Source organism: Nocardia violaceofusca NBRC 14427 (assembly GCF_963869435.1).
In the GTDB taxonomy this organism is placed as follows: Bacteria; Actinomycetota; Actinomycetes; order Mycobacteriales; family Mycobacteriaceae; genus Nocardia; species Nocardia aobensis.
This window is the reverse complement of record NZ_CAWMPM010000029.1, coordinates 1-57,527: the sequence shown is the minus strand read 5'-3', so window position 1 is coordinate 57,527 and position 57,527 is coordinate 1. Positions and strand designations below refer to the sequence as shown.

General features: G+C 67.4%; 55 protein-coding genes, 4 tRNA genes and 1 pseudogene. 22 read left to right on the top strand and 38 right to left on the bottom strand.

The window, feature by feature from the left end:
- The 24 genes from rpoB to AC5592_RS23585 form a co-directional block, all read right to left on the bottom strand.
- A partial coding sequence (gene rpoB / locus AC5592_RS23700) for a DNA-directed RNA polymerase subunit beta (RefSeq protein WP_084507056.1) occupies positions 1-2,110 on the bottom strand: 2,110 nt, incomplete at its 3' end.
- A gap of 508 nt (positions 2,111-2,618) precedes the next feature.
- Complete coding sequence (locus AC5592_RS23695; RefSeq protein ID WP_063065455.1) at positions 2,619-3,398, bottom strand: hypothetical protein; 780 nt, start codon at positions 3,396-3,398, stop codon at positions 2,619-2,621.
- Positions 3,399-3,411: 13 nt separating this feature from the next.
- The gene (locus AC5592_RS23690; RefSeq protein ID WP_146161307.1) at positions 3,412-4,179 is read right to left on the bottom strand and encodes a hypothetical protein; all 768 of its coding nucleotides are present in this window, start codon (positions 4,177-4,179) and stop codon (positions 3,412-3,414) included.
- Between the two features lie 50 nt (positions 4,180-4,229).
- Entirely contained in the window at positions 4,230-5,471 is a 1,242-nt protein-coding gene (locus AC5592_RS23685) for an MCE family protein (protein ID WP_063065453.1), read from the bottom strand.
- Positions 5,468-6,706, bottom strand: coding sequence for an MCE family protein (locus tag AC5592_RS23680; RefSeq protein ID WP_084507054.1), 1,239 nt, complete (start codon positions 6,704-6,706; stop codon positions 5,468-5,470). The genes AC5592_RS23685 and AC5592_RS23680 overlap by 4 nt, the downstream gene beginning before the upstream one ends.
- Positions 6,703-7,989, bottom strand: coding sequence for an MCE family protein (locus tag AC5592_RS23675; protein ID WP_084507053.1), 1,287 nt, complete (start codon positions 7,987-7,989; stop codon positions 6,703-6,705). The genes AC5592_RS23680 and AC5592_RS23675 overlap by 4 nt, the downstream gene beginning before the upstream one ends.
- Positions 7,989-8,999, bottom strand: a complete 1,011-nt coding sequence (locus AC5592_RS23670; RefSeq protein ID WP_036505878.1) for an MCE family protein — start codon at positions 8,997-8,999, stop codon at positions 7,989-7,991. Before AC5592_RS23670 ends, AC5592_RS23675 begins: the two co-directional genes overlap by 1 nt.
- On the bottom strand, positions 8,999-10,078 hold the full coding sequence (locus tag AC5592_RS23665; protein WP_198163922.1) for an MCE family protein: 1,080 nt from the start codon (positions 10,076-10,078) through the stop codon (positions 8,999-9,001). Before AC5592_RS23665 ends, AC5592_RS23670 begins: the two co-directional genes overlap by 1 nt.
- On the bottom strand, positions 10,075-11,430 hold the full coding sequence (locus tag AC5592_RS23660) for an MCE family protein (protein WP_051025191.1): 1,356 nt from the start codon (positions 11,428-11,430) through the stop codon (positions 10,075-10,077). Before AC5592_RS23660 ends, AC5592_RS23665 begins: the two co-directional genes overlap by 4 nt.
- 37 nt (positions 11,431-11,467) lie before the next feature.
- The gene (locus tag AC5592_RS23655; protein WP_086006975.1) at positions 11,468-12,295 is read right to left on the bottom strand and encodes an MlaE family ABC transporter permease; all 828 of its coding nucleotides are present in this window, start codon (positions 12,293-12,295) and stop codon (positions 11,468-11,470) included.
- 41 nt (positions 12,296-12,336) lie between these two features.
- Complete coding sequence (locus AC5592_RS23650; protein WP_051025193.1) at positions 12,337-13,131, bottom strand: MlaE family ABC transporter permease; 795 nt, start codon at positions 13,129-13,131, stop codon at positions 12,337-12,339.
- 11 nt (positions 13,132-13,142) lie between these two features.
- A complete protein-coding gene (locus tag AC5592_RS23645) occupies positions 13,143-14,231 on the bottom strand; it encodes an ABC transporter ATP-binding protein (protein ID WP_051043278.1) in 1,089 nt (362 codons plus the stop codon).
- 235 nt (positions 14,232-14,466) lie between these two features.
- On the bottom strand, positions 14,467-14,847 hold the full coding sequence (rplL, locus tag AC5592_RS23640; RefSeq protein ID WP_036505922.1) for a 50S ribosomal protein L7/L12: 381 nt from the start codon (positions 14,845-14,847) through the stop codon (positions 14,467-14,469).
- Positions 14,848-14,919: 72 nt separating this feature from the next.
- Entirely contained in the window at positions 14,920-15,474 is a 555-nt protein-coding gene (gene rplJ / locus AC5592_RS23635; protein ID WP_036505879.1) for a 50S ribosomal protein L10, read from the bottom strand.
- 430 nt (positions 15,475-15,904) lie between these two features.
- On the bottom strand, positions 15,905-16,618 hold the full coding sequence (rplA, locus tag AC5592_RS23630) for a 50S ribosomal protein L1 (RefSeq protein WP_036505880.1): 714 nt from the start codon (positions 16,616-16,618) through the stop codon (positions 15,905-15,907).
- Between the two features lie 93 nt (positions 16,619-16,711).
- The gene (gene rplK / locus AC5592_RS23625; protein ID WP_030516276.1) at positions 16,712-17,146 is read right to left on the bottom strand and encodes a 50S ribosomal protein L11; all 435 of its coding nucleotides are present in this window, start codon (positions 17,144-17,146) and stop codon (positions 16,712-16,714) included.
- A gap of 70 nt (positions 17,147-17,216) precedes the next feature.
- On the bottom strand, positions 17,217-18,041 hold the full coding sequence (gene nusG, locus AC5592_RS23620) for a transcription termination/antitermination protein NusG (protein WP_036505882.1): 825 nt from the start codon (positions 18,039-18,041) through the stop codon (positions 17,217-17,219).
- Between the two features lie 140 nt (positions 18,042-18,181).
- Positions 18,182-18,595, bottom strand: a complete 414-nt coding sequence (gene secE, locus AC5592_RS23615) for a preprotein translocase subunit SecE (protein WP_036505884.1) — start codon at positions 18,593-18,595, stop codon at positions 18,182-18,184.
- 31 nt (positions 18,596-18,626) lie between these two features.
- Positions 18,627-18,699 (bottom strand) — tRNA-Trp (locus tag AC5592_RS23610).
- A gap of 240 nt (positions 18,700-18,939) precedes the next feature.
- Positions 18,940-20,010 carry a fused (3R)-hydroxyacyl-ACP dehydratase subunits HadA/HadB gene (locus AC5592_RS23605; RefSeq protein ID WP_063065458.1) on the bottom strand — a complete coding sequence of 357 codons (1,071 nt, stop codon included), beginning with the start codon at positions 20,008-20,010 and terminating at the stop codon, positions 18,940-18,942.
- A 220-nt stretch (positions 20,011-20,230) separates the two neighbouring features.
- On the bottom strand, positions 20,231-20,401 hold the full coding sequence (rpmG, locus tag AC5592_RS23600; RefSeq protein WP_011211653.1) for a 50S ribosomal protein L33: 171 nt from the start codon (positions 20,399-20,401) through the stop codon (positions 20,231-20,233).
- 43 nt (positions 20,402-20,444) lie between these two features.
- Positions 20,445-20,517: transfer RNA gene (locus tag AC5592_RS23595), tRNA-Met, on the bottom strand.
- A gap of 65 nt (positions 20,518-20,582) precedes the next feature.
- Positions 20,583-20,655 (bottom strand) — tRNA-Thr (locus AC5592_RS23590).
- 340 nt (positions 20,656-20,995) lie between these two features.
- A tRNA-Tyr gene (locus AC5592_RS23585) sits at positions 20,996-21,076 on the bottom strand.
- 163 nt (positions 21,077-21,239) lie between these two features.
- Here AC5592_RS23585 and AC5592_RS23580 point away from each other — a divergent pair.
- Positions 21,240-21,731 carry a YajQ family cyclic di-GMP-binding protein gene (locus tag AC5592_RS23580; RefSeq protein WP_036505887.1) on the top strand — a complete coding sequence of 164 codons (492 nt, stop codon included), beginning with the start codon at positions 21,240-21,242 and terminating at the stop codon, positions 21,729-21,731.
- Here the strand turns inward: AC5592_RS23580 and htpX are convergent.
- Both htpX and AC5592_RS23570 read right to left on the bottom strand, forming a co-directional pair.
- The gene (gene htpX, locus AC5592_RS23575; RefSeq protein ID WP_036505888.1) at positions 21,728-22,606 is read right to left on the bottom strand and encodes a zinc metalloprotease HtpX; all 879 of its coding nucleotides are present in this window, start codon (positions 22,604-22,606) and stop codon (positions 21,728-21,730) included. The genes AC5592_RS23580 and htpX overlap by 4 nt on opposite strands.
- Positions 22,607-22,752: 146 nt before the next feature.
- The gene (locus AC5592_RS23570; protein ID WP_063065452.1) at positions 22,753-23,775 is read right to left on the bottom strand and encodes a polyprenyl synthetase family protein; all 1,023 of its coding nucleotides are present in this window, start codon (positions 23,773-23,775) and stop codon (positions 22,753-22,755) included.
- 415 nt (positions 23,776-24,190) lie between these two features.
- Between AC5592_RS23570 and AC5592_RS23565 the strand changes: the two genes are divergently transcribed.
- The 3 genes from AC5592_RS23565 to AC5592_RS23555 all read left to right on the top strand — a co-directional run bounded on the left by AC5592_RS23565 (position 24,191) and on the right by AC5592_RS23555 (position 26,479).
- Positions 24,191-25,474 carry a geranylgeranyl reductase family protein gene (locus AC5592_RS23565; protein ID WP_063065451.1) on the top strand — a complete coding sequence of 428 codons (1,284 nt, stop codon included), beginning with the start codon at positions 24,191-24,193 and terminating at the stop codon, positions 25,472-25,474.
- An 84-nt stretch (positions 25,475-25,558) separates the two neighbouring features.
- Positions 25,559-26,020: a helix-turn-helix transcriptional regulator gene (locus AC5592_RS23560; protein WP_036505926.1), complete on the top strand. Its 462-nt coding sequence runs from the start codon at positions 25,559-25,561 to the stop codon at positions 26,018-26,020.
- Between the two features lie 9 nt (positions 26,021-26,029).
- On the top strand, positions 26,030-26,479 hold the full coding sequence (locus AC5592_RS23555; RefSeq protein WP_036505891.1) for a VOC family protein: 450 nt from the start codon (positions 26,030-26,032) through the stop codon (positions 26,477-26,479).
- A gap of 51 nt (positions 26,480-26,530) precedes the next feature.
- Here AC5592_RS23555 and AC5592_RS23550 read toward each other — a convergent pair whose 3' ends face one another.
- Entirely contained in the window at positions 26,531-27,037 is a 507-nt protein-coding gene (locus AC5592_RS23550; protein ID WP_036505893.1) for a DUF2505 domain-containing protein, read from the bottom strand.
- A gap of 40 nt (positions 27,038-27,077) precedes the next feature.
- Between AC5592_RS23550 and AC5592_RS23545 the strand changes: the two genes are divergently transcribed.
- Positions 27,078-27,554, top strand: a complete 477-nt coding sequence (locus tag AC5592_RS23545; RefSeq protein ID WP_232329513.1) for a DUF3592 domain-containing protein — start codon at positions 27,078-27,080, stop codon at positions 27,552-27,554.
- Positions 27,555-27,628: 74 nt separating this feature from the next.
- Positions 27,629-28,768 (top strand): glycosyltransferase family 4 protein, encoded by a 1,140-nt coding sequence (locus tag AC5592_RS23540; protein WP_036505895.1) that lies wholly within the window; start codon positions 27,629-27,631, stop codon positions 28,766-28,768.
- 33 nt (positions 28,769-28,801) lie between these two features.
- On the opposite strand, the gene AC5592_RS23535 is transcribed toward AC5592_RS23540, so the two are convergent.
- Entirely contained in the window at positions 28,802-29,431 is a 630-nt protein-coding gene (locus tag AC5592_RS23535; RefSeq protein WP_063065450.1) for a TetR/AcrR family transcriptional regulator, read from the bottom strand.
- Between the two features lie 125 nt (positions 29,432-29,556).
- On the opposite strand from AC5592_RS23535, the gene AC5592_RS23530 reads away from it, so the two are divergent.
- From AC5592_RS23530 to AC5592_RS23515, 4 genes are all read left to right on the top strand, one after another.
- A complete protein-coding gene (locus tag AC5592_RS23530; protein ID WP_084507051.1) occupies positions 29,557-30,990 on the top strand; it encodes an MFS transporter in 1,434 nt (477 codons plus the stop codon).
- 2 nt (positions 30,991-30,992) lie between these two features.
- Positions 30,993-31,679 (top strand): SGNH/GDSL hydrolase family protein, encoded by a 687-nt coding sequence (locus tag AC5592_RS23525; protein ID WP_063065449.1) that lies wholly within the window; start codon positions 30,993-30,995, stop codon positions 31,677-31,679.
- 78 nt (positions 31,680-31,757) lie between these two features.
- On the top strand, positions 31,758-32,462 hold the full coding sequence (locus tag AC5592_RS23520) for a demethylmenaquinone methyltransferase (protein WP_036505900.1): 705 nt from the start codon (positions 31,758-31,760) through the stop codon (positions 32,460-32,462).
- Between the two features lie 161 nt (positions 32,463-32,623).
- Entirely contained in the window at positions 32,624-36,880 is a 4,257-nt protein-coding gene (locus AC5592_RS23515; protein WP_232329512.1) for a bifunctional nitrate reductase/sulfite reductase flavoprotein subunit alpha, read from the top strand.
- Between the two features lie 8 nt (positions 36,881-36,888).
- Here AC5592_RS23515 and AC5592_RS23510 read toward each other — a convergent pair whose 3' ends face one another.
- The gene (locus AC5592_RS23510) at positions 36,889-37,929 is read right to left on the bottom strand and encodes an aldo/keto reductase (protein ID WP_036505903.1); all 1,041 of its coding nucleotides are present in this window, start codon (positions 37,927-37,929) and stop codon (positions 36,889-36,891) included.
- Positions 37,930-38,012: 83 nt separating this feature from the next.
- On the opposite strand from AC5592_RS23510, the gene AC5592_RS23505 reads away from it, so the two are divergent.
- On the top strand, positions 38,013-38,624 hold the full coding sequence (locus AC5592_RS23505; protein ID WP_063065447.1) for a TetR/AcrR family transcriptional regulator: 612 nt from the start codon (positions 38,013-38,015) through the stop codon (positions 38,622-38,624).
- 13 nt (positions 38,625-38,637) lie between these two features.
- Here AC5592_RS23505 and AC5592_RS23500 read toward each other — a convergent pair whose 3' ends face one another.
- Positions 38,638-39,219, bottom strand: coding sequence for a TIGR03086 family metal-binding protein (locus AC5592_RS23500; RefSeq protein ID WP_063065446.1), 582 nt, complete (start codon positions 39,217-39,219; stop codon positions 38,638-38,640).
- A 183-nt stretch (positions 39,220-39,402) separates the two neighbouring features.
- On the opposite strand from AC5592_RS23500, the gene AC5592_RS23495 reads away from it, so the two are divergent.
- The gene (locus tag AC5592_RS23495; protein WP_039781142.1) at positions 39,403-39,606 is read left to right on the top strand and encodes an Rv3202a family protein; all 204 of its coding nucleotides are present in this window, start codon (positions 39,403-39,405) and stop codon (positions 39,604-39,606) included.
- A gap of 48 nt (positions 39,607-39,654) precedes the next feature.
- On the opposite strand, the gene menD is transcribed toward AC5592_RS23495, so the two are convergent.
- On the bottom strand, positions 39,655-41,277 hold the full coding sequence (menD, locus tag AC5592_RS23490) for a 2-succinyl-5-enolpyruvyl-6-hydroxy-3-cyclohexene-1-carboxylic-acid synthase (protein ID WP_063065445.1): 1,623 nt from the start codon (positions 41,275-41,277) through the stop codon (positions 39,655-39,657).
- Positions 41,278-41,366: 89 nt separating this feature from the next.
- Between menD and AC5592_RS23485 the strand changes: the two are divergent.
- A pseudogene (locus tag AC5592_RS23485) lies at positions 41,367-42,192 on the top strand (siderophore-interacting protein).
- A gap of 135 nt (positions 42,193-42,327) precedes the next feature.
- Here AC5592_RS23485 and AC5592_RS23480 read toward each other — a convergent pair.
- Both AC5592_RS23480 and AC5592_RS23475 read right to left on the bottom strand, forming a co-directional pair.
- Complete coding sequence (locus AC5592_RS23480; protein ID WP_036505933.1) at positions 42,328-42,774, bottom strand: DUF6918 family protein; 447 nt, start codon at positions 42,772-42,774, stop codon at positions 42,328-42,330.
- Between the two features lie 87 nt (positions 42,775-42,861).
- A complete protein-coding gene (locus AC5592_RS23475) occupies positions 42,862-43,518 on the bottom strand; it encodes a PaaI family thioesterase (RefSeq protein ID WP_036505936.1) in 657 nt (218 codons plus the stop codon).
- Between the two features lie 141 nt (positions 43,519-43,659).
- Here AC5592_RS23475 and AC5592_RS23470 point away from each other — a divergent pair, with 141 nt between their 5' ends.
- The 8 genes from AC5592_RS23470 to AC5592_RS23435 all read left to right on the top strand — a co-directional run bounded on the left by AC5592_RS23470 (position 43,660) and on the right by AC5592_RS23435 (position 50,368).
- Positions 43,660-44,562 (top strand): 1,4-dihydroxy-2-naphthoyl-CoA synthase, encoded by a 903-nt coding sequence (locus tag AC5592_RS23470; protein WP_063065456.1) that lies wholly within the window; start codon positions 43,660-43,662, stop codon positions 44,560-44,562.
- A gap of 67 nt (positions 44,563-44,629) precedes the next feature.
- The gene (locus tag AC5592_RS23465; protein WP_036505938.1) at positions 44,630-45,025 is read left to right on the top strand and encodes a VOC family protein; all 396 of its coding nucleotides are present in this window, start codon (positions 44,630-44,632) and stop codon (positions 45,023-45,025) included.
- Positions 45,026-45,106: 81 nt separating this feature from the next.
- The gene (locus tag AC5592_RS23460) at positions 45,107-46,390 is read left to right on the top strand and encodes an inorganic phosphate transporter (RefSeq protein WP_084507048.1); all 1,284 of its coding nucleotides are present in this window, start codon (positions 45,107-45,109) and stop codon (positions 46,388-46,390) included.
- Positions 46,390-46,668 (top strand): hypothetical protein, encoded by a 279-nt coding sequence (locus AC5592_RS23455; RefSeq protein WP_036505940.1) that lies wholly within the window; start codon positions 46,390-46,392, stop codon positions 46,666-46,668. Before AC5592_RS23460 ends, AC5592_RS23455 begins: the two co-directional genes overlap by 1 nt.
- Before the next feature lie 40 nt (positions 46,669-46,708).
- A complete protein-coding gene (locus AC5592_RS23450) occupies positions 46,709-47,059 on the top strand; it encodes a DUF3349 domain-containing protein (RefSeq protein WP_083871302.1) in 351 nt (116 codons plus the stop codon).
- Between the two features lie 102 nt (positions 47,060-47,161).
- On the top strand, positions 47,162-48,295 hold the full coding sequence (menE, locus tag AC5592_RS23445) for an o-succinylbenzoate--CoA ligase (protein ID WP_036505951.1): 1,134 nt from the start codon (positions 47,162-47,164) through the stop codon (positions 48,293-48,295).
- 173 nt (positions 48,296-48,468) lie between these two features.
- Entirely contained in the window at positions 48,469-49,485 is a 1,017-nt protein-coding gene (locus AC5592_RS23440; protein ID WP_063065444.1) for an ATP-binding cassette domain-containing protein, read from the top strand.
- Positions 49,486-49,528: 43 nt separating this feature from the next.
- On the top strand, positions 49,529-50,368 hold the full coding sequence (locus tag AC5592_RS23435; protein ID WP_036505943.1) for an ABC transporter permease: 840 nt from the start codon (positions 49,529-49,531) through the stop codon (positions 50,366-50,368).
- A 110-nt stretch (positions 50,369-50,478) separates the two neighbouring features.
- Here AC5592_RS23435 and AC5592_RS23430 read toward each other — a convergent pair whose 3' ends face one another.
- Entirely contained in the window at positions 50,479-53,841 is a 3,363-nt protein-coding gene (locus AC5592_RS23430; protein WP_232329511.1) for an AfsR/SARP family transcriptional regulator, read from the bottom strand.
- A 376-nt stretch (positions 53,842-54,217) separates the two neighbouring features.
- Between AC5592_RS23430 and AC5592_RS23425 the strand changes: the two genes are divergently transcribed.
- On the top strand, positions 54,218-55,087 hold the full coding sequence (locus AC5592_RS23425; protein ID WP_036505946.1) for a 1,4-dihydroxy-2-naphthoate polyprenyltransferase: 870 nt from the start codon (positions 54,218-54,220) through the stop codon (positions 55,085-55,087).
- A 20-nt stretch (positions 55,088-55,107) separates the two neighbouring features.
- Here AC5592_RS23425 and AC5592_RS23420 read toward each other — a convergent pair whose 3' ends face one another.
- The 4 genes from AC5592_RS23420 to cds1 form a co-directional block, all read right to left on the bottom strand.
- Entirely contained in the window at positions 55,108-55,497 is a 390-nt protein-coding gene (locus AC5592_RS23420) for a phage holin family protein (RefSeq protein ID WP_063065442.1), read from the bottom strand.
- Positions 55,498-55,522: 25 nt separating this feature from the next.
- Positions 55,523-56,113, bottom strand: a complete 591-nt coding sequence (locus AC5592_RS23415) for a Clp protease N-terminal domain-containing protein (protein WP_036505953.1) — start codon at positions 56,111-56,113, stop codon at positions 55,523-55,525.
- Positions 56,113-56,334, bottom strand: coding sequence for a helix-turn-helix domain-containing protein (locus tag AC5592_RS23410; RefSeq protein ID WP_036505955.1), 222 nt, complete (start codon positions 56,332-56,334; stop codon positions 56,113-56,115). Before AC5592_RS23410 ends, AC5592_RS23415 begins: the two co-directional genes overlap by 1 nt.
- A gap of 95 nt (positions 56,335-56,429) precedes the next feature.
- On the bottom strand, positions 56,430-57,515 hold the full coding sequence (gene cds1, locus AC5592_RS23405) for an L-cysteine desulfhydrase Cds1 (protein ID WP_063065441.1): 1,086 nt from the start codon (positions 57,513-57,515) through the stop codon (positions 56,430-56,432).
- Positions 57,516-57,527: the final 12 nt, after the last annotated feature.

The following is a 57,527-nucleotide window of genomic DNA, read 5'->3' as shown; positions in this document are numbered from 1 at the left end:
GATTCTTACCCAGCGCCATCTCACCGTTCTCGGTGCACGGGCCGTCGGCCAGAACCTGGCCGTGCTCGACCCGCTGGCCCTCGTCCACGATCGGACGCTGGTTGGCGCAGGTGCCCTGGTTGGAGCGGGCGAACTTCCGCATCCGGTAGCTCTTACGAGTGCCGTCGTCGTGCATGACGGTGATGTAGTCGGCCGAAACCTCCTCCACCACACCCGGCTTCTCGTTGACGACCACATCGCCGGCGTCCACCGCGGCACGCAGCTCCATACCGGTGCCGACCAGCGGCGACTCGGAACGGATCAGCGGCACGGCCTGACGCTGCATGTTCGCACCCATCAGGGCGCGGTTGGCGTCGTCGTGCTCGAGGAACGGAATCATGGCGGTCGCCACCGACACCATCTGGCGCGGCGAGACATCCATATAGTCGACCTCGGCCGGGGAGACGTATTCCATCTCCTCGTTACCGCGGCGGGCGAGCACGCGCTCGTCGAGGAAGTTGCCGTCGGCGTCGACGGGCGAATTCGCCTGGGCCCGGACGTGCCGGTCCTCCTCGTCGGCGGTCAGGTACTTGACCTCGTCGGTGACCCGGCCGTTCTCCACCTTGCGGTAGGGGGTCTCGATGAAACCGAACGGGTTGACCCGCGCGTACACCGACAGCGAACCGATCAGGCCGATGTTCGGGCCTTCCGGGGTCTCGATCGGGCACATGCGGCCGTAGTGCGAGGGGTGCACGTCGCGCACTTCCAGGCCGGCGCGCTCACGGGACAGACCACCCGGGCCCAGCGCCGACAGACGACGCTTGTGGGTCAGACCCGAGAGCGGGTTGTTCTGGTCCATGAACTGCGACAGCTGCGAGGTACCGAAGAACTCCCGGATCGCCGCCGTGATCGGGCGGATGTTGATCAGGGTCTGCGGGGTGATGGCCTCGACGTCCTGGGTGGTCATGCGCTCACGCACGACACGTTCCATCCGCGAGAGGCCGACGCGCAGCTGGTTCTGGATCAGCTCGCCGACGGTGCGCAGGCGACGGTTGCCGAAGTGGTCGATGTCGTCGACCTCGACCGGAACCTCGACGCCGCCGGGGACGGTCATCAGCTTGTCGCCCTGGTGCAGGCGCACCAGGTACTCGATGGTGGCGACGATGTCCTCGCGGTTCAGCGTCGAGCCGACCACCGGCTCACCGGTGTTGACGCCCAGCTTCTTGTTGACCTTGTAGCGGCCGACGCGGGCCAGGTCGTAGCGCTTCTCCTTGAAGAACAGGTTCTCCAGCAGGGTCTGCGCGGATTCCTTGGTCGGCGGCTCGCCCGGACGCAGCTTGCGGTAGATGTCGAGCAGCGCCTCGTCCTGGCCGGCGGTGTTGTCCTTCTCCAGGGTCGACAGCATGATCTCGGAGAAACCGAAACGCTCGGTGATCTCCTCGGTGGTCATGCCCAGCGCCTTGAGCAGCACGGTGACCGGCTGACGACGCTTGCGATCGATACGCACACCGACGGTGTCGCGCTTGTCGACATCGAATTCCAGCCACGCACCACGCGACGGGATGACGCGCACGCTGTGCAGCGTCTTCTCGGTGCCCTTGTCGATGGACTCGTCGAAGTACACACCCGGCGAGCGCACCAGCTGCGAGACGACCACGCGCTCGGTGCCGTTGATGATGAACGTGCCCTTGTCGGTCATCATCGGGAAATCACCCATGAAGACCGTCTGGGACTTGATCTCACCGGTGTTGTTGTTGATGAACTCCGCGGTCACGAACAGCGGTGCCGCGTAGGTCATGTCCTTGTCCTTGCACTCATCGATAGAGGCCTTGACCTCTTCGAAGCGCGGATCGGAGAAGGACAGGGACATCGAACCGGAGAAGTCCTCGATCGGCGAGAGCTCCTCGAGCACCTCCTCCAGCCCACCGACCGGGCTGGCGTCGCCTCGGGCGATGGCCCGCTCACGCCAATCGGGGGCACCGACCAGCCACGCGAACGATTCGGTTTGTAGATCGAGAAGGTCCGGAACCTCCAAGGGCTCACGAATCTTCGCGAAAGACACCCGCTTCGGGGCTCCGGGAATACCGGCCTTGGTCTGGGTGGAGACTGCCAAGATGCGTCCTTCCAGCACCTCACGCGCGTCGCCCGGTGCCTGTACGTACAAGACACCAAACGACCGTCGCTTGTCTGCTACGAGTTCTGCTGGTTACAACCCGGACAAAACCCGAACAGCAAACAACGGAAGTAACACCTCAACGGTGGAACTTTCGTGATGCGATCAAGGAATGGACAGGAGGCAGCCAGCGCAAAGTCCAAACCTACACCCACGAAGAAGGGGTGTCAAAGTACCATCCGAACCGAGTTCCGGATGTTCGGCGCGCCGGACCCGCTTCCGCTGGCTGCGTTCGAGTCTCCGGCGGCGCCTCGACCTGGGTACTCGACCCTGCCACAGCTGCCGCTGTTGTGAATAGCGTGACGGTTCGGACGTAAGTCGTCAAGTGGCGAGACCACCTCGATAACCGCGAGATCCCCTGTGGCGCTGGCGAATCACACCGTCACGCGAGGGAATATCCGCCGCTGAGCTGGGAAGATTCCGCAGGTGACGGGCTCGAACATACTTCCGAACCCGTCTGGACCACTCAACGGTCGGCGATCTCGCTCGCCAGCCAGTGACCGTCCACCTTCTGCATGTGCAACACGATCGGACCCGACGCGCTCTCCTGCGGAGCACCGTTCTTGGTCGCGCTCACGGTCAGATTCACCAGCAGTTCCGCCCGGTCATCAGTGAGCAAAGTCACACCTATGGGGTCGGGAGTGGCCTGCGCGGTCGACTGCGCCTGCTGGATCGCGGACACCGTGGTGTCGGCGAACTTGTCGAAATCGCCGCGCATCTTGCCGGTGACGACCTTGTGCACGGCATCCTTGTAGCCGCCGACGGTCTTCACGTCGTAGGAATAGACCGTCTTGAGCGCGTTGTCGGCCGCCGCGGTCACCTCCTGGGTGGCCTTGGTGTCGACGAAGGCCTTGTTGCCGTTGTCCACCCCGGGCTCGAGCGCAGCTACCACGGCGAACGCGGTCAACAGCACACTCGCCACGATCAGACCGGCGGCCAGACCCCAGGCGGCCGGCGCGGGCCGCGGCAGGCGACCGGGACGCGGCAGGCGACCGGGACGCGGCAGCCTCCGGGACGCACGCGATGCCACGGGCGGCGCCGGACGCGTGCTCGCCGCACCCGCGCGCACGGTCCTGGTGCGGGATTTGGTGTTCGCCGACTTACCGGCGGGCTTGGCGGACTTCGCACCGGACGCGGTGCGATCGGCGCCGCCGCGGCGGCGGATCGTGCGCTCGGCGGATTCGGACGAGCGGTCGCCGGGCTTCAGCCGCGGGGAAACCTTGTTGATCGGCGGGCGGGATGCCATCGGTGTACCTCTCCTACGATCCCGGCTGGGGGGCGGGCGCCTCGGACGGATTCGCGGGCGCGCTCGGCGCGGGCGCGGCGTTTCCGTTCGCGGGCGGTTGGGCCGCCCCGGCGGGACCGGGGGTGTCCAGCGACACCAGCTGGCCGAGCGAATTGGCCTGCTCGGCCTTCCAGGTGTCGCCGTCCTTCTTCATATCCAGCGTCCAGGTGGCCCGGAAGGACTGCACCGGAACGTTGGGCGCGGTCTGCGTGAGTTTCAGCACGACGATCGCCGAGGCCTTGTCGCGCTCACTGTCCAGCGAGCTCAGCGCCGCTCCCAGCACCTTGCTGTCGATCTTGGTCTTCGACTTCTCGGCGGCATCCTTGATGCGGTCGTGGTTCTCGTTGAGCTGGGTCAGCATGTCGCCGGTCATCGAGGACCGCATGGTGGTGATCGACCCCTCGACATCGCCGGGATTCATCGAGGTGAGGTTGATCGCCGCCTGCCGGGCCGCATCCAGCGCGGTATCGCGCGCATCGGCGCGCGGACCGTCGGTGAACCACATCGCGCGGACCCAGCCGGTGCCGAACAACGCCGCCAGGACCAGGGCCGCCACGAGCCACACCGCCGCGACCGAGGTCACGACCGTGCGCAGTGTCGACGAACCCGGCCGGGCGGCCGGCTGCTCACCGGCGGACCGGCGCGCGGTCTCCTCCGGCGATGCCTCAGCTACCGCCTTTTCGGCATCGTCCGGCGGCTCCACCGCAGGTTGCGAGGAGGGGTTGGGCAGATCAGAACTCACAGCGACACCCTAGCGTCGTCGGTTTTCCGGACTTGCCTCCCGTACCCGCCTCACCGCTTCGGGGTCACTCCGATGAGAGTGGCCAACTGGATGGCGACGGGGCTCAGGTTGAGCTTGTCCGGATCGGTCTTGGGCTTGGAATCCCACGGCTGCGGGACATTCGGATCGGCGTACTGCGCACGCGCGCCGCCGCGGACATCGGTCGGGCTTCCGAACGGCACCGTGCATTTCGCATCCGTGTTGAACGGGAAATCGTCGCGGGTGTCGTCGAAATTGGGATTCTGCGCCTTCATCTGGTCGAGAATGCGCTGAGTTCCCTCGTATCCGACGGTACAGGCCGGCGGATTGTTGGTTTCCAGCACCAGGCCGAAGTGGGTCGTGCCGTCGCCGGGCGCGGTCGCCGAACCACCGACCGAGAGCAGCGGCAGCATCTGCAGCAGCGGCTTCAGCGTGTAGGTCTGCGGCGACACCGCCTGCAGCAGCAGCCGCAGATTCGACAGATCCGTGGTCAGCGGCTGCCCGCTCTGATCGAGCAGCTTGCCGATCTGCTCGCCGGCGTCGGCGCCGGTGCCGATCAACCGCCGGATATCGGGATCGTTGGCGCGCAACTGCACGGCGAGCCGATCCAGGCCGTCGCTGAAGGTCCGGATCGCCGGCGACTGGTCGGCCTGGGTGCCGAGCACGGTCTGGGCGTCCCGGATCAGCTGCACGGTCTGGGGCAGCGCCTCGACGCCGGTCTGGGAGAACTTGTTCAGCGAATCGACGAGGATGCGCAGGTTGTCGCCCTGCCCGTCGAAGGCCTTACCGAGTTCGGTGACGGTCGTGCTCAACGCCGCCAGATCCGTCGTACTCGAGAAGTGGTTGACGCTGGCGAGCAGATCCTCGACCGGGATCGGGGTCTCGGCGCCGTCGATGACCGAACCGTCGCGAAGGTAGGGACCCTTCGACGTCTCCGGCACCAGATCCAGGTACTGCTCACCGATCGCCGAACGGTTGGCGATCATGGCCTTGGCACTGGCGGGGACCTTCGGCTTCCCGGAATCCAGTTCCAGATAGATCATCACGCCGTCGGGGGTGATATCGAGGGAGTCCACCCGTCCGACCGGCACACCGCGATAGGTGACCTCGGCGCCCTTGGACAGGTTGGCCGTCGTCTTGGCCTTCACCTTCACCTGATACTGGCCGAAGCCGAGCATGTGGTCGAGGTGAATGTACTTCGCGCCGACGAAGACCACGCCGAGCACGGCGATCACCGCGAAGGCGATCAGCTGGTAGCGCACCAATCTACTCATCGCGGCTGCACTCCCAACTGATCGAGAATCGACCCGATCGGATCACCCGGCTTGGCGGGGGCCGGAGCCACCACGGTGGGCGGCAGCGGTACCAGCGACACCGTCGGCCAGCCCGGTCGCGGGCCGTTGCCGTTGTAATACGGATTGGTCGGATCCACCGGCACCGGCGGCCCGTACTTGGGCGGGATGTACACCGGATCCGGTTTGCCCACACCGAGATTCGACATCAGGACACCGATCTGGGTGTCCACCGACAGCCAGGTGTTCACCGAACCACCGAAGGTCGATTTGATCGCCTCGTCCGGGAACGGATAGGTCAGGACCAGCGGGAACGCGGTCACCAGATCGGGCGCCGAACGGCCCAGTTCCTGCAGCGTCGGCCGCAGTGCCTGCAGATCGCGGATCAGGTTGTCCTTGGACTTGTCCAGCACGTCGACACCGGCCTGGCCGACCCGGTCGAGTTGCTTCAGCAAGCCGATCAGCTGCGGTCGCTGCTCGTCGAGGATCTTGATACCGGCCGGCAGTTCGTCGAGGATCTTGCCGATCTGATCGGACTGCTGACCGACCCGGCTGGACAACGTGCCCAGGCTGTCGAGCGCGTGCTGGATATCGGCGACCTGCTGGTTGAGGCCGTCGATGAGCGTGTCGGCCTGATCCAGCAGCGACCGCACCCGGTTCTCCCGGCCGGCCAGCGCCTTGTTCAGTTCCACCACGATGGGCTGCAACTGCGCCACGCCACCGCCGTTGAGCAGCAGCGACAGCGCGCCGAGGACCTGTTCGATCTCGACCGCGTGTCGGGTCCGGTCGACGGGAATGACCGCGCCGTCCTTCAACCGGTCGGGCGAGGCCTCCTCCTTCGGCGCCGAGAGCTCGACGAATTTCTCACCGAGCAGATTCGACTGCCGCACCTCGGCGTGCGCGTTGGCGGGCAGCTTCACCGAGGAGTTGACCACGGTGTGCACGCTCGCGGTCCAGCCGTCGGGGGCGACGTCGATGGACTCCACCCGGCCGACCGGCACACCCTCGACCTTGACCGCCGACTGCGGCACCAGATCCAGGACGTCGTCGAAACGCACGTCGATACGCATCGGATGGTCACCCACATCGGCGCCGCCGGGCAGCGGCACGCTGTAGATACCGTCCGAGGAACACGAACCCACCAGCATCGCGGTCACGCCGACCACCGCGACGGCACCCAGGCCGCGGGCCGTCCTGCGGAATGCGAAGGGCGTCATCGCTGGCCACCTTCCTGCTGCGACGGCGGCTGCCGGTCCGACGGGGTGCCCGGCACGCTGCCGGGAGCCGGGGTCTTCTGGATGTTGTCGCCGCTGAGGATGCCGAACGGCAGCACCAGCGACGGCGTCTGCACACCGTCCTTGATCTGGTCGGTGATCACCTTGCACTGATCCAGGATCGGGCGCATCTGGCGGCTGATCGCATCGAATTTCGGGTCGCCCGGCCGCAATTGGCCGAGGTCGAGCATCTTGCAGACGGCGCCGAACGGATTCTGCAGATCGGTGAAGTTGGCGCGCATGTCGAGCGTGCCGGATTCACCGTTGTGGATGTTGATCAGGTTGCTCAGCGCCACCGGAAGCACCGGCAGCGCGTTCGCCACATCCTGGCGCTGATCGGCCAGGGTCTGGGTCAGCTTGGTCAGCGCATCGGCGTTCTCGGCGACCAGGTCCCGGTTGTCGTCGATGAACCGGGCGACGTCGCCGAGCGCGATCGACAGCAGATTCAGCGCCTGCCCGAGGTTCTCCCGCTCACCGGAGAGGAATCCGGCCAGATCGGCCAGCTGCGTGTTGAATTCACGCACCTGCTGGTCGTTGACCGCCAGGGTGTGCACGAAGATCTGCAGATTCTTGATCGTGTCGAAGATGTCGCCGCGCGCGTCCGACAGATAGCGGGCCGCGTGCGAGAGCTGAGTCAAGCTGTTGGCCAGCGCGTCCCCGTTCCCGGACAGATTCGCGGCACCGGTGCGGACCAGCTCGTTCACCGCGCCGTCCTTGTTGGCGCCGTTGGGCCCCAGCGCATCCGACAGTTCCTGGATGCTCCTGTACAGCCGGTCGACCTCGACCGGGGTCGCCGTGCGGTCGCGCGGGATGGTGGCGTTGCGCGGCATCTTCGGCCCGCCCTTGTAGACGGGCGTGAGCTGGATGTAGCGGTCCGACACCACCGAGGGCGTGATCTGAGCGGCCTTGGCGTCGGCCGGAATGTCGTACTTCCGGTCGACGTGCATGGTGACCTTCACCTGATCACCCTGCGGCGTGACCGAATCGACCTTGCCCACCGGGACGCCGAGGATGCGCACCTCGGAGCCCTCGTAGATACCGATCGACTTGTCGAAGTAGGCGGTGATCTTGGTGGTGTTGTAGCTGCTGAACAGCCACCACAGCACACCGGCGACGACCACCACGGCAACCGTGCCGAGGGCCAGGGCGATCTTGGTGCCGCGGCCGGATTCGCGGATCACCGTCAGCGGATCCCGGCGCGATCCCTTACCGAGAGCAGCCTGCATCAGTTGCCTCCCAGGGTGCGGATCGGCGGGCGGTTACCCGGAATCTCCGGCAGCGCCGGCGGGATCAGGTTGACGATCACCGCGTCGAACCAGCGCCCGTTGCCCAGCACGTTGGCGTACAGGCCGTAGAACGGCGCCGCCAGCTTCAGCGTCTTGGAGATGTTCTGCTGATTGTCGTTGAGCAGGTCGATGGACTTCTTCAGATTGGTCAGCGCCGGACCGATCTGCTGCTCGTTGTCGTGCACCAGCGCACTCAATTCGGCGGCAACGGTTTTCGCGCCGTTGAGCAGCTGCGAGATGGCCTGCTGGCGGACGTTCAACTCGGCCAGCAACTCACCGCCGTTGGCCAGCAACCGCTCGAACTGCTCGTTGCGGTCGGCGAGCACCTTGGTGGTCTTGTTGGTCGCGTTGAACAGGTGCTTGAGCTCCTCGTCGCGCTTGGCCAGCGTCTCCGACAGCCGGGCGACGCCGTCGATCGAGCCGCGGATCTCCGGCGGGGTGCCGGAGAACGCGTCGGAGAGCACCCGGAAGCTGGTGGCCAGTTGCGCGGTGTCGGTCTTCTCGATATCCGAGGCGGCATCACTGAAGGCCTCGACCACGTCGTACGGAGAAACTGTGCGCGACAACGGAATTCGCTTGTCCGGATCGGCCGGGTGGGAACCCTTGGGATCCAGCGCCAGATACTTCTGCCCGAGCAGGGTCTTGATCTGGATCGACGCGGTGGTGGCATCGCCGATCCACGCGTCCTTGGTCCGGAAGTCGACCAGCACGCGGTCGCCGTCGAGGCGCACATCGGACACATCGCCGACCTTCACGCCCGCGACGCGTACCTCGTTACCCTTCTTCAGGCCCGCGGCCTCGGAGAATTCCGCGGTGTAACTGGTACTCGCGCCGATGATCGGCAGCTTGTCCAAGAAGAACGCCGACAACGCGATCAGCAGCACCATGAACAAGCCGAGCCCGCCCATGAACGCCGGGCTGCGCTTGCCGAGGAGAACCCGGTCTTCCATCAGCGGCCACCCTTCCCGTGACAGCGCGGCGCCGGGTTGGTGTAGACCGGCTGATTCACCGTCGGCATCTGAGCCGGCAGGTTCAATTGCGGCGCGTCCTGCACCCCGGGACCGGCGACGATATCGATACCGCAGAGATAGAACTGGAACCACGAGCCGTAGCTCGCCGCGCGACCCAGCTTCTCCATCTTGATCGGCAGATTCGTCAGGGCCTGATTCACCTCGCCGGAGCGATCGTTCAGGGTGCCGGTCAACTGGTTCAGGCCGGCGATCGACCCCTGCAGGGTCGGCCGGGTGGGAACCAGCAGATCCGCGGTCGCCGAGGCGAGATTGCCCAGCGACTGCACCGCCGAGCCGATCGTGCCGCGTTCGGCGTTGAGCCCACTCACCAGCGCCTCGGTGTTGACGATCAGATCGTTGAGCTGTCCGTCGCGAGAGTTCACCGCGTCCAGCACCTGGTTGAGGTTCTTGACGATCTCGCCGATCACCGCGTCCTTGTCGGCGATCTTGTTCGTCAGGCTCGCGGTGTTGCGCACCAGATCGGTGATCGTGCCCGTTTCACCCTGGAAGACCTGGATGATCTCGTAGGACAGCTTGTTCACGTCCTCGGCCGACAACGTCTGGAACAGCGGCCGGAAACCGTTGAACAGGGTGGTGAGGTTCAGCGCGGGCTTGGTCCGCTCCAGCGGAATCGTGGCGCCCTTCGTGATCTTGCGGCCCTGCTGTCCGGCGCCCTGCTCCAGCGCGATGTAGCGCTGCCCCACCAGGTTGCGGTAGCGGATGGTCGCGGTGGTGGAGGCGGGCAGCCAGTCCCGATCGGTGAGCTGGAAGTGCACCTCGGCCATGTTGCGGTCGACGACCGACACCTTGGTCACCTTGCCGACCCGCACACCGGCGATGCGTACCTCGTCGCCCTTGTTCAGCGATGTCACATCGCTGAACCGCGCCTTGAACTCGGTGCCGCCGCCGGAGTAGTTGGCGATGGTGAGCGCCAGGAACGCGGTCGCGAGCACTGTCACGAGCACGAAGATGCCCAGTTTGGTCAGGGGCCCGCCCAGACCACGCAACGTGGCCTTCATCGCACACTCACCTCACTTCCACGCATCGCGGGGGCGCCGATCCGGCTCACCCAGCTGGGCACCTGATCGGGCGAAACCCCGTTCGCCGCACCGTAGATCGCACCCAGGGTGTGCTGTTCGGCGGGCGAACCCATGGTCGTGGCGCCCGCTGCGCCGTAGACCGAGAACTGCGCCGCCGGCAGTTGACCGATGTTCTGGTCACCCGGATTCCGGGTCGGCGGCTGATAGGAACCGTCGTTGGCCGACCCGGTCGGATACTGACCGGGATCCACCCCGAGCGGATATTCGGGGAAGCACGCCGGCGGCCGGTTCGTATCCAGCCAACGCGGTTCGTCCTGGTTGGGCAGATAGCGGCCGCGCGGATTGGTGATCTCGATCGTCACCCGCGAACCCGGAGTATCGGTGCCCTTGCCGAAGAGGTTGTCGATGCGCGGCTTCAGCTGCGCGAAATTCTTCATCGTGCACGGGAACGAGGGCGAATAGGTCGCCAGCAGTTCCAGCGCCTCACGCGAATCGGCCGCGACATCGATGATGTTGTCGTGGTTGGCCGTCAGGAAATCGGCGGTCTTCGACGACGTCGGGGTCAGGACCGAATACAGCGTGTCCAACTGCGAACGCTTCTGCACGATGGTCGCATTCAGCGTGCGCAGATTGTCGAAGGCGTCGACCAGCTGCGGCAGCGCGTCCGAATAGGTGTCGGCGACCGTCGCGAAGGTGTGGATATCGTCCTGCAACTGCGGCATCACGCCGTTGATATCGCGGAAGATGTCGTCGAGCCGATCGATGGTGTGGCCCAGTTCCTCACCCTGGCCACCCAGCGCCTGCGACAGCGCGCCCAGCGTCGAGGCCAGGTACTGCGGCGGAATCGCCTGCAGCAGCGGCATGATCGAATCCAGTAGCTGGCTCACCTCGACGGCATTGCCGCTGGCGTCCTGATACAGCGTCATGCCCGCCTGCAGATGCTTCGGGCTGGGCTGCTCGGGCCAGACCAGATCGACATAACGCTCGCCGAACAGGGTTTTCGGCAGCAGCCGGGCCGTCACATTGGACGGAATCTTCGAAGCCTTGTCCGGATCGATCGCCAGATGCAGTTTCACCTTGCCGTTGGCGGATTCACTGGAACGCACCTCGCCGACATTGACGCCGCGAACTTTCACATCCGCATTGCGGGTCAACGCGTTTCCGACCGTATCGGTGATCAGATCGACCTTGACCACCTTGACCCACACCTTGTTGTAGGCCGCGATCGTCGTGCCGAGAAACAGCGCCATCACCACGAAGAACACGATGCCCAACGTGCGGATCCGGAGTTTCTCGGTAGAGCGCCAGAATTGCACACTGCGCGCGCTCATGCTCCCACCTTTCGGGCTACCGCCGCGCCTGGTCCGCTCATCCCGCGACTCGCACTGTCGTCGTCGTACCCCAGATCGCCAGGCTGAGGAAGAAGTCGAGGATGTTCACCAGCACGATCGACGCACGCACCGCGCGTCCCACGGCCACACCGACGCCGGCCGGACCGCCGGTGGCGTTGAAGCCGTAATAGCAATGGATCAGGATGATCACGAAGGCGAACACCAGCACCTTCACGAACGAATACAGCACGTCCTCGGGTGGCAGGAACAGACCGAAATAATGGTCGTACGATCCCGTGGATTGCCCGTTGAACCACACGCTGATCTGCCTGGACGCGATGAACGTGCCGAGCAGGCCGACGATGTAGAGCGGAATCACCGCAACGAATCCCGCGATGACGCGCGTGGTCACCAGGAACGGCACGCCGGGTACCGCCATCACCTCGAGCGCGTCGATTTCCTCGGAAATTCGCATCGCACCCAATTGCGCGGTGAAACCACAGCCGACCGTCGCCGACAATGCCAATGCCGCGACCAGCGGCGCCAATTCGCGAGTATTGATGTAGCCGGTCAGAAAGCCGGTGAGCACCGAACTGCCGAGGGCGTCGAGAGCTTTGAAACCCTGCAGGCCGACGACGACACCGACCGAGGCCGACATCATCACCACGACGCCGATGGTGCCGCCGATGACCGCGAGTGCACCCGAACCGAAGGTCACCTCGGCCAGCAGCCGCATGACCTCCTTGCGGTAATGCACGACGGTGCGCGGAATCCAGGCGATCGCCTTGGAATAGAACGACATCTGATCGCCGGCGCGATCGATGACATTCACCGGCGACTTGAGCGCAGCACCTACTCGGCGCATCCGCCTCGAAAAGATCGGAGAACGCTGGGAAACAACCATCGTCACGAACCCTTGGCCGGGACGACCTGCAGGTACACCAACGTCAGAAGCAGATTGACGAAGAAGAGCACCAGGAAGGTGATCACCACGGATTGATTCACCGCGTCACCAACACCTTTCGGTCCCCCCTTGGGATTCAAACCTTTGTATGCGGCGATCACGCCCGCGAGCAATCCGAAGATCAGAGCCTTGAATTCACCGATCCAGAGGTCCGGGAGTTGCGCCAGCGCGGAGAACGACGCCAGGTAGGCGCCGGGAGTTCCGCCCTGCAGCAACACATTGAAGAAATATCCACCGCAGATGCCGACCACCGAAACCAGGCCGTTGAGCAACAGCGCCACCAGCATCATGCCGAGGACGCGCGGCACGACGAGACGCTGCACCGGATCGATGCCGAGCACCTCCATCGCGTCGATCTCTTCGCGGATGGTGCGGGAGCCGAGGTCGGCAGCCACGGCCGAACCCGCGGCACCGGCGATGATCAGCGCGGTGACGACGGGAGCGGCCTGCTGCACAGTTGCCAGCACACTGGTTGCGCCGGTGAACGATTCAGCACCGAGCTGCTTGATAAGTGAACCGGTCTGCAGTGCCACAACGGCGCCGAACGGGATTGCCACCAGTGCGGCGGGCAGGATCGAGACGCTCGCGATGAACCACGACTGCTCGATGAACTCGCGCCATTGGAAAGGCCGGCGCAGGGTGTTGCGTGCCACGGAAATGAGCAGTGCAAATATATTGCCGGCCTGCGCAAATCCCGACTCGACCGGAGTGCGCAGCCGTGCCAGGGGTTGATTCACGGTTGCGTATGTTACCCGTTGGTTGTGTCGTGTCGCACGGTGGTGTCGTACGTGCCGCCCTGATATTGCGGAGCGTTACCCGTATACGCCGGAAGGACTTGTGTATCGCCGTTCTCTTCCATCGACTCGCGGATCGCCACCTGCGCCGAATGCGGAAGGGTGTGCATGATCTCGAGCACGCGGCGGCGGCGACGTTCCACGGCCTGGCGCACGGGCATACCCGGGGTGGCCTTCATCTGCGGGATGATGCCCTCGACGTCCTCGGTGCCGTTGTCGTAGTGACCAGCGTCGGCGAGCGCCTGCTCGCGCGCCATCTGGGCCTCGTCCTTCTCCTCCGACATACCGATCGGGCCGACCATGCGGCCGTTGAGGAACTGCTTGACCACCGGCTCCTCCGAGGTCAGCAGGACCTCGCGCGGGCCGAACATGACCAGCTGGCGGCGGAACAACATGCCGATGTTGTCGGGCACGCTACGAGCCAGGTTGATGTTGTGGGTAACGATCAGGATCGTCGCGTCGATCTGCGCGTTGATGTCGATCAGCAGCTGCGACAGATAGGTCGTACGCACCGGGTCCAGACCGGAGTCGGGCTCGTCGACGAGGATGATCTGCGGGTCCAGCACCAGCGCGCGGGCCAGGCCGGCACGCTTGCGCATACCACCGGAGATCTCGCCGGGCAGTTTGCCTTCGGCGCCGAGCAGACCCGTCAGCTCGAGCTTCTCCATCACGATCTGCTTGATCTCGGATTCGCTCTTCTTGGTGTGCTCGCGCAGCGGGAAGGCCACGTTGTCGAACAGGTTCATCGAGCCGAACAGCGCGCCGTCCTGGAACAGAACGCCGAACAACTTGCGGATCTCGTAGAGCTCCTTGTTGGAGCAGGTGGTGATGTCGGTGCCGTCGATGTAGATCGAGCCGCGCTCGGGGCGCAGCAGACCGATCAACGACTTCAGGAACACCGATTTACCGGTACCGGAGGGGCCGAGCAAGGCGCTGACTTCCCCCGTGGGCAGAGTCAGAGTGACATCCTGCCAAATCCGCTGGGACCCGAAAGATTTCGTAACACCTTCGGTCCTGACCTCGACGCCCACGTCGACCTCCATATTTCTTCTGACGAGCGCCCACGGCCGCGTCACCGTATTTCAGCGCGGTGTGACGCGTCACACTGGGGTGCGGCCACTGTATCGCATGCCGCTGGTGCAGGACACCCTACCTGACTGGTCGGTAGAAATGTCGGCGGTAATGAGCCGGTCGCGACAGTTCACAACATTCACCACGAATATGCGAAAAGGGCGGCCCCGCAACGGGACCGCCCTTTTCCGGACTCGATTACCGCAATTACTTGACGGAAACCTTCGCGCCGGCCTCTTCCAGCTTGGCCTTGGCGGCGTCGGCGGCGTCCTTGGCGACCTTCTCCAGGATCGGCTTCGGGGCACCCTCGACCAGGTCCTTGGCTTCCTTCAGGCCCAGGCCGGAGACGATCTCACGCACGACCTTGATGACCTGGATCTTCTTGTCGCCGGCACCCTCGAGGATGACGTCGAACTCGTCCTGCTCCTCGGCGGCCTCGGCCGGAGCAGCGGCGCCACCGACAGCGGCGACGGCGACCGGAGCGGCGGCGGTGACCTCGAACTTCTCCTCGAACTTCTTGACGAAGTCCGAGAGCTCCAGCAGGGTCATGTTGCCGATGGTCTCGAGCAGCTCGTCCACGTTGGCCATGGTGTTTCCTTTCGGTTCATCCCGCATCGGCGGGAAAAGAGTATGGAGGTTTGTCGACTTGTCCGGGTCGGCTTATTCGGCGTCGGCGGCCGGGGCCGCTTCGGCACCGCCCGCGGCGCGCTGCTTGTCCTCGAGCGCGGCGAACAGGCGAACCACCTGGCCGGCCGGCGCGGCGAACAGGCCGGCCGCCTTGGTCAGGTTGCCCTTCATGGCGCCGGCCAGCTTGGACAGCAGCACCTCGCGCGACTCCAGGTCGGCGATGCGCTCGACCTCGGAGACCGACAGCGCGGCGCCGTCCATGTAGCCGCCCTTGATGACCAGCGCCTTGTTGTCCTTGGCGAAGGTCTTGAGGGCCTTGGCGGCGTCGACCGGCTCACCGGTGATGAAGGTGATCGCGGTCGGACCGACGAACAAGTCATCCAGGCCTTCGACGCCCGCCTCGGCGGCCGCACGCTTGACCAGGGTGTTCTTGGCGACGGAGTAGGTGGCATTGCTGCCCAGCGCACGACGCAGCTGGGTGAGGCTGCCGACCGACAGACCACGGTATTCCGTGATCACAGTGGCCGTAGCGCTCTTGAACTGCTCGGTGATCTCCGCGACCGCGGTGACCTTCTCTGGTTTCGCCATACTTCGCCTCCTCTCTGGATGGTCGGTTCTGCGATGAACTACCGACTCGCGGAGGCTGGACCCGGGGAGGCTACGTCGACCCGGCGACAAAGCAAACGCCCCGGACGCAGAGTGGTCCCGGGGCGCACAAGAAACTCGACATGAGCACTCGGCTCACATGTCGTCCCTCACCTCGGCTCTCCCTGCGTGGGCCGCCGGCAATATCGCCGGACCTTCGACTGCCTGACGGCAGCAACCAACGGTCTTCGGTAGAACGATTGGGGGTGATCACCGAACTGGTCGGCGACCGTAGAACAGAATAGCGGATGAGCAGCTGAAACCCAAAATCGGCCGTCTTTTCCGGCCTCTGCTCCGCCGCGACTCCCGGAATGCCGAAGGGCCGGCGGGGAAACCCCTACCGGCCCTTCGGTATTCGAAAGCTACCTACGCCTTACGCGTCCTCTTCGGTGAGGTTGCGGGTGCGGTTCGGGTCCACCGGGATGCCCGGTCCGGTGTTCGTCGAAATCGTCACCTTCTTGACGTAGCGGCCCTTGGCGGTCGACGGCTTCACACGCAGGATCTCCTCCAGCGCGGCGCCGTAGTTCTCGACCAGCTTCTTCTCGTCGAAGGAGGCCTTGCCGATCACGAAGTGCAGGTTGGCCTGCTTGTCGACGCGGAAGTTGATCTTGCCGCCCTTGATCTCGTTGACGGCCTTGGTCACATCGGTGGTGACCGTGCCCGTCTTCGGGTTCGGCATCAGGCCGCGGGGGCCCAGCACACGCGCGATGCGACCGACCTTGGCCATCTGGTCCGGGGTGGCGATCGCGGCGTCGAAGTCCAGCCAGCCGCCCTGGATGCGCTCGATCAGATCCTCGGCGCCGACAGCGTCCGCACCGGCGGCCTCGGCCTCGGCGGCCTTCTCGCCGGCCGCGAACACGATGACGCGCGCGGTCTTACCGGTGCCGTGCGGCAGGTTGACGGTGCCGCGGACCATCTGGTCGGCCTTGCGCGGGTCGACGCCCAGACGAACGGCGACCTCGACGGTCGCGTCGGTCTTCGTGGTCGAGGTCTCCTTCGCCAGCCGGGTGGCCGACAGCGGAGAGTAGAGCTGGTCGCGGTCGACCTTGGCGGCCGCCTCGAGATAAGCCTTGCTTCGTTTTGCCATGATTCTCTGTCCTGTTCGTAAGTCAGAAGTGGTTGTCGGGACTGGCCGTCCCTCCCACGCACATTCCGCCGGTCACCGGCGGAGACGGGACCGTCAGTCGGCGACGGTGATACCCATCGAGCGAGCGGTACCCGCGATGATCTTGGCCGCCTGATCGATGTCGTTGGCGTTCAGATCTTCCTGCTTGGTCTTGGCGATCTCCCGGACCTGATCCATGGTGACCGTGGCGACCTTGTTGCGGTGCGGCTCGGCGGAGCCCTTCTGCACACCGGCGGCCTTGAGCAGCAGCTTGGCGGCGGGCGGAGTCTTCAGCTTGAAGTCGAACGAGCGGTCTTCGTAGACCGTGATCTCGACCGGGATGACGTTGCCACGCTGCGACTCGGTCGCCGCGTTGTACGCCTTGCAGAACTCCATGATGTTGACGCCGTGCTGACCCAGCGCGGGGCCGACCGGCGGAGCCGGGTTGGCCGCACCAGCCTGGATCTGGAGCTTGATGAGCCCGGCGACCTTCTTCTTCTTGGGGGGCATCTTTCTTTCCTTGGTTTAGGTTCCTTACGGACTTCCGTAAGCCTGTCCCGGGGCGCGAACCCCGGAAATCTCAGATCTTCGCGACCTGCGTGAACGCGAGTTCGACCGGGGTCTCGCGACCGAAGATCGACACCAGCACCTTCAGCTTCTGCTGTTCGGCGTTGACCTCGGAGATGCTGGCCGGCAGCGTCGCGAACGGCCCGTCCATCACGGTGACCGATTCGCCGACCTCGAAGTCGACCTCGATGGCCGGCTTGGCCGCGGCCTCGGTGACGGTCTCCGACGTGGACGCGGCGGCGCCCGCCGCGGCGGCAGCCGGCTTCTTCTGCTGCTGCTCGGCCGGGACCAGGAACTTCACCACGTCGTTGATCGTCAGCGGCGACGGACGGGAGGTGGCGCCGACGAATCCGGTGACGCCGGGGGTGTTGCGGACCGCGCCCCACGACTCGTCGTTGAGATCCATCCGGACCAGGATGTAACCGGGCAGCACCTTGCGCTGCACGTTCTTGCGCTGGCCGTTCTTGATCTCGGTGACCTGCTCCGTCGGCACCTCGACCTGGAAGATGTAGTCCTCGAGGCCCAGGTTCTGCACGCGGGTCTCGAGGTTGGTCTTCACCTTGTTCTCGTAACCGGCGTAGGAGTGGATGACGTACCAGTCACCGGGGGCGCGACGCAGCGCGGCCTTCATCTCGGCGACGGGGTCGGCGGGCTCTTCCGGTGCCGCGGGCTCCGCGGGTGCGTCGGTCTCGGACTCGTCGGTGTCGGTGGTGCCGCCCTCGACTTCGCCGGAGGACGCCTCGGTACCGTCCGAGACGGTCGCCTCGTCGACGGCCGTCTCCGCCGCCTCGTCGTCGACCGGGAACTCGTCGGTTGTGCCGTTCTCCGGGGTGCTCACTGGGCACTCGCTTCCTGTGTCGTCACGTACATCCACTACGCCGGAGGTGAATCCGGCTTATGGTTTCCGTCCTCGCTCGGCGGACGGCCGGCAGCGCCCACGGGTCACTCCGCAGGCTCCGCTCCTGACGCACCGGTCAGCTAGCCGAACAGCCAGTTGACACCCTTGATGAACGCCAGGTCCAACCCGCTGATGAACGCGACCATGAAGATCACGAACACCAGGACAACGCTCGTATAGGTGACCATCTGCTTGCGGTTGGGCCAGATCACCTTGCGCAGTTCCGCGATGACTTCCCGCAGGAACTTCACCAGGCGCTTGAAGGGATTGCCCCGACCGCGTTCGGCGGTCTTCTTACCCGCCGACTTGGACGCCTTGCGCGATGCCGAATCCGAGCTGCCGCCACGGTCGATCGTGGCGACGGAGCCGGTGTCCGAGGAGGATCCGACGCGAGCCCGGCGAGTCGACCGCTTACCACTCGGCCGGCTGACCGCAGCGGTGTCTTCGTCATCGGCGGCATGCGCGCCGTGGCGAATGTCCCGCTCGTCGCTCACGTGAACCCTCTCTCGTCGCTGGCATCCAGTGCAGGGGCGACAGGACTTGAACCTGCAACCTGCGGTTTTGGAGACCGCTGCTCTGCCAATTGAGCTACGCCCCTTCGGCTGGAATCGCAATGTCATCCAGCACGGTGCTTATTCAGTTGTGCCAACCCGGGGCCACACAACACGCGCGCCGCTCCGCCGGTGTGCCGGCCCCGGCGGTCACCCGCCCGGAACCAGCCCCTCAGAGCAGCGCGCAGTGGCTGGCGACCCCAGAAAACCGAGTGTACGTTACCGCCCCGGCGGATAGCCAATCGGGCCGTCGGCCACCGCGAAGCGGCTTGCCGGCCCGCCGACTATCATGCCAGCTGCACCGTCGCGGTCGCACGTCCGAAGATTTTCCGGCCGCCGGATTTGGCGACGATCGCGATCACGGCGGTGCGGTTCTCCGGGTCCACCGACTTCACCTTGCCGGTGTATTCGACCTCGGCCGGGTGGTCGCCGGCCACGTAGACCGGGCTGGTGAAGCGCACGTTGTATTCCTTCACCGCGCCCGGGTCACCGAGCCATGAGGTGACGAATCCGCCGCCCAGGCCCATGGTCAGCATGCCGTGCGCGACGACGTTGTCCAGGCCGGCGAGCGCGACGACCTCGTCGCTCCAGTGGATCGGGTTCGCGTCCCCGGAGACGCCCGCGTAGTTCACCAGATCGCCGCGGGTGAGCCGGACGATGCGGGCCGGCAGTTCGTCGCCGACGGCCACGCTGTCGAACGAGCGCGTGTGGCTGCTGACCGTGACCTCGGGAACGGTGGTCACCGGCACCGGGGGCGCCGTGATGGGCGGCTCGGCGGTCGGGCGGTCGGGCGCCTCCGCCATGCCGTGCATGAGGATGTTGCGGACCGCGTCGGCGATATTGGGATCGACGTCACCGCCGCTGCGGCCGACCAGGGTGGTGTACGTGGTGAGCACCAGTTCGTCGTTCTGCGCCGTGACGATGTTCTTGGTGACGATGATGTCGCCGCCGAAGGCCTGCCGGAACGAGTGCAGGTAGACGTCACAGGTGAGCTGGTCGCCGACCCGGATCGGACGGTGGAATTCCAGGATCTGGTCGGTCTGCATGATCTGGCTCAGGTCGTAACCCGTGACGACCTGTTCGAACAGCTTGCGCTGGGCCAGGATGCCGACCAGGGAGATGAACGTCACCGGTGCGACCAGTCCGTCGTGGCCGTACTCGCGGGCGACGCTCTCGTCCCAGTGCACGGGGTGATAGTCCTGCACCGCGCGTGCGTATTCGCGCACCTTCTCGCGGCCGACCTCGTAGTAGTCGTCGACGCGGTAGTGGTGTCCGACCATGGCGGCGGCGTGGGCCGACGGGTCGAACGGTGCGCTGTCGGCGTTCTGCGCGGCCACGGCATCGGTTCCGGTGTTGATTGTCACGGAGAGTTGAGTCCCTATCTGACTCCGCTACCGGGAGTCTGCGGAGCGTGAAACTACCGCAAGTACAGCAAATGCCGGAGCGGGTCGGGAAACCTGCTCCGGCATGAGGTGCTGCATGGGTCGGCGCGGTCCACGAATATCCGGGAAGGTCATCGACAGACCTCCCTGGATCCGGGCGCCGACTTCGCGCGCGGCAGCGTGCACGCGATGAGATCTAGCGAGATTCGCGGTGCGCCCGGTGGGTGCCGCAGTTCGGGCAGAACTTCTTCAGCTCCAGACGATCCGGGTCGTTGCGCCGGTTCTTCTTGGTGATGTAGTTGCGATGCTTGCACTGCTCGCAGGCCAAGGTGATCTTTGGCCGGACATCGGTGGACTTCGCGGCCACGATATGCCTTCTTTCGGGTCAACCTGACGGGGTATCAGTTTTGTAGCGATGGCCGGACTTGAACCGGCGACACAACGATTATGAGTCGTTTGCTCTACCGACTGAGCTACACCGCCATAAAGTCGGTTTGCCATGGCGCCCGGCCTCGGACATGCCGTCGGTCACCACCGGCAATCCGGCGAGCCCCCTAACGGAATCGAACCGTTGACCTTTTCCTTACCATGGAAACGCTCTGCCGACTGAGCTAAGGGGGCATGGCCCCATTCGCTCCGAACTCGAATCCTCGAACCCGGGGCGCTGAAGCCTTGAACGAGGTTACACACTGCACGGCAAAGTTACCAAACCAGCTGGTCAGAGCGGATTTTCAAACTGCTCCGCCAAGGTCTGCGCTCATCGGGCGAGACAGACACCCGAACCAGCCCACAACCCTGCGCCCGCGGGGCGGAACGCGACCGACACCGGAAACGCCACCGGCTGGAAGGGGGGTCCGGGGGGGCGAAGCCCCTCCGGCGTGGGGGTGTGGGGGCCGGGCCCCCACAAATCACCCTCGAAGAAGAAGAGGGCCCTCCCCGATTAGGGAGGGCCCTGAGAAGGTGGCGGATGAAGGATTCGAACCTCCGAAGCTTGCGCGGCTGATTTACAGTCAGCTCCCTTTGGCCACTCGGGCAATCCGCCTTTCGCACTGTTGCCAGCGCGCAGAGCAGAATACAACGACCAGGGCGCTCGGATGCAAACCGGCTGGCCAGCGGGGGTGCCGTGACCGATGCGGGGCGGCCGGGGTAGAAAGTTCCCTACCGGAGTTCCGGGTGAAATGTGAGCCGTCAGACAGGAGCGCAGCGTGGCCGATTCGTCATTCGATGTCGTCAGCAAGGTCGACCGGCAGGAGGTCGACAACGCCCTCAACCAGGCGGCCAAGGAGCTCAACACCCGCTACGACTTCCGTGGCACGGGTGCGAGCATCGACTGGTCGGGTGAGGAGAAGATCGTGCTGTCGGCCGAATCCGAGGAACGGGTGAAGGCGGCGCTGGAGGTGTTCAAGGAAAAGCTGATTCGCCGCGACATCTCATTGAAGGCCTTCGACGCGGGTGAGCCGGCCGCCTCGGGCAAGACCTACAAGATCACCGGCACCCTGGTGCAGGGCATCTCCCCGGAGAACGCGAAGAAGATCGCCAAAAAGATCCGCGACGAGGGCCCCAAGGGCGTGAAGGCGCAGATCCAGGGCGACGAACTGCGGGTCAGCGGGAAGAAGCGCGACGACCTGCAGGCCGTCATCGCGCTGCTGAAGGGCACGGACCTCGACGTGGCCCTGCAGTTCGTCAACTACCGCTAGTAGCTGCGGGGCCCGCCCGCCATGTGCTCGAGGCGCTGGATGCGCTCGCCCATCGGCGGGTGGGTGGAGAACCAGCGCGCCATCTTGTCGCCGGCCCGGAAGGGGTTGGCGATCATCAGGTGCGACTGCGCGGTCAGCTGCGGCTCGGGCGGCAGCGGCGCGGCCTGGGTGCCGCGTTCGAGTTTGCGCAGCGCCGAGGCCAGGGCCAGCGGGTCGCCGGTGAGTTCGGCGCCGTCCTGATCGGCCTGGTATTCGCGGGAGCGGGAGACGGCGAGTTTGATCAGGGTGGCGGCGATCGGGCCCAGCAGTGAGACCAACAACACGCCGAGGATGTTCGGGCCTTCACCGTCGCGGCTGCCGCCGCCGAACATGCTCGCGAAGAAGGCCAGGTTGGCGAGGCCGGAGATGACCGCGGCGAGGGCGCCGGCCACCGAGGAGATCAGGATGTCGCGGTTGTAGACGTGCGACAGTTCGTGACCGAGCACCGCGCGCAGTTCCCGTTCGTCCAGGATCTGCAGGATGCCGCTGGTACAGCACACCGCCGCATGCCGCGGGTTGCGACCGGTGGCGAACGCGTTGGGCGCGTTCGTCGGGCTGATGTACAGCCGCGGCATGGGCTGGCGCGCGGTGGTGGCCAGCTCGCGCACGATCTTGTACATCACGGGCGCTTCGAGTTCGGATACCGGCTGCGCGTGCATGGCCCGCAGGGCCAGCTTGTCGCTGCTGAAGTAGGCGTAGGCGTTCATGCCCACGGCCAGCAGGATGGCGATGATCAGAATCGTGGGGCTGCGGAACATCGCGCCTGCGAACACGATCAGTGCCGACAGGCCGACCATCAGCCCGAAGGTCTTCAAACCGTTCGCGTAACCATGCATGTCGGATCAACGATCGGCGGGGAACTCGGGTTCCGCTCAGGCACGGGCGGTCAGCGTTTGCGTCATCGATCACAGCGCTGCGATATCGATCACAGCAGCGCGAATACCGGACTCCGAGCCTGTCCGCCGTGCGACGGCGGACAGGCTCAGCCGACTCGCTCGATGGTGTATCGAACCAGGCGCTCCAGCGCGTCGTTGGCCGGGCCCTGCGGCAGGGCGGAGAGTTCGGCGTGCGCGATATCGGCGTAGCCCTGCAACTTCTGCTTGGCCAGCACCATGCCGCGCGAGCGGGACAGCAGCTCCAGCGCCTCGGCGACCTCGTCGTCGGATTCCAGCGGCCGGGCCAGCAGCGTGCGCAGCCGGTCCCCCTCGGCGCCCTCGTCGCGCAGCGCGTACAGCACCGGCAGGGTGTGCACACCCTCGCGCAGGTCGGTGCCGGGCGTCTTACCGGACTGCTCGGACACCGAGGAGATGTCGATGATGTCGTCGGAGATCTGGAAGGCGGTGCCCACCGCGTCGCCCAGGCGAGCCAGCCGTTCCACGTCGTCGAGGCTCGCGCCGGAGAAGGTACCGCCGAAGCGCCCCGATGCGGCGATCAGCGAACCGGTCTTCTCCCACACCACCCGCAGATAGTGTTCGACCGGATCCTGAGATTTCTTGGCGCCCAAGGTTTCCCGCATCTGACCGGTGACCAGTTCGGCGAAGGTCTCGGCGATGACGCGCACCGCGTCCGGGCCCAGGGTGGACACCAGCCGGGAGGCGTGGGCGAACAGATAGTCGCCGGAGAGGATGGCGATGCTGTTGCCCCACCGGGAGTTCACGCTGGGGGCGCCGCGGCGCATCGACGCCTCGTCCATCACGTCGTCGTGGTAGAGCGTGGCCAGGTGCACCAGTTCGACCACGGTGCCGGCGGTGATCAGATCGGGGTCGGTCGGGCGCGGACCGAGCTGACCGGTGAGGATGGTGAACAGCGGCCGGAACCGCTTACCGCCGGCGCGCGCCAGGTGCAGCGCGGCTTCCAGCAGGAAGTCCTCCCCGTCGGAGAGCTCGCTGACCAGCAGCTTCTCCACCTCGTCGAGCCCGTTGCGCACGGTCGCCGCGAGCTCGGGATCGCCGAGATCGACCCCGGCAACCACGGTGCTTTCATCGCTCACAGCCGATGCACTCATGTCTTCTCCCAATGCCGCGTCCGTCCCCACACCGAAGAACCTAGCGTGTTGCCCCTCCAGCGCCCATGAACACCTCTGTGTGATTGGCCTCCGCTGTTATTTGGCCTCCGCTGTTATTTGGCCTCCGCTGTTATTTGGCCTCCGCTTCGCTTCGGCGGGGTTTCGGCCCCCTGGGCCTCGATTTTTCCCTCCTCCGCTTCGCTCCCCCGCTCCGTCAGTCCAAAATCGAGGCGGGCCGAAACCCTGGGCCGAGCACTATCTCGCAAGTGCATACCCAGAAGTGGGCACCGGCTATCTGGTTCGACCGAATCTCTTCAGCGCTCGCCGGGTGATGGGCTCATGGCCCCTGACGATCGGCTCGGCCGAAAAGCCGCCCGAGCGAACCGAGAGCTGCACCTCTGCCACTATTGGGCTTATGGGTTCAGCTCAGAACGGCGGTTCGACGGCACCGGAGCGTGAGGGCGGCACGGTCTTGCCCGAGCACGTCGAGGTGCTGGTGGTGGGCGCGGGACCGGCCGGGTCGGCGGCGGCGGCCTGGGCGGCTCGGGCGGGGCGCGAGGTGTTGCTCACCGATGCCGCGGTGTTTCCCCGGGACAAGACCTGCGGGGACGGATTGACCCCGCGCGCCACCGCGGAGCTGGAGGCGCTCGGGCTCGGGGAATGGCTGCGCGCGCATACCGTGAACCGGGGCCTGCGGATGGCCGGATTCGGCCGGGAGGCGCTGCTGCCCTGGCCGGGCGGGTCCTTCCCCACCTACGGAAGTGCTGTTCCGCGAACCGAACTCGACGACAAGCTACGTGAGACCGCGGTCAAGTGGGGTGCGCGCATGGTCGACGGGGTGCGGGTGGTCGCGGTGGCGCGCGCGGACGATCGGGTCACCGGTGTCACCGTGCAGACCGAAGCGGGCTCGCAGGACATCCGCTGCGACATTCTCATCGTCGCCGACGGGGTACGTTCGCCGGTCGGGAAGTTGCTGGGCCGCGTCTGGCATCGCCGCTTCGCCTACGGCGTGGCCGCCCGCGCCTACATCCGCTCCGCCCGCAGCGACGACGAATGGATCACCTCGCATCTGGAACTGCGCGATGCCGAGGGCGGTCTGGTCCCCGGCTACGGCTGGGTGTTCCCCCTGGGCAACGGCGAGGTCAACATCGGTGTGGGCTCCCTGGCCACCGAACGCCGGCCCTCGCATATCGCATTGAAACCCCTTCTGCAGCATTATGTTTCGCAGCGCCGGCCGGAATGGCAGTTCGAGGGCGAGGCGCGGGCCGTCGCCTCGGCTTTGCTGCCGATGGGCGGGGCGGTGTCGAATATCGCGGGCCGCAACTGGGTGCTGGTGGGTGATGCCGCCGGATGTGTGAATCCGCTCAACGGCGAGGGCATCGACTACGGGCTCGAGGGCGGTCACCTGCTGTCCGGACTGCTGGGCGAACCGGATCTGACCACGGTGTGGCCGGATCTGCTGCGCGCCCGCTACGGACGCACCTTCTCGGTGGCCCGCCGGATCGCGGCGCTGGCCACCCATCCGCGGATGGTCCCGACCGGCGGACCGCCGGTGATGCGTTCGGCGCTGCTGCAGCGCACGGCCGTGCGGGTGATGGGCAATCTCGTCGACGAGGAGGATGCCGACCTCACCGCCCGGGCCTGGCGGGCGGCGGGCCGGGCATCGCTGCGTTTCGACGATCCGGCGCCGTTCAGCTGAGCGATGCGCGGCGCCGAGGGCCGGACAGGAGGCAGCGTGGACAACCGCAGCGGGTCACGTCCGCGCCGCGATCGCACACCCTCGGTGCCGGAGGATCTGCTTCCGCACCTGCGCCGGGCGCGGGATCTGGTCGATCGCGAATACGCCCGTCCGCTCGACGTGGACGAACTGGCCGCGACCGCCGGGGTCTCGAAATATCACTTCCTGCGCTGTTTCGCCGCCACCTACGGCCGCACCCCCGCGCTGTATCTGGCCGAGCGGCGCATCGAACGCGCACAGGACCTGTTGCGCGCCACCAACATCACCGTGACCGAGGCGTGCATGCTGGTCGGGTACACGAGCCTGGGCTCGTTCAGCCGCAAGTTCACCGAACTGGTGGGGATGACGCCGTCGGCCTATCAGGCGAAGTTCGCGGCGGACGGAGTTCCGCGCATTCCAGGGTGTTACGTGTTCATGCACGGCCTCTCCGACCGGAAACCGCCGGAGCCGGCGCCCGGTCCCGGTGGCGCAATTTCGGAGAAGCCGGCGGGCACCGAGAGCTCATAGCCTGAGCTCATGACGACGATCACCAACGTATCGCTGGTCACGGTGTATGTGACCGATCAGTCCGCCGCCAAGCAGTGGTACATCGATAAGCTGGGCTTCGTGGAAACCGCCGATATCTCGATGGGCGACAACGGTTTCCGCTGGGTCACCGTCGCTCAACCGGATCATCCCGAACTCGAGGTGACGCTGATGGTTCCGGGTCCGCCGCTCGACGAGACGATGGCCGAGGCGATCCGCCGCTCCCTCGGCAACGGCACCATGGGCGCGCTGGGATTGCGCACGGAGGACTGCCAGAAGGCCTACGAGGAGCTCACCGCGAAGGGTGTCGAATTCGTGCAGCCGCCCGCGGAACGCCCGTACGGCGTGGAGGCGGTGATGCGCGACAACTCCGGCAATTGGCTCGTCCTGGTCGAACAGCGCGAATTCGACGGTGGCGCGTTCGGTCCGGGGGCGCAGTAGCCGGGCGCGGGACGGGTGCGAGCCCGCGCTGCTCGCACCCAGCACTGTCTGCTATGCCCCGGATTCGGTGGCGAAGTACTTCTCGACGAACTTGCGCTCGCTGTTGACCACCCGGTGCTGCAACTGTTCGGCGAGCGGCTCGATGGCCCCGCCGACCAGCGGGACCTTCACCTTCACACTGCCGCTGACCTCGAGTTCGGAGCCCGTGCCCGCGGCCCGCAGCAGGTACTTGCCGGTCATCTCGGAGGAGATGCCCGACGAGGTCGCGGAGAACGTGCCCGCGGCGGAGTTCCCCTCCAGCGGGCCCCAGTCGTCGGTACGTTCGAGCACGAGTTCGGCCTTGAGCACCTTGCGGACGATGGCCGGGATCTTGTCCTGGCGCGCCGTCTCGGTCATGCGCAGATGGATGGTGCCGGGCCCGTTCGGGTGAGCCAGTTCGATGGTCGCGGTCTCGGCGCCCTCGAAGCGGGCGTGCCAGAATTCGTCGCTCGTGAGCGCCCGGTGCAATTCCTCGACCGGGACGGTGTATGACACGGTGAAGCGGAAGTTTCGGGACATGAGCGCACAGGCTATCGGAACCATGCAATAGCCTGGTGCGGTGTCGGAAACCACCGAGTCTGCTGCGCGCGAGCACCGAGCCGAGGCCGGTTCACCTCGCCTTCGCCGGACCCGGATCACCATCGCGGTGATCGCCGCCGCGGTGAGCGTGCTGGCCGTGCTGCTGGTGCTGGCGGCCTGGCGCGATGATCTGCTGATCAGCTCCGACAAGGGCGTGACCAGCGCGGAGGTGTTGTCGGCGGGCCGGTTGCGGTCCGCGGTCACCTATGTGACGCCGGACGGTGTCACGCACAATCCGAAGGTGGGCGTGCTGTATCCCACCAAACTCACCGCCGGCGAGCGGATCAATGTCGAATACAGCCGCAGCGATCCGGAATTGGTCCGGGTCGCCGGGCGCGACGCCCGGGTCGCGGTCATTCCGGCGCTCTCGGTGATCGTGGTGGTGTGGGTGGTGGCGCTGCCGGTGCTGTGGGTGGTGCGCCGCTTCGAGCGCCGGTCGGTGCGCGCCTCCGGGTAGCTGTTCGCCCGAACTTCGCACATCCGTCACATGGGTGTGGTGTCCTGGCGTGCCGCGCCCCGCACACTGCAGGTGTGCGTGTAGCGATCGTCTCCGAATCGTTTCTGCCGAATATGAACGGTGTCGTGAACTCCGTGCTGCAGGTCCTGGCTCATCTGGACCGCGGCGGACACGACGCGCTCGTCATCGCCCCGGACACTCCTCGCGGCCGGGCCGCGGCGCCGCGCTCCTACGGCCGCTTTCCGGTGATCCGGGTGCCGGCGGTCATGGTGCCGCGGATCAGCTCGCTGCCGGTCGGCCTGCCGCAACCATTGCTGACCTCGGCGATCGAGGATTTCGATGCCGATGTGGTGCATCTGGCCTCGCCCTTCCTGCTCGGCGCCGGCGGGGCGGCGGCGGCATTGCGGCTGGATCTGCCCGCCGTGGCGGTCTATCAGACCGATGTGGCCGGATTCGCGGCCAGTTACGGGCTGGCGGCCGCGCAGCGGGCGGCGTGGGCCTGGACGCGGCGCATCCACAATCGCGCGGCGCGCACCCTGGCACCCTCGTCGGCGGCGATGGCGGATCTCGAGCGCCACGGCATCACCCGGGTGCACCGCTGGGCGCGGGGCGTGGACGCGGTGCGGTTCACGCCCGGTGCGCGCGACGCCGACCTGCACGCGCGGTGGGCGGACGGCGACCGGCTGGTGGTCGGCTTCGTCGGCCGGCTGGCGCCGGAGAAACACGTCGAACGTCTCGCCGCGCTGGCCGACGATCCCGATATCCGGCTGGTCGTGGTCGGCGACGGACCGGAACGGGCGCAGCTGCAGCGCCTGCTGCCGACGGCCGTCTTCACCGGTGAACTCGGCGGCGCCGAGCTGGCGCGGGCCTACGCGAGCCTGGATCTGATGGTCCACCCGGGCGAGCACGAAACCTTCTGCCAGGGCGTGCAGGAGGCGCTGGCCTGCGGTACTCCGGTGATCGGCCCCGATGCCGGCGGCCCGCGCGATCTGATCGCCCACTGCCGCAACGGATATCTGCTGCCCGTCGACCGGTTCGCCGAACTGCTGCCGAGTGCGGTTGCGGCGCTGCGTGATCCGGCTCTTCGAGCTCGATTCGCCGGCGCCGCACGCAAATCGGTGCTGCACCGCACCTGGCCCGCGATCTGCACCGAGCTGATGGGGCACTATCACGAGGTGATCGGCGGCCGGGAAGAACTGCACCGCAGCGCCTGAGAACCGCGCTGTCGCAGGCGATCCGGCCGCGGTTCAGGCAGCCTCACCGAGCAGACGGTCGACGACCTGCCGGGCCATGCCCACGGCGGCGTCGTCACCGAGGCGCAGCGCCACGTTGACGGCGTTCAGCACCGCGGCGACCTCGAAGCCCGCCACCTCGGGATCCAGGTCGGCGATCTCGCCGGCGGCGACCGCTCGCCGGAATTGCGCTGTCAGCAGGGCGACCCAGGCACGCTGTTGCTCTCGTAGCGCATCGCGGACGGGTCCTGGCCGGCTGTCGAAGATCGGCAGATTCGCGCCCAGAAAGCACCCGCCGGGAAACATCGGGCGCTGGACGTAGTCGATCCACTCGTCGACGAGGGCGCGAAGCCGCGCGACCCCCGCCGGGGCGTCCCGGGCCGGTCGGACGACGGTGTCCACGAACAGTTCCCGCGCCGCCTCCACGGTCGCGAGTTGCAGCTTCTCCTTGGTCCGGAACAGGGTCTGAATCCCGGCCTTGCTGACGCCGAGATCATCGGCCAGCCGCCCGAAACTCAACCCGTCGAGTCCGTCCACCGACGCGATCTCGATCGAGCGGCGAGTCACCGCGTGGCGCGAACGCGCGCCGCGACGGAGCCGCTGATCAGCACTTTCCGCTGCCGCTTGCTGCTCGGGTACGACCATACGGTCGATCGTATGTCACTCGTGCACAGGGCATCGACTATTGCGGTAAACATACGGTCGACCGTATTCTTTCGAACACATCGGCGAGCGACGGCACCGCCGGTGGTGACGAGAAGGGATGCCTGATGGATGGCGCAACAGCCGAACAGTCCGTGACCGCGGACGAACCCACGCCGGTGCGGCCGGTCCGCGACCGTTCGACGGCGATCGTATGGATCCTGTGCTCGGCCGCATTCGTGGCGATGCTCGACGTCTTCGTGGTGAACGTGGCCTTCACGAAGATCGGCGAGTCCTACCGGGGATCGTCGCCGGCCGATGTGAGCTGGGTGCTCAACGGCTACGCGATCGTCTACGCGGCCCTGTTGATTCCGGCGGGCCGATTCTCGGATCGCTTCGGCCGCAAGACCGGATTCCTCGCGGGCCTCGCCCTGTTCACGGCGGCGAGCGTGGCCTGTGCCGCGGCTCCGGCGCTGTGGGCGCTGGTGGCGTTCCGGGTCGTGCAAGCGATCGGCGCCGCGGCCCTGACGCCGGCCGGTCTGGGATTGCTGCTCACCGTGCTGCCGGCGGCCCGGGTGCCGGGCGCGGTGAAGATCTGGGCCACGACGAGTTCGTTCGCCGCGGCCTGCGGCCCGGTGGTCGGCGGAGCGCTGGTGGAAATCTCCTGGCGCTGGGTCTTCTTGATCAACCTGCCGGTCGGCGTGGTGACCGGGCTCGCGGCCGCGTGGCTGGTGCCGAATCCGCCGCAGCGAACCGCCGCCCGGATGCCCGACCTACTGGGGGTGACGGTGCTGATCGTGGCGATCGGCGCGCTGTCGCTGGCCCTGGTCGAAAGCGATGCGTGGCCCGGCGGCGCGACCTGGGCGGCCGCGGCCGTGGCGGCGCTCGGCGTCGCCGGATTCGTCGCGCGGATGCGGCGGCATCCGGATCCGGTGGTGCCGCCGGATCTGTTCCGGGTGCCCACGTTCGCCTGGGCCAACGCCACCGTGCTGGCGTTCTGCACGGCCTTCGGGGCCTGGTTCCTGAGCATCACGCTGTGGCTCGAGAACGCGGCCCACTTCAGCACGATCCGAACCGGGCTCGCCATCGTCCCCGGCCCGATCATGGTGCCGATCTTCGCCGCCGTCAGCCAGCGACTGATCCGCCGATATCCGGCGGGTATCGTTGTGGCCCTGGGCAATACGCTGTTCGCGGCCGGTGTCCTGCTCGTGCTGTGCACCGCCGACACACCCGTGCGGTACACCACCGCGGTACTGCCGGGCTGGGTGATCTCCGGTATCGGCATCGGCCTCGCGCTGCCCACGATGATCGCCTCGGCCGCCGTAGATCTGCCGCCGGACCGCTCGGCGACCGGCAGCGCCGTGGTCAACACCGCCCGCCAGCTCGGCTACGTCGTGGGCGTCGCGGTACTGATCGCGCTGCTCGGATCGTTCGGCACCACCGACCGGATGGTGGCCGCTTTCCGGCACGGCTGGTCGTTCATCGCGATCGTGGCCCTCGCAGGCGCGGCGACGGCCTTCGGCATCACACCCCGTACCCGTCGATCGAAGCGAATCGAGTGACCATGTCGACACCCACGACAAAGGCGACGGCCGAGGAGGCCGATCCGCTCTGCCTGTCCGAGACCACCGCGGCCGCATTGCTGTTCGACGCGCCGTGGCGCCGCTTCGGCGTGGCCGGCGACAGCTTGTCGGCCGGAGTCGGCGACCCCACCCCCGGCTACGGGAACGCGGGCTGGTCCGAGCGACTCGTGCGGATACTGCGGCGCGTGCGCCCGGACATGCGATATCTCGCTACCGCGAAGATCGGGGCCACCACGGGGCAGACGTCGGCCCACCAACTCGACCGCATCGCGGCGTTCCGTCCGGACCTGCTGCATCTGCCGTGCGGCCCGAACGACATCACGCGGCGCGATCCCGATTTCGACGAGATCGAAACGGCGATGCGGCGCATGTACGACGTCGCGGCGAGCACGGGCGCCCTGCTGACGACGTTCACCCTCGGGAGCGCCTATGTCGTACCGGCTGTGCCCGACTGGCCCGAGCGAATCCGCAGCATGAACGACATCACGCGCCGAGTCGCCGCCGGCTACGGGGCGGTCGTGGTCGACATGTGGGATCACCCGGTCAACGCTCGCGACAACCTGCTCAGTGCGGATCGCATCCACTTCTCGACCTCCGGCCAGGCGGTGCTCGCGACCGAGATGGTCAAACAGCTGGCCTACGCACTGTCGAGCCGGAGGAGCGAATAGCGCAGGCGCCCAATCCTCCCCGTGATCGCGCACCGGCCCGCGTCCCCGCCCCGGGCGCCGAGCGCTAGGGTCACTCCCGTGGCGAAGACAGAGTCGTTTCGGGCCTCGTTGGACAAGCAACCGCATGAGGTCGCATCCATGTTCGACGGGGTCGCGAAGCGGTACGACCTGACCAACACGGTGCTCACCGGCGGACAGGACCGCTATTGGCGCTGGGCCACCCGCCGCGCGCTGGCCCTGCGGCCCGGGGAGCGGGTGCTGGATCTGGCGGCCGGAACCGGCGTCTCCACCGCGGAATTCGCGAAATCGGGAGCCTGGTGCCTGGCCCTGGACTTCTCCAAAGGCATGTTGGAGGCGGGGCGGTTCCGCCGGGTTCCGATGGTGAACGGCGACGCCACCGCCCTGCCGTTCGCCGACGATTCCTTCGACGCGGTCGCCATCTCCTACGGCCTGCGCAATGTCTCCGAACCGGACGCGGCCCTGCGCGAAATGCTGCGCGTCACCAAACCGGGCGGACGCCTGGTCGTGGCGGAATTCTCCACCCCGGTCTTCGGGCCGTTCCGCACGATCTACATGGAATACCTGATGAAGGTGCTGCCGAAGGTCGCCGAGGCCGTCAGCAGTAATCCGGACGCCTATGTCTACCTGGCCGAATCGATCCGGGCCTGGCCCAATCAGCGACAGCTGGCGATGCGGATCTCCGACGCCGGCTGGTCGTCGGTGCAGTGGCGGAATCTGACCGGCGGCATCGTCGCGCTGCATCGCGGTTACAAACTGGGGTGAAGTAGCTCACCGCGCCCGGCCGGACCGCCGGCGCAAACGAGGCCCGACCGGGTGCGAACCGGAAATCTCACCGCGACGGCACCGCTGAGGTGAGAATTTTCGTCATCTGCCGATAACGTTCGGTAAATCCGTCGCAACGGCAGCTCGCCATCATCGGGGGTGTGTCGAGCGCCGAGAACTCCACGAGCACCGTCCGGACCGCGTGCTCCTACTGCGGCGTGGGCTGCGGCATCACGGTGCGGACCGAGCGCGACGCGGCCGGCGCACCCGTCATCGCGAAGGTGAGTGGCGACAAACTGCATCCGGTCAATGCCGGACGACTGTGCACCAAGGGCGCCACCCACCTGGAACTGATGCGCGCCCCCGGACGCATGACCACGGCGCTGCACCGGCCCCGGCGCGGGCAGGAACCGGTCGAACTCGCGGTCGAGGAGGCCGTGCGGCAGGCGGCGCAGCGGTTGCGCGCCATCGTCGACGAATACGGGCCCGATGCCGTCGCGCTCTACGTCTCCGGTCAGATGACACTCGAAGCGCAGTATCTGGCGAACAAATTGGCCAAGGGCTATCTGCGCACGGTGAATATCGAATCCAATTCGCGGCTGTGCATGGCGAGTGCCGGTACCGGATACAAACAATCGCTGGGCGCCGACGGCCCGCCGGGTTCCTACGACGACCTGGACCGCGCCGACCTGTTCTTCGTGATCGGCTCGAATATGGCCGACTGTCATCCGATTCTGTTCCTGCGCATGGCCGATCGGCTCAAGGCCGGTGCCAAACTGATCGTGGTGGATCCGCGGCGCACCGACACCGCCGCCCGGGCCGACCTTTTCCTGCAGATCAGGCCCGGCACCGATCTGGCGTTGCTGAACGGATTGCTGCACCTGCTGGTCGGCAACGGTGATATCGACGCCGAATTCATCGCCGCCCACACCGAGGGCTGGGAGGCGATGCCGCAATTCCTCGCCGACTATCCACCGGCCCGCGTCGCCGAGATCACCGGATTGGCCGAGGACGATATTCGCACCGCCGCGGCGTGGATCGGCGCGGCCGGCGAATGGATGACGCTGTGGACGATGGGGCTCAATCAGTCCACCCACGGCACGTGGAACACCAATGCCATCTGCAATCTGCATCTGGCCACCGGCGCCATCTGCCGGCCCGGGAGCGGTCCGTTCTCGCTGACCGGGCAGCCGAATGCCATGGGCGGGCGCGAAATGGGCTATATGGGTCCCGGTTTGCCCGGGCAGCGCAGCGCCCTCGTCGACGCCGATCGCCGTTTCGTCGAAACCGCGTGGCAGCTTCCGGCAGGCACCATTCGCGCCGAATCCGGACGCGGCACGATCGACATGTTCCGGGAATTGGCCGACGGCCGGATCAAGGCGTGCTGGATCATCTGCAGTAATCCGGTGGCCTCGGTGGCGAATCGCAAAACCGTCATCGCCGGTCTGGAGGCGGCGGAACTGGTGATCACCCAGGACGCCTATCTCGATACCGCGACCAATGCCTATGCCGATCTGCTGCTACCGGCGGCGCTGTGGGCCGAAGCCGACGGCGTGATGGTCAATTCCGAACGCAATGTCACGTTGTTGCGGAATTCGGTGGAGCCGCTCGGCGCGGCGCTGCCGGATTGGGAGTGGATCGCGCGGATCGCGACGGCGATGGGATTCGAGGGATTCGACTACGCTTCCAGCGCCGAGATCTTCGACGAGATCCGTGGTTTCGCGAATCCGGCGACCGGATACGACCTGAGCGGAATGAGTTACGCCGCACTGCGCGAGGGTCCGATGCAGTGGCCCTGCGCCGATGCCACGCAGCGCCGCAACCCGATTCGCTATCGCACCGGCGATGCGGGCGCGCTGGTCTTCCCCACCGCGAGCGGCCGGGCCGTGTTCTGGCCACGGCCGCATATGGCTGCCGCCGAAATGCCCGACGACGACTATCCCTTCGTCCTGAATACCGGTCGTGTCCAACATCAATGGCACACGATGACCAAGACCGGGCGGGTCGCGAAGCTGAACAGATTGAATCCGGCGCCGTTTCTCGACGTGCATCCCGACGATGCGCGCGCACTCGGTGTGCGCCCCGGCGATCAGATCGAAATCGCTTCTCGCCGTGGGCGAGCGGTGCTGCCCGTGCAGATCACCGATCGGGTGCGGCCTGGCGCGTGTTTCGCACCGTTCCACTGGAACGACGAACAGGGGGAATATCTGACCATCAATGCCGTGACCAACGACGCCGTGGATCCGGATTCGCTGCAACCGGAATTCAAGGCGTGCGCGGTGACGTTGCGCCGCGTCGGGCCCGCTCGGGACACTCGCGACGAGGACGACCCGGGAGGCACCGAACCGGACGACCGGGTCGACGCCGTGGGCGCCGGCCCGGTGGTATCCGGCGGCGCACCCGCAGCGCATCCCCTCGCCGCGATGCTGGGACTCGATTCCGCAGCCGCGCCGATGCTCAGCGAGGCGGAGCGGATCTATCTGGGCGGGTATCTGGCAGCGCTGCAATCGCTTCCGGTCCAGGGGCAGCCCGTCCTCCCGGAATCGGCGCCGCTGTCCGACCGCAGCCGCTGGTGGATCGACGGGCTGCTGGCGGGGATGTACTCGCGGGCCCCCGGCTCCCCGCCCGGCGCCACAGCCGCAGCCCCCTCGACTCCGGCCGGCCCGCAGCGACGGCCGGTGACCGTGCTGTGGGCTTCCCAGACCGGTACCGCCGAAGAATTGGCCGCGACGGCCGCGGCGGCCCTCGCCGAGCACGGGCACGCGCCCCGGCTGGTCGAGATGAACGCGTGTGAACTGCCGGAACTGACCGGTGACGTCCTGTTCGTCACCAGCACCTTCGGTGACGGCGGCCCACCGGACAACGGCGCCGACTTCTGGGATCGACTGCAGGACAGCGGCACTCGCTTCCCAGGCCTCCGATATGGAATCTTCGCCCTCGGCGACTCCTCCTACGACGATTTCTGTGGCTACGGCCGCAAGGTGGATCGGCTGCTGTCCGAACGGGGAGGTGTCCGGCTGCTGGATCGCGTCGACAGCGAACCGGATCACGAGGATGCGTCGCAGGAGTGGATCACCGCGGTCCTCGCCGCCCTGGACGACGGTCACGGGAATTCGCCCACCGACGACCATGGTGCCGGCGCGCCCAGCGGTAGTGGTGCGGCCGCCACGCTCAGCGAGGGTCCGGTTCCGTCCACCGACACCGGTCGTACCGGCGCGCCCGCGGGGCTCGGCGTCCGGGTACTCGATCGCGTCGAGGCCCGCACCGCCGCGCCCGCGCGCACCACCCGATCGGTCCCCGCGCCCTTCACCCGCAACGCCCCGGTTTCGGCCCCGCTGATCCGCAACGACCTGCTGTCACGGCCCGGATCCGGTAAGGAGGTGCGGCAGTTCGGATTCGACCTGAGCGGTCTGGAGGCCGGCTACGAGGTCGGCGACAGCCTCGGGGTGTGGCCCGCGAACAGCACTGCCGCCGTGCGGAATTGGCTGGCGGCGACCGGACTCGACGGTGCCCGGCCGATCGAGATCGACGGACGCGATGTGCCACTGGAATCGGCACTGCGCACGCATTTCGACATCACCAAGATCAGTGGCGATCTGCTGTCCTTCGTCGCCGACCACAATCCCAGTCAGCAGTTGGCGAAGCTGCTGCGCCGCGACAACCGCAACGAACTGGACCGCTATCTGTGGGATCGCCATGCCGTCGACGTTCTGCGCGACTTTCCCGTACGGGCCGATCCGGTGGAATGGCTCTCGGTGCTGAAAAAGCTGCAACCGCGGCAGTATTCGATTTCCTCGAGCCCGCTGGTGAGTCCGCGCGAGGTGCAGCTCACCGTCGGTGTGGTGCGCTACGGCGCCGCCGACGACCCGCGCGGCGGGGTATGTTCCACCTTCCTCGCCGACCGGGACGAGACCGGTGGTGTGCCCGTATTCCTGCAGCGCGCACCGCATTTCCGGCCGCCGCTGGATCCGAACGCGCCGATGATCATGGTCGGCCCGGGCACCGGCATCGCGCCGTTCCGAGGCTTCCTGCATGAACGCCGCGCGCTGGGATGCCGCGGGCGCAACTGGTTGTTCTTCGGCGATCAGCACGCTCAGGACCACTTCTACTACCGCACCGAACTCGAGGACATGTTCCGCTCCGGGTTTCTCACCCGGCTCGACCTCGCCTTCTCGCGGGATCAGCGCGAGCGGATCTACGTGCAGCACCGCATGATCGAACACGGCGCCGAGTTGTGGTCGTGGCTGCGCGACGGCGCTCACCTGTACGTCTGCGGTGACGCCGCGCGGATGGCCCGCGACGTCGACGACGCCCTGCTGAAGATCGCCCGCATCCACGGCAATCTCGACGAGGATGCGGCGCTGGCGTTCAAGAAGCAGCTGACCGCGGAGAAACGGTATGTGCGCGATGTGTACTGAGCCGCCCGCTACGCGACCCCGATCGGCGGGTTGACCCGCGCGAAATCCGGCAGCCGGTAGTAGGGGTAGTACGGATACGGCGGAGTCACGGCGCTGACCTTGTTCAGCCGGGCCAGTTGCTCGGGCTCGAGTTGCCAGCCGACCGCACCGAGGTTCTGGCGCAGCTGTTCCTCGTTGCGGGCGCCGACGATGACCGTCGCGACGGTCGGGCGCGAGAGCAGCCAGTTCAGCGCGATCTGCGGTACGGACTTCCCGGTTTCGGCCGCGAGTTCGTCGAGCACGTCCACGACGTCGTAGAGCAGTTCATCGTCGACCGGCGGGCCGGCCTCGGCGGTGCGATGCAGGCGGCTGCCCGCCGGAAGTGGTTGTCCGCGCCGGATCTTGCCGGTCAACCGGCCCCAGCCCAGCGGGCTCCAGACCATCGCGCCGACGCCCTGGTCGCGGCCGAGCGGCATCAGTTCCCATTCGTAGTCGCGGCCGACCAGCGAGTAGTAGACCTGATGGGCGACATACCGCGGATGACCGCCGCGGTCGGCGGCAGCGAGGGATTTCATGAGCTCCCAGCCCGCGAAGTTGGAGGCGCCCAGATAGCGGATCTTCCCGGCGCGCACCAGATCCGCGAGCGTGTCCAGCACCTCCTCGACCGGGGTCGCGGCGTCGAAGGCGTGCAGCTGGAACAGATCGATGTAGTCGGTGCCGAGCCGGCGCAGCGCGGCATCGACGGCCGCGATCAGCCGGGAACGTCCCGACCCGGCCTCGGCGGCTCCGGGCCCGGTGGGCAGTCCTGCCTTGGTGGACAGCAGAACTCGATCCCGGCGACCGCGAATCGCGCGGCCCAGAATCTCTTCCGAGGCGCCGTCGGAGTAGACGTCCGCGGTGTCGAACATCGTGACGCCGGCCTCCAGCGCCACATCGACCATCCGGCGCGCCTGCTGGGCGTCGGTATCGCCCCACGCGCCGAACAGTTCGCCTCGGCCCCCGAAGGTGCCCGCTCCGAAGCTGAGAGCCGGGACGAGCAGACCCGAGGCACCCAATCGACGATAGTCCATGACCAACCCCTAACGGAACTGAAGTTTCATTAACACGTGAGACGATACACTCGATCCGACGCTAATGAAACTGGAGGACCGTTATGAGCTCGGACACTGCCGCTCCCGGTTCGGTACGCCCGGGCGGTCGCACGGCGCGCGTCCGCGAATCCGTCCTGCGTACGGCCGGGGATCTACTGGCCGAACGCGGCTTCGCCGAACTCGACCTCGCCGAGGTCGCGGCCCGCGCGGAGGTCGGCAAGACCACCGTCTACCGCCGCTGGCGCACCCCGGCCGGGCTGATGGCGGACATGCTCACCGATATGGCGGAAACCTCGCTGCCGCACGCCGATACCGGATCGCTACGCGGCGACCTCACCGCCAATGCCCGCCTCGTCGCGCGCACCCTGACCGACCCACGCCAGGGCCCGCTGTTCAAAGCCCTTGTCGCCGCGGCCATCTGCGATCCGGAAACCACCGCGGCCCTGCACCGGTTCTACGACGTGCGGATCACCGAATGGGAGCCGTGCGTCACGGCCGCGGTCGAACGCGGCGAACTCGCCCCCGGAACCGATGCCCGCGCCGTGGTTTCCGCCGTCTCGGCCCCGCTGTACTACCGCTTCCTGATCTCCGGCGACCCGATCGACGATGCGGTCGCGGTGACCGCCGCGGAAGCCGCGACGACAGCCGCCACCGCAGGCCTGTTCACCCGGTGAGCGAACGGAACGCTCACACCTGCCGGTACGGATCTCGCCCGGTCAGGCCGAGCAGGCGCTCCCAGTCCGACGCGTCGGCGGACACCTCGATCACCGGGCCGAACAGCCCCGGAACGCCTTCGCGCGGCGTCTCCCGGAACTGCTCGAGCAGCACCGCTACATCCTTGTCGGCCGGCTCGAATCGGCGACCCGTGGCACACGCCAGGTCCCAGCTGTGCATCACCACCTCGTTCAGGGCGAATCCGGCCATCGCGGGCGCGGGGGCGGTGACGCCGCCCACCTCGGTATCGCCCTCCCAGGCGGCCGGATCGCGCCACGCCTCGGTGAGCGCCTTCAACTGCGTCGTGATCAGCTCGCCCCACCCCTCGGGCAGATCCGCATCCGGCGCCTGCTGCGGCGGCGCGGAGCGGCCGACGCCTTCCTTGGTGGCACCCTGACGGAATCCCTCGGTGAATCCGAGGGTGTGGAACAGCAGATCCCGCACGCTGACCCCCGGGCTCGGGGTCGCGGCGCTCAGATCGTCCGCGCCGATGCCGCTGATGATCTCGGTCATCGCATCGGTGGCGCTCTCCAGATCGAAGTGGGGTGTCGCCATGTGGTCCTCCTCCGAATACGGCCTGTACCGGCACAGGCACTCATAGAGAGGACGACGCGGACCACCCGAATTCATCGGCGGCCGCGAACGAACGGTTGCCAGCCGCACGCGGTGAGGGCATCCTCGACAGTGCCGGATCGCGGTATCCGGCGAATCGGACCCCCGAGCGGAAGGGAGCAACCGATGACCGATCCCACCATCGACACCACCTCCGTCGATATGGTTCCGGAGGCCGACCAGCTGGACCAGAATCTCGAGGTGGCGCCGGACGAACCCGAATTCGACGCACCGGCCGTCGACCGCGAAGCCGCCGAGGCCGACCTCATCGAGCAGTCCATTCCCGTGCCGCTCGACGACGAATACGACGAGCCCGAGGCCGGTTACTGAGCTGACCGGTTCCCGGTCTAGCCGGTACCCGGTCTATTCGGTACCGATTTATTCGATGCCGGCACGCACCGCGGCATGCAACTCGCGCAGGCTGGATCGCTCGGTTGCAACCTCCAGCACGCGAATGCCGTGGGCGTGCCCGGTCATTTCCACCGCCAGTTCGGCGGGGTCGACCTGCCGGTGCGGAATCCGGTAGGCGGCGCACAGCGCGGCCAGATCCATCCCGTGCGGGGTGCCGAAGATGCGCTCGAAGACGCCGGCGTATTGCGGATCACCCTGTTCGAGCAGTTCGAAGATGCCGCCACCGTCGTCGTTGGCGACCACGATGGTCAGATCCGCCGGGCGCGGCTCCCCCGGGCCGATCAGCAGGCCGGAGGCGTCGTGCAGGAAGGTCAGATCGCCGATCAGCGCGAAGGTCCGGCCGGGATGGCTCAGGGCCGCGCCGACCGCGGTGGACACCGTGCCGTCGATACCGGCCACGCCGCGGTTGGACAGCACCTTCACACCGGGACGCGGATGCGACACGAGCGCCGCGTCGCGCACCGGATTCGAGGCGCCGAGCAGTAGCTGGTCGCCCTCGCGCAGGGCGTCCATCACCACCGAGGCCACGTGCAGGCCGGTCGGCTTGGGATGGCGGGCGAGTTCGGTGCGGATCGCGCGGCACGCCATCGCGTCGAGTTCGCGGCACTGCTCGAGCCACTCCGGGCGCGGCGCCCCCGAGGTGACCGCGCGGGTGCCGGTGCCGACGACATTGCCGGACACATCGGGCCAGCGCGGCCCGGTGGTCAGCGCGAAGACGGTGACATCCGGATCGGCCAGCACCTTCGACACCTGCCGATGCAGCGTCGGCCGGCCGGTGATGACGGCCTGGCGCGGCTTCAACAGCGGCAGCGCCAGCGGATGCAGGGCGGGGCCGGGCATCGCGGCGGTGGGTTCGGCGACCGTGGGCAGCTGCGCCAGCTCGGCGCGATAGCCCGCGCCGTGACCGGAGATGACGACGGTATCGAGCGTCAGGTCGATCTCGAGCGGTACGTCCAGGGTCGCGTACTGAGTTTCGGTCCACGGCGCGTCACCGGCGCGTCCGGCCGGAATCGGCTCGCCGGCAACGGCATCGGGGACCAGCGGCTCGCGCAGCGGAATGTCGAAGTGCACGGGCCCGGCGTTGCCGGACCGGGTGCCGCGCGCGGCGGCCAGGACGCGGCAGACCGCGGCCCGCCACACACTGTTCTGACTGCGGTAATCCGGTTCCGCTTCGGCCAGGCCCAGGCTGATCGCGGCCCGCACCTGACTGCCGAACAGGCCGAACTGCTCGACGGTCTGGTTGGCGCCGCTGCCCAGCATCTCGTAGGGCCGGTTGGCGCTGAGCACGATCAGCGGCTGCCGGGCGTAGTTGGCCTCCAGCACCGCGGGCCCGAGGTTGGCCACGGCGGTTCCCGAGGTCATCACCACCGGCACCGGTGCCCCGGTGGACACCGCCATGCCAACCGCGAGAAATCCGGCGGTCCGCTCGTCGATGCGCATATGCAGTCGCAGCCGCCCCGCCGCATCGGCCGCCTGCAGCGCGAAGGCCAGCGGCGCGTTGCGTGAGCCCGGGCACAGCACGACATCGCGCACACCCCCGCGCACCAGCTCGTCCACCACGACCTGGGCCTGTGCTGTCGATGGATTCACCTCCCCAGACTGTCAGACCTTCCGGCCGTAGGGGACGTCGACCCGCTCACACCGGGTTCATCGAGTTAGGTTTTGCTAACCTAATATTCATGGCCAAGCGGACCAAGTACGTCAAGCCCGAGGAGCGGCGGATCCTCACCGCCGAGGTGCTGGCGAACAAGCGGATCAGTCCGAATTTCGTGCGGGTGACGCTCGGCGGCGCCGGTCTCGCCGAGTTCACCCCGATGGGATTCGACCAGTGGTTCCGGCTCTTCCTGCCGCGCGACGGTGAACTGCGGCTGCCCTCGGCGGCGAGCAATCTCTGGTACGCGCAGTGGCTGATGATGAGCAAGGAGCACCGCCCGGTGGTGCGCAACTACACCGTGCGCGAGTTCCGGCCGGCCGGCCGGGGAGAATTCGGCGAAACCGCCGAGCTGGACATCGATTTCGCCATGCACGGCGAGCACACCCCCGCCTGCGGGTGGGCGGCGAACACCACCCCGGGCACCGCGGTGGGACTGCTCGACGAGGGCATCATGTACCGACCGCCGCATCATTGTTCGTGGTCGCTGCTGGCGGGCGACGAGAGCGCCCTGCCGGCGATCGCCGGAATTCTGCGGTCGGCGCCGCGGGATCTGCGAGGTGCGGCGTATCTGGAGATCACCCCACCCCGACGATGCGCAGGATCTGGGCGAACCCGAAGGGGTCGTGGTGAATTGGCTGGTCCGCGGCGATCCGGAGGCCGAGATCGGCAGTCTCGCATTGGCAGCCGCGCGAGCGGGAGACATCGCGGCGAGCGGGGTCTACGCCTTCGTGGCGGGAGAACAGAAACTGGCCTCCGGCCTGCGGCGACATCTCGCGAACGAGCGCGGAATCGCCAAGGCGGACATCACTTTCACCGGCTACTGGCGGTTCGGGAAGTCGGCGCCGGGCTGATCGGCACCGCGCGGCGCGGGTGGATTCCGACGGGACCCGCGGCGCTCACCTCGTGCCGCCGCGGCCCCCCGCCGTCCGGCATCCGGGGATCACACTCCGTCCGGATGCCGAACGACGAGGTCGCAGAACCGCAACTCAGCCGGCGTGCCGCTGGACCAGGTCGCCGACGCGCGGGAGCGCCTCGACCACATGCTTTTTCGCCGACGAACGCAGCGACGAGTACGCCTTCTTCAGCGCCGGCCGCGACGAGGCCTCGGCACGCGCGTCGGTCACCGCGAGCAGCGACTCGGCAACCTCGTCGGAGTTGGCGACCAGCAGATCGGCAAACGAGCCGCTACCCGACGCCTGGTACTGGGCCCAGTACGGTTCCAGCCGCTCGACGAACTTGGGTGCGAACGACTCCAGCGCGTCCGAGACGATGGTCGGGCTGACCTTCTTCACCGCGGCGTAGCCGCCCTTCACGGCCAGGCCCGATGCACCCCCCTTATCCGACACCTCCGCATCCAGAACCTCCTGGGCGTCGGCCAGGAAGGCCGGGCGTTTGGCGTCATCGAGCAGGGATTCAGACAGTGCTGCAACCACTTTCAGGTTCCTCCGGATAGTTTTTCGATGAGCGAGCGCGGGTAACTATACGCATCGGACGCACCGGACACACCGTCCTCCGGCCGACTACGGCTGCCAGGGCAGCAACTGCACCATGAGCCCTTCACAATCGGCGAGCAACGTTTCGGATTCGTCGCGCAGTCGCGCGGAGACGAAAGTCTTGCGCCCGTCCACCCGATCGACGGTTCCCTCGACCGTCAGCGGCGTCTCCAGCGGCGTCACCTTACGGTAGTTGACGTGCAGAAACGCGGTGCGGCTGATCGGCCGTCCGGCGTAGTGCACCAGCGAGCCGAACAGATCGTCGAACAGCAGCGGCAGCACGCCGCCGTGCACGGCGTTGTTGCCGCCGAGGTGATACCGGCGGAATTCGCCACGCATCCGGACACCCGTGGGACCGGCCTCGGTCATCACCCACGGCGGCAGCAGCAGACTGCCGCGTCCCGGCAGCGCCGGCACTCGGCCCGACGGGCCCTGCAGTTCCGGTGCGCGATAGGGCGCGAGCAAGTCGGCCAAGGCGTTCGCCTGCGCGAGTGCCTGCCCGAACACCTCGTCGGGACAGTCGACGGAGACGGTGAGGTCCTGCAGCGTGCGCATCGCCTCCAGGAACGGCGCGTAGTTCGCGCCGAGTTCGGCCTCCTCCACCTTGGGAAATCCGCCGTGCTTCTCGTACCGATCGGCATCGACCGCACTGGTGTCGATCGCCGGTTCCGCGCGCTCACTCATACCTGCACGGTAACGCCAGTTCTTACACCGTCCAACCCAACCCGTCGGTAGCTCGCCGGTTCTGCGACGTACCGGACGAACATCACATTTGCGGCGGCCGGCCCGGCGCGGGCGAACAGCCGGTGACGGGTGGGGTGCATGATGGCTCGGGTGACGTTCAATCCGAAACTCTGGGAGCCCGTCGTGGGTTTCGAGGACCTGACCGACATCACCTATCACCGGCACATCGAGCAGGGCACCGTCCGCGTGGCCTTCGATCGCCCGGAGGTGCGCAACGCCTTCCGGCCGCACACGGTCGATGAGCTGTACCGCGCGCTCGACCACGCGCGGATGACGCCGGATGTGGGTGCGGTCCTGCTCACCGGGAACGGCCCCAGTCCCAAGGACGGCGGATGGGCGTTCTGCTCCGGCGGCGATCAGCGCATCCGCGGGCGCAGCGGATATCAGTACGCCGACGGTGAGACCGCCGACACCGTGGACAAAGCCCGCGCCGGACGCCTGCACATTCTCGAGGTGCAGCGGCTGATCCGGTTCATGCCGAAGGTGGTCATCGCGCTGGTCAACGGCTGGGCGGCCGGTGGCGGACACAGCCTGCACGTGGTCTGCGACCTCACTCTGGCCAGCCGTGAGCACGCCCGGTTCAAGCAGACCGACGCCGATGTGGGCAGCTTCGACGGCGGCTACGGCAGCGCCTACCTGGCGAAGATGGTCGGGCAGAAGTTCGCCCGGGAGATCTTCTTCCTGGGCCGCCCCTACACCGCCGAGCAGATGCACCACATGGGTGCGGTGAACGCGGTCGTCGACCACGACCGGCTCGAGGACGAGGCGCTGGAGTGGACCGCCGACATCCTCGCGAAGTCGCCGCAGGCCCAGCGCATGCTCAAATACGCGTTCAACCTGACCGACGACGGCCTGGTGGGCCAGCAGCTCTTCGCCGGTGAGGCGACTCGCCTCGCCTACATGACCGACGAGGCGGTCGAGGGCCGCGACGCGTTCCTGGAGAAGCGCAAGCCGGACTGGAGTCCCTACCCGTACCACTTCTGAGCCGGGCTTCCCGCCGGACCTCGCGAAGCGGCCACTCGGCCCGAGGTCGTCCCTCTAGGCTCGATTCGTGGACATCCTCAGCAGTCGAATCATCCTGCGGCCGAGCGATTACGAACGCACGCTGGCGTTCTACCGGGACGGGCTCGAGTTGGCGATCGCACGGGAGTATCCGGGCGGCACGGTGTTCTTCGCCGGGCAATCGCTGATCGAGGTGGCCGCGCACGGACGCGACGAGACGGCGCCGGCCGGTTTCGCGGGCGCCGTCTGGTTGCAGGTGCGCAACGCGAGTATCGCGGCCACGGAATTGGCGACCCGGGGAGTCCCGATCGATCGTTCGCCCGTGCGGGAACCCTGGGGTCTGATCGAGATGTGGCTGCGCGATCCGGACGGCGTTCCGATCGTGCTGGTGGAGGTGCCCGCCGACCATCCGATCCGGCGCGACACCCGCAAGCCCCCGGAATGACCCCGCCTTACCATCCCGGTTCGTCCGACATGTCGGGAACCTGGCCAACGCGTTAACGGATCGATAACGCACACTGGAGGCGTGACCGCCGAACTGTTCGTTCTGCTCATCGTCGTCGTCACGGCTCTCGTTTTCGACTTCACCAACGGCTTCCACGACACCGCCAACGCCATGGCGACCTCGATCGCCACCGGCGCCCTGCGCCCGCGCGCCGCGGTGCTGCTGTCGGGCGGGCTGAATCTGATCGGCGCCTTCCTCAGTGTCGAGGTGGCCGCCACCGTCGCCGAAGGCATCGTGCGCCTGGACGAGGTGGGCGGCGCCGATCTGCTCGCCATCGTCTTCGCCGGACTGGTCGGCGGCATTCTGTGGAATCTGCTCACCTGGCTGCTCGGGCTGCCGTCGAGTTCCTCCCACGCCCTGTTCGGCGGGCTCATCGGGGCCACCATCGCCGCGCTCGGCTGGAGCGGGGTGATCTGGTCGGCCGGGCAGAAGGGCGTGCTCACCAAGATCATCGTGCCCGCGGTGCTGGCGCCCGTGGTCGCGGCGCTGGTCGCCTCGATCGGCACCTGGCTGGTGTACCGGATCACCCGCAGCAGCGATCAGCGAGTGGTGAACCGGAGTTTCCGCTGGGGCCAGATCGGTTCGGCCTCGCTGGTGTCGCTGGCCCATGGCACCAACGACGCGCAGAAGACCATGGGCATCATCTTCCTGGCGCTCATCGCCTACGGATCGAAACAACCCAGCGACCCGTTGCCGCTGTGGGTGATCGTGGCCTGTGCGGTGGCCATCGCCGCGGGCACCTCGCTGGGCGGCTGGCGCATCATCCGGACCCTCGGCAAGGGTCTGGTCGACATCACCCCGCCGCAGGGGCTGGCGGCCGAATCCACCAGCGCCGCGATCATTCTCACCTCGGCGCATTTCGGCTTGCCGCTGTCGACCACGCAGACGGTGACGGGCGCCATCCTGGGTACGGGTATGGGCCGTCCGGGCGCCGAGGTGCGCTGGTCGGTGCTCGGGCGCATGGTGGTGGCCTGGGTCTTCACCCTTCCGCTGGCCGGGCTGGCGGGCGCGATCTGCTGGGCGCTGGCGCATCTGATCGGCGGCCTGCCCGGCGTGCTGGTGGTCTTCGCCATCCTCATCGCGATGGCCGGCCTGATCTATCTGCGCTCGCGCCGGACCCCGGTGCACGCCGCGAACGTCAACGAGCAGTGGACGAGTCTGCCGGGCGCCGACGGCACCGGGACCGCCGGTTCGGCACCCGCCGACCCCGAGGACGCCGCCGCGACCTCGGCACCGCCCGAGCCCGGAAAGCCCACACGGACCGACGACTCACGCGCCTCCCATCGCGCCGCAAGGAATCTCTGATGCAGACCCTGATCGACGATCTGACCGAACTGTGGCGAGTCACCGCCGCCGCCTTGCTCTTCGGGGCGGGACTGCCGGCGATCTTCGCGCTCGGGGTGCGGCTGCATTCGATCGCGGGGGCTGCGCCACAACCGGATTCCACCCGCCGGCGTGCGGCTGCGGCCTGCGCGGGGTTGTGTTATTCGGTGGTAACGCTGACCGTCATCGCCGGAGTGCTGTTCGTTGCCAGAGGTTTTCTGGCCGCACGGCTCGGCATCCATCTGTTCGGTCAAGGCTGAGCGGCCGCACGGCGCCGCCCTGATCGTCGAAAGGACATTCGTGACCACCGAATCCGCATCGCCCCAGCAACCCGAATCGAACGAGACCACGCCGTCGGTCCTGCAGAAGGTGCTGGGCTGGCTGCGCGCCGGATATCCGCAGGGTGTGCCGCAATCCGACTATGTCGCGCTGCTGGCCGTCCTGCATCGCCGGCTCACCGACTACGAGGTGCATCTGGTGGTCGAGGAGCTGGTGCGCGAACGCGCCGGCGACGACGAGATCGCCCAGCACGAGATCGAGGCGGCGATCGCCCGAGTTGCCAAGGAGCTGCCGGGCGAGGACGATATCGCTCGAGTGGCATCGCACCTGGCAGCGGGTGGTTGGCCGCTGGCGACACCGACGTCGGACTGACCTTCTCCCCGATTCAGCGAAGGAAGTGCGGACCCGTTCACGGGTCATCGACCTCGACATGACACGATCGCGAACGTGAGCACCACCCTGCGGACCCTCCCCATGCCCACCGGAGCCGCGGTGGGTGACGTCTTGCCGCATCTGCGGGAAGCCTTGGAGGGCAACGGTCCGGCGTGGCTGCCGATCCCCACCGGCGATCGCCGGGAATCCCATCGACTCTCCAGCGCACTGCGCCCGGGTGAGGAGATCGAGGACGATGTGGCCCTCGTGGTCACCACCTCCGGCACCACCGGCGTCCCCAAGGGCGCGATGCTCACCTCGGCCGCCCTGCGCGCCAGCGGCGATGCCACCCACGAGCGGCTCGGCGGTCCGGGCCAGTGGCTGCTGGCGCTGCCGACCCACCACATCGCCGGGGTGCAGGTGCTGTTGCGCAGCATCCAGGCGGGCGTCGAACCGGCGGTGCTGGACGTCTCGGGTGGTTTCCTACCCGGCGGGCTGGCGACGGCGGTGGCCGGGATGACCGGACCCCGGCGCTACACCTCGCTGGTGCCCACGCAGCTCATCAAGGCCCTCGACGATCCGGTCGGCGCGCAGGCGCTCGCCGAGCTGGACGCGGTACTGGTCGGCGGCGCGGCGACACCGAAGCCGGTACTCGACCGGGCCCGCGCGGCCGGGATCAACGTGGTCCGCACGTACGGCATGAGCGAGACCTGCGGCGGCTGCGTCTACGAGGGTGTGCCGCTGACGGGTGCGAAGGTGCGCATCGAGGACGGGCGGGTGCTGCTGGGCGGGGCCATGCTGGCCAAGGGCTATCGCGGCATCCCCGACCACCCGGCGTTCGCCGAGCCCGGCTGGTTCCGCACCGAGGACGCCGGCACCTTCGACGACGGCGTGCTGACCATCACCGGCCGCCTGGACGAGGCCATCATGACCGGTGGCCTGCTGGTGATCCCGCAGGTCGTCGAGGCCGTGCTCGCCACCCATCCGGCGATCAACGAGGCCGTGGTGCTGGGCCTGCCCGATCCGCGGCTGGGCCAGCGGGTGGCGGTGGCGGTGGTGCCCAATCCGGGTGCGACCCCCACGCTGGACGAATTGCGCGCGCACGTGGTGGCCGAGCTGGACCCGATCGCGGCCCCGCGGGAACTGGCGATCCTCGACGAGATCCCGATGCGCGGCCCCGGCAAGCCGAATCGCGTGAAGCTGCGCGAGCACCTGCTGGAGCAGGCGACGCACTGACCGCTCGGCAGTGACACCGCTCACACCGCCACTGTCCTGATCGAGGCCTCCACCTGCGGCGATGCCGCCGCTTGCGTGGACCGTGCGTTATGCAAGCGGCCCTCGATCGCCCTTGCGCGAGCGTGCAACAGCGGTGCAAGAAGGGTGCAAGACGCCCCCCGCACAGTTGTGTCATGACTTCTTACGCACCTGCTGATGCACTCGCCATCGAGGCGGACGGGCTGGTCAAGCTCTTCGGGGAGCAGCGGGCCGTCGACGGGGTGAGCCTGGCGGTGCCGCAGGGCGCCGTCTACGGCGTGCTCGGCCCGAACGGGGCCGGCAAGACCACCACCATCCGCATGCTCGCCACCCTGCTGCGCCCCGACGGCGGCCGGGCCCGGATCTTCGGTCACGACGTCGTGGCCGAACCCACCGCGGTCCGCTCGCTGATCGGCGTCACCGGCCAGTACGCCTCGGTCGACGAAAAGCTCAGCGCCACCGAGAATCTGATCATCTTCTCCCGGCTGCTCGGGCTGAGCCGGGCCGAGTCCAAGCGCCGCGCGGCCGAACTGCTCGAGGAATTCGGGCTCACCGAGGCGGCGACCAAGGCCCTGGAGAACTTCTCCGGCGGTATGCGCCGGCGCCTGGATCTGGCCGCCAGCCTGATCGCGACGCCGCCGCTGCTGTTCCTCGACGAGCCGACCACCGGCCTGGATCCGCGCACTCGCGCGCAGATGTGGGAGACCATCCGCCGGCTCGTGCGCGAGGGCGCCACGGTGCTGCTCACCACGCAGTACCTGGACGAGGCCGACCAGCTCGCGGACCGCATCGCGGTGATCGACCACGGCAAGGTGATCGCCGACGGCACCTCCGACGAACTCAAGGGTTCGGTCGGACAGTCGGCGCTGCAGATCACCGTCGCCGACCGCGACACCATCGAACGGGCCCGCACGCTCATCGGCGAATTCCTCTCCCGCGCCGACGGCAAACTGGTCGAGGCGAGCATCTCCCCCGAGGCCGGCCGCGTCACCGCCCCGCTCAGCGATCCGAGCGTCACCGCGGATCTGCTGGTCCGGTTGCGCGACAACGATATCCGCGTCGACGAGATCACCGTCAGCAAGCCGAGCCTGGACGAGGTGTTCTTCGCCCTCACCGGCCACGCCGCCGAATCCGAGGACGCCGGCACCGATTCCGAGGGCACCGCGGCATGAGGCCGGCCCCCGCCACGTTCCCCACTCCCCCGAAGGACATATCGTGACCACCACTCTTCCCGCTCCCGCAACCGGCCGGCACGCCGCGCGCGCCGCGATTCCCGTTGCCAGCAATCACATTTCACTCCGCCAGACCGTCGCGAACTCGCTCACCATGGCGTATCGCGGCATCCTCAAGATCAAGCACAATCCGGAGCAGCTGTTCGACGTCACCGTGCAGCCGATCCTGTTCACCGCCCTGTTCGCCTATATCTTCGGCGGCGCCATCGGCGGCAGCGTGCAGGCCTATCTACCGGTGCTGATTCCGGGCATCCTGGTCCAGACGGTCGTGCTCACCTCGGTCGTCACCGGCACCCAGTTGCGCGAGGATATGGACAAGGGCGTCTTCGACCGCTTCAAATCCCTTCCCATCGCCCGGGTTTCGGCCCTGGCCGGGGCGCTGATCGCCGATATGGTCCGCTACGGCATCGCGACGGTGCTCACCATCGTGGTCGGCCTGATCCTGGGCTACCGGCCCGAGGGCGGCGTCCTCGGCGTGGTCGTCGCCGGTCTGGTCGTGGTGTTCTGCTCGTTCGCGGTCAGCTGGATCTGGGCTCTGGTCGGTGTCACCGGTAAGAGCGCCGCCTCGGTGCAGGGCATCTCCATGATGATCATGTTCCCGCTGACCTTCATGTCCGGTGCGTTCGCTCTCGTCAGCACCATGCCCGGCTGGATGCAGGGCATCAACAAGGCCAATCCCGTGTACTACATGGTGAATTCGTGCCGCGAGCTGATGAACGGCAACATCTACAGCAGCAACCTGGCGTGGTGCCTGATCGGCTCGGCGGTCGTGATCGCGATCTTCGCCCCGCTGGCCATCCGGGCCTACATGCGCCGGGCGTGATGTGCCCCTCCCCCATGTCCGCCGGTCGCGAAAGCGACCGGCGGACAACCCTTTTCACGGCTATGACCGCATCATCCGGCACGCAGTCCGGCGATCGCCCGACTACCGCCTCAGGCGCCCAGCAGAGTTTCGAGCTCCGGCAGCATCGCCAGGACGCGCTGTGCGGCCGAACGGCGGTTGAGTCTCGAGACCGCATCATGCCCGGCAACGATCAGCTCCGCGCCGACGGTGGCCCGCGCCAGAGCCAGATGCCGATTCCAGCGCATCGAGGAATAGTCCTGGCGGCCGATCACCTTCACCCCCAGGGCCAGCAGCCTCGCGCCGGTTTCCGGGTCGGTACCGGACCGGATCAGGAAGGAGCCCAGCGCACCGGCGGCACCCCCGATCTGGGGGAGATCGATGAACTGAGTGAGCCGCTCACGCGCCGCTCGCGCCAGCTGACCGGGCAATCGCGGCACCTCGTGCAGGGCATCGTGGAGAATGTGGGCGTCGAGTACGGCACTGGCGACGATGATGTCGCCCGGCCCGGGGCCACCACCGGAATTGGGCCAATCGAACAGTTGCAGGCTGCGCCGGAACGTGCGCAGACCACGCTCGATCTCGCCCTCCGCCAGTTCGAGTTCCGCCATTCCGGCCACGACCGCGCCCTTGCGGTGGTTGGGCTGCGTCACCGGTTCGTCCAGTCCGACGCCGTCGTCGATGACACCCAGCGCGTATTCGAGTTCGCGCCGCGCCTCGACCAACTGTCCGGCGCCGACCATGGAGACCGCGAGGAAGCTGCGCAATTCCACACTTTCCTCGAAGCAGCGCAACTGCTGCATCAGCTCGGCCGCGCGACGGTAGTAGGCCACGGCCTCCTCGTAGCGTGCCGCCTGCGAGGCCATCTGCCCGAGATGCTGGGAGCACATCGCGGTGCCCCAGACATCGCGCCCCTCGGCCAATGCGAGGGCTTGCCGCGCATCGCGGATCGACCCGGCGGTATAGCTCGCGTTCTCCCGCATATTGGCGCGCAGCAGGAAGGCGAGCGCACGCACGAGATCGTCGTCGGAGCGGGTACCCGCCGCCATCAAACGCACGCCGTGGGCGACAGTGATTCGCGCGCAGAGCATGGCACCGAGAAATCGGATTCCGGGCGTGAGATCGGCCGTGGCGAGCAAGCGGCGAGCGCGGGCGCGGATCACCGCGATGGGCCGCAGTCCGGGATCGCCGAAGGCCATATGCATCGCCAGGAAGATGTAGCTCTGCAACTCCAGATCCGACTCGACGCGGGTGCGCGGCCCCTCGGGCGGCGGCACCGGCACGATCCGGGGCGCCCAGCTCATCAGCTCCATATGGGCGCCGCGCATCACCCACAGCATGGCGACGGGCGCGAACACCGCGTACACCGTGCGGGAATCGCCGGTCTCCGCGGCGTGGCGCAACACCGCCAGCAGGTTGTCGAGTTCGGCGGCGACCGACAGCACGGTGCGAATCTGATCCGGACCCTCGTAGTTCCGTGCCGCGTCGTGCGCGAATTTCCGTGCCCAGCAGCACATCCGGTCCATCACGAGATTGGCCTCACCGGTGGCGATCAGCTGTTCCTCACCGAATTCGCGCACCGTCTCGAGCATGCGGTAGCGGGTGGCGACCATCTCGTCGTCGGCCAGTACGGTCAGCAGCGACTGGCTCACCAAGCCGTCCACCGCGGCCACCGCGTCGATCGAATCCGTCCCCGCCACCACGGATTCCGCTGCGTCCAGGGAGAATCCGGCGGGGAACCGGCACAGCCGCCGCAGGGCCACCCGCTGTTCGGGTTCGAGCAGATTCCAGCTCCACTCGATCACCGCGTGCAGGGTGCGGTGGCGTTCGGGTGAGCTGCGGTCACCCGAACGCAACAGCGCGAAGCGATGGTCGAGCCGGCTTTCGATCTCCTCCACGCTCATGGTCCGCACGCGGGCCGCGGCGAGTTCGATGGCCAGCGGCAGCCCGTCCAGGGTGCGGCACAGCCGGGCCACGACCGCCGGATCCAGCCGGGCCGAGGGGCGCACCGCCCGCGCCCGGCTGACGAACAACTCCGTGGCGGGTGAGCCCTGCGCGTCGATCGCCAAGGGCGGCAACGGATAGACCGTCTCCGCCGTGATGGCCAGCGGCGCCCGGCTGGTGGTCACCACCGTGAGATGTTCACAACTGCCGACCAGGTCGGCGACCACCTCGGCCGCCGCGTCGATGAGATGTTCGCAGTTGTCCAGGATGAGCAGGACGGGACGCAACGACAGCGCCTCGCGCAATCGGCGCCGGCCGTCGATGGTCTGGTTGCGGCGCAACACATTCGCTTCGCGGGAGTACTCGTTGACGCCGAGCACCGCACCGATGGCCGCCTCGATCTCCGCGCACGTCGCGGCGTGGCGCTCACCGGCATCGCCGTCGGAAGCGGCACGCAGCGAGGCCAATTCGACCAGCGCCACCGCCTGCCTGCCCGCGATCCGCGCACCGAGCTCGTTGGCGACGCGGGTCTTGCCGGTACCGCCCGGACCGAGCACGGTCGTCACCCGGAATTCCTGGACGAGTTTCTCCAGCGCCACCAGATCGCCGTCGCGGCCCAGCAGCGGATTCGGGGCCGCGCGCAGGCCCAGGGCCGTATTGGGCGGCGCGGCAGCGGTTTCCGGCGGGCCGTAGGGCGGTTCCGAGGTCAGCGCGTGCTGGGCGGTGGACACCCGCTGTGTCGCGGAGGTGACCGGCACGGGATGCGACGGCACCGGGCCCACCGCCGGATGGTCGCCACGCAGAATCGCGGTGTTCAACGCGACCAGCGCCGGGCCGGGGTCCGCGCCCAATTCCTCACCGAGCCGCGTCCGCAGTCCGGCGAAGACCTCCAGGGCCTCGTTCGCCCGTCCGTCGCCGGCGAGCAAGCGCATCAGGGTGGCGTGCGCGGGCTCGTCGAGCGGCTCGGCCGCGGCCGCCCGCCGCGCCACTCGCAGCGCACCGCCGAGATCCCCGGCGGCCTCCCGCGCCGCCAGTTCCAGGGTGTCCAGGGCCGACCAGCGCGCGGCCGCGAATTCGTGCAGTTCGTCGGCGACGGGGCCGAGCGGCAGATCGGCACCGGGTTCGCCCCGCCACAGCGCGCGCGCTCGCTGCACCAGGCCGAGGCATCCGGCGGTGTCGCCGCGCTCGAACCGCAGCTGCGCCTCCCGTTCCAGGGCGCGGGCCAGGCTCAGGTCGACCTGCTCCTCGGTCAGCAGCAGCCGGTACCCCGCCGGGCCGATTTCCAGCGCACCCTCCGGCAAGGCCGACCGCAGTCTCGAGACCTGCGTGTGCAGGGCGTTCATCGGCGCGCGCGGCGGCTGCTCGCCCCAGATGTCGTCGATCAGCGCCTGGGCGCTGCGGCTGCGCCCAGGATGAACGGCGAGCGCGGCGACCAGCAACCGCGCCCGAGCGCCGGGCACCGCGACGAGATCCGCCTCGCGGCGCAGCGCGACCTCGCCCAGAAGCGCCACGCGAACATCCATCTCGGGCAGCCTTTCGTCCCGGCCGCTGCTGTCCGGCCGGGTATGCGTCGTCCCGGCATTCGCACGGGCGGAGCGCGATGCCGGCCCGGAGCCGCTGTGATCAGGAAACATGCCGTCGCAATCGTATGTGACCGGTCGAATGAATATCGGGCGCTGCGCCGGGGCCGACCGCTCCCCGGGCCACACATCTCGTAGAGTTTACTCCGATATATCGTAATAATGTTGTCGACAGGGTCGCGTGGTGACACTGCGCTGCCGCCTCCGGGCTACCACCATTAGGCTGTGTCGATTCTGCCCAATGGTGAAGCCCTCCGTGGTGACACTGCGCTGCCGCCTCCGGGCTACCACCATTAGGCTGCCGGATATGGCTAGTGCAGCACAATGGCTCGAAGGCGCCCGCCCGCGGACGCTGCCCAATGCGATCGCCCCGGTCCTCGTCGGCACCGGCGCGGCCGCCTCGCTGGATGCCGCGGTGTGGTGGAAGGCCCTGCTGAGCCTGCTGGTTTCGCTGACTCTCATCATCGGCGTCAACTACGCCAACGACTACTCCGACGGCATCCGCGGCACCGACGACGAGCGCGTCGGCCCACTGCGACTGGTCGGTTCGGGTCTGGCGAGTCCGGCCGCGGTGCGCGGCGCGGCCATCGCCTGTCTGAGCGTGGGCGCGGTCTTCGGATTGATCCTGGTGATCACCACCGCGTGGTGGCTCCTGCTGATCGGCGCGGCCTGCCTGGCCGGCGCCTGGTTCTACACCGGCGGCAGTAAGCCTTACGGCTACAGCGGTTTCGGTGAGATCGCCGTCTTCGTCTTCTTCGGCCTGGTCGCGGTGCTGGGCACCGAATTCGTGCAGGCCGAACGGCTCGACTGGGCCGGACTGGTCGGCGCGATCGCGGTCGGCGCGTTCTCCAGCGCGGTGCTGGTCACCAACAATCTGCGCGACATCCCCACCGATTCGCTGACCGGCAAGACCACCCTCGCCGTCAAACTGGGCGACACCCGCACCCGCACACTGCATCTGGTGCTGATGGTGGTGCCGTTCGTGGCCTCGCTGCTGCTGGCGATGCGCACACCGTGGGCCCTGGTGGGCCTGCTGGCGATACCGCTCGCCGTGCGATCCAACGCCCCCGTGCGCGGTGGGCAGCAGGGACCGGGATTGATTCCCTCGCTGCGCGATACCGGTTTGGCGATGCTGGGCTGGTCCCTGCTCACCGCACTGGCGCTCGGCCTCGGCTGACGAACGGTGACGCGACAGCGTCAGTCCCGGCCGCCCTCCGGGACCACGACGCCGAGCACCCAGTTGACGAGTGTCACGATGACGGCCCCGAAGATCGCCGCCCAGAACCCGTCGACCCGCAGGCCGTAGTCGGTGGTTTCGGTGATCTTCGCCGTCAGCCACAGCATGAGGGCGTTGATCACCAGCAGGAACAGCCCCAGCGTGACGATCACCAGCGGGAGCGACAGCAATTTCACGATCGGCTTGATCAGCGCGTTGACCAGTCCGAAGACGATCGCGACGCAGACCACGACGAGAATCTTGCCGCCGGTGCCCGCATCGGGCGGATCCTTCAATTCGATACCGCCGACCCAGGCCGCCGCGAGCCAGATCGCGAGGGCGTTGATCGCCAAACGGAGCAGAAGTGCCATGCGGCAATGCTAACGGCGGAGGCCGTCAAGCCGCGCGATCGAGCATTTCCTGTACCGCGCTGCGCACTCGTTCCATCCCTTCGCTGCCGCCCAGCAGTTCCCGGGTGGCAGGGTTGGGCGCGCGCAGGATGCCGAGCAGGACGTGACCGGCCTCGATACGGTCGTCACCACGGGAGATCGCTTCTCGCAGTGACAGTTCCAAGGTCTTCTTGGCCTCGCGGGTGAAGGGGATGTGGCCGAAGCTCATTCCACCGCCGAACCGGAACCGCCCGCGGCCCTTGTCCGGAACCGGCACCGCTTCGTCGAAGGCCCCCTCGCCGAAGGTGGCCTGCACACTGTCTCGCACCGCGTCCAGATCGATGCCGATCGACTTCAGCGCGGCCGCGTCCTCCTCACCCAGCGGTTCCTCGGTCCGCGGCCGGCCGGGTAGTGCCCTCCGAATCGCCTCGGCGCTGATGCCGTTTTCCTCCAGTATTTTTCGCAGCGGCGCATCCGAACAGGTGGCGAGTCCCAGCAGCAGGTGCTCGACATCGATACTGGGCGAACGCAATTCACGCGCTTCCTCCTGCGCGTCCACGACGGCGGAGCGCGCCGCCTTGGCAAATCTCTCGAACATCAGTGGATTCCGCCTTTCCGGTTGTACTTCTGATGGACCGCCTGCCGACTGACCTCGAGCGCCTCGGCGATGGCTTGCCAGGACCAGCCCTGCTTACGGGCATTGGCCACCTGGATCGCCTCGAGCCGCTCGAGCAATCGCCGCAGCGCGAGCACCGCCCGCAGCCCGACCTGAGGGTCGGGACTGCCGGCGGCGGCCGCCAGCGTTGTCGCTTCACTCATGTACGTCAATTTACGTTGACATCGCGAGCGCGTCAATCAAAATTGACACCAGGCGTGTTCACCTGCGGCGAACGATGCGATAGCGATTCCGCGACTCAGGCGGTCCAGATACCCGTGGCGGTGAATTCGTCGAGAATCGCGTGCGACTCGGCCAGGTCCAGCCCCTGCCCCGCGACCCACTCGTCGTTGAAATACGTTCCGGCATAACGGTCTCCGCCGTCGCACAGCAGCGTCACCACACTGCCCTCGCGGCCCGCGGCGACCATCTCGGCGATGAGGGCGAACGCGCCCCACAGATTGGTTCCGGTGGATCCGCCCACTCGCCGGCCGAGCACCGCACTGGCATGGCGGCACGCGGCGATGGAGGCGGCATCGGGCACCTCGATCATCCGGTCGACCACATCGCCGATGAAGGAAGGCTCCACCCGCGGCCGGCCGATACCCTCGATCCGCGACGGCATACCGGTCTGATATCCCGGGTCCCCGACCTCGTACCCGCCGTAGAACGCCGAATTCTCGGGATCGACCACGGCCAGCCGGGTGGCGTGACGGCGATAGCGGATGTACCGGCCGATGGTCGCGCTCGTTCCGCCGGTGCCGGCGCCGACCACCACCCAGTCCGGAACCGGATGGGTCTCCAAAATCATTTGCTGATAGATGGATTCGGCGATGTTGTTGTTACCGCGCCAGTCGGTGGCCCGCTCGGCGTAGGTGAACTGGTCCATGTAGTGGCCGTCGCATTCGGCGGCCAGCCGCACCGCCTCGGTGTAGATGTCGGGCGCGCGGTCGACGAAGTGGCATCGGCCGCCCTGCGCCTCGATCAGCGCGATCTTCTCGGGCGAGGTCTTCGCCGGCACCACCGAGACGAAGTCCAGGCCGAGCAGTTTCGCGAAGTAGGCCTCGCTGATCGCGGTCGACCCCGAGGACGCCTCGACGATGGTCGTCCCCTCGCACACCCAGCCGTTGCAGATCGCGTAGAGGAACAGGGAACGCGCCAGCCGATGTTTCAAGCTGCCGGTCGGATGCGTGGACTCGTCCTTGAGATACAGCCGCACGCCCCATTCGGGTGGCAGCGGATACCGCAGCAGATGGGTGTCGGCGCTGCGCTGCGCATCGGCCTCGATCAACCGCACCGCATTGTCGACCCACTCCCGCGAAGCACTGCGATCGCAGTACTTCACCGCAGCTCCCGC

Coding starts and splice junctions, on each gene's coding strand:
- AC5592_RS23695 (WP_063065455.1), bottom strand. CDS start 3,398: ATGGCATCCCGCCCGCCGATCAACAAGGTTTCCCCGCGGCTGAAGCCC.
- AC5592_RS23685 (WP_063065453.1), bottom strand. CDS start 5,471: ATGAGTAGATTGGTGCGCTACCAGCTGATCGCCTTCGCGGTGATCGCC.
- AC5592_RS23680 (WP_084507054.1), bottom strand. CDS start 6,706: ATGACGCCCTTCGCATTCCGCAGGACGGCCCGCGGCCTGGGTGCCGTC.
- AC5592_RS23675 (WP_084507053.1), bottom strand. CDS start 7,989: ATGCAGGCTGCTCTCGGTAAGGGATCGCGCCGGGATCCGCTGACGGTG.
- AC5592_RS23670 (WP_036505878.1), bottom strand. CDS start 8,999: ATGGAAGACCGGGTTCTCCTCGGCAAGCGCAGCCCGGCGTTCATGGGC.
- AC5592_RS23665 (WP_198163922.1), bottom strand. CDS start 10,078: ATGAAGGCCACGTTGCGTGGTCTGGGCGGGCCCCTGACCAAACTGGGC.
- AC5592_RS23660 (WP_051025191.1), bottom strand. CDS start 11,430: ATGAGCGCGCGCAGTGTGCAATTCTGGCGCTCTACCGAGAAACTCCGG.
- AC5592_RS23655 (WP_086006975.1), bottom strand. CDS start 12,295: ATGCGCCGAGTAGGTGCTGCGCTCAAGTCGCCGGTGAATGTCATCGAT.
- AC5592_RS23645 (WP_051043278.1), bottom strand. CDS start 14,231: ATGGAGGTCGACGTGGGCGTCGAGGTCAGGACCGAAGGTGTTACGAAA.
- rplL (WP_036505922.1), bottom strand. CDS start 14,847: ATGGCCAACGTGGACGAGCTGCTCGAGACCATCGGCAACATGACCCTG.
- rplJ (WP_036505879.1), bottom strand. CDS start 15,474: ATGGCGAAACCAGAGAAGGTCACCGCGGTCGCGGAGATCACCGAGCAG.
- rplA (WP_036505880.1), bottom strand. CDS start 16,618: ATGGCAAAACGAAGCAAGGCTTATCTCGAGGCGGCCGCCAAGGTCGAC.
- rplK (WP_030516276.1), bottom strand. CDS start 17,146: ATGCCCCCCAAGAAGAAGAAGGTCGCCGGGCTCATCAAGCTCCAGATC.
- htpX (WP_036505888.1), bottom strand. CDS start 22,606: ATGCATGGTTACGCGAACGGTTTGAAGACCTTCGGGCTGATGGTCGGC.
- AC5592_RS23570 (WP_063065452.1), bottom strand. CDS start 23,775: ATGAGTGCATCGGCTGTGAGCGATGAAAGCACCGTGGTTGCCGGGGTC.
- AC5592_RS23565 (WP_063065451.1), top strand. CDS start 24,191: ATGGGTTCAGCTCAGAACGGCGGTTCGACGGCACCGGAGCGTGAGGGC.
- AC5592_RS23555 (WP_036505891.1), top strand. CDS start 26,030: ATGACGACGATCACCAACGTATCGCTGGTCACGGTGTATGTGACCGAT.
- AC5592_RS23550 (WP_036505893.1), bottom strand. CDS start 27,037: ATGTCCCGAAACTTCCGCTTCACCGTGTCATACACCGTCCCGGTCGAG.
- AC5592_RS23535 (WP_063065450.1), bottom strand. CDS start 29,431: ATGGTCGTACCCGAGCAGCAAGCGGCAGCGGAAAGTGCTGATCAGCGG.
- AC5592_RS23530 (WP_084507051.1), top strand. CDS start 29,557: ATGGATGGCGCAACAGCCGAACAGTCCGTGACCGCGGACGAACCCACG.
- AC5592_RS23525 (WP_063065449.1), top strand. CDS start 30,993: ATGTCGACACCCACGACAAAGGCGACGGCCGAGGAGGCCGATCCGCTC.
- AC5592_RS23510 (WP_036505903.1), bottom strand. CDS start 37,929: ATGGACTATCGTCGATTGGGTGCCTCGGGTCTGCTCGTCCCGGCTCTC.
- AC5592_RS23505 (WP_063065447.1), top strand. CDS start 38,013: ATGAGCTCGGACACTGCCGCTCCCGGTTCGGTACGCCCGGGCGGTCGC.
- AC5592_RS23500 (WP_063065446.1), bottom strand. CDS start 39,219: ATGGCGACACCCCACTTCGATCTGGAGAGCGCCACCGATGCGATGACC.
- AC5592_RS23495 (WP_039781142.1), top strand. CDS start 39,403: ATGACCGATCCCACCATCGACACCACCTCCGTCGATATGGTTCCGGAG.
- AC5592_RS23475 (WP_036505936.1), bottom strand. CDS start 43,518: ATGAGTGAGCGCGCGGAACCGGCGATCGACACCAGTGCGGTCGATGCC.
- AC5592_RS23470 (WP_063065456.1), top strand. CDS start 43,660: ATGGCTCGGGTGACGTTCAATCCGAAACTCTGGGAGCCCGTCGTGGGT.
- AC5592_RS23455 (WP_036505940.1), top strand. CDS start 46,390: ATGCAGACCCTGATCGACGATCTGACCGAACTGTGGCGAGTCACCGCC.
- menE (WP_036505951.1), top strand. CDS start 47,162: ATGCCCACCGGAGCCGCGGTGGGTGACGTCTTGCCGCATCTGCGGGAA.
- AC5592_RS23440 (WP_063065444.1), top strand. CDS start 48,469: ATGACTTCTTACGCACCTGCTGATGCACTCGCCATCGAGGCGGACGGG.
- AC5592_RS23425 (WP_036505946.1), top strand. CDS start 54,218: ATGGCTAGTGCAGCACAATGGCTCGAAGGCGCCCGCCCGCGGACGCTG.
- AC5592_RS23420 (WP_063065442.1), bottom strand. CDS start 55,497: ATGGCACTTCTGCTCCGTTTGGCGATCAACGCCCTCGCGATCTGGCTC.
- AC5592_RS23415 (WP_036505953.1), bottom strand. CDS start 56,113: ATGTTCGAGAGATTTGCCAAGGCGGCGCGCTCCGCCGTCGTGGACGCG.
- AC5592_RS23410 (WP_036505955.1), bottom strand. CDS start 56,334: ATGAGTGAAGCGACAACGCTGGCGGCCGCCGCCGGCAGTCCCGACCCT.